At 67.0% G+C, this 56,447-nt stretch carries 52 protein-coding genes, 1 other RNA gene and 1 pseudogene (2 of these 54 only partly in view); 30 read left to right on the top strand and 24 right to left on the bottom strand.

Annotated elements, in window-relative coordinates:
* The 4 genes from rplI to WS51_RS19750 form a co-directional block, all read left to right on the top strand.
* On the top strand, nt 1-435 hold the 3' portion of the coding sequence (gene rplI / locus WS51_RS19765) for a 50S ribosomal protein L9 (protein ID WP_059449913.1). The gene continues 18 nt to the left of window position 1, outside the view; the window shows 435 of its 453 coding nt (coding positions 19-453); the start codon falls outside the window, past its left edge; it ends in the stop codon at nt 433-435.
* 139 nt (nt 436-574) lie between these two features.
* Nucleotides 575-2,998, top strand: a complete 2,424-nt coding sequence (dnaB, locus tag WS51_RS19760) for a replicative DNA helicase (RefSeq protein WP_069229679.1) — start codon at nt 575-577, stop codon at nt 2,996-2,998.
* A 146-nt stretch (nt 2,999-3,144) separates the two neighbouring features.
* Nucleotides 3,145-3,771 carry a DUF47 domain-containing protein gene (locus tag WS51_RS19755; protein ID WP_044847234.1) on the top strand — a complete coding sequence of 209 codons (627 nt, stop codon included), beginning with the start codon at nt 3,145-3,147 and terminating at the stop codon, nt 3,769-3,771.
* A 10-nt stretch (nt 3,772-3,781) separates the two neighbouring features.
* Nucleotides 3,782-4,792 (top strand): inorganic phosphate transporter, encoded by a 1,011-nt coding sequence (locus tag WS51_RS19750; RefSeq protein WP_059449911.1) that lies wholly within the window; start codon nt 3,782-3,784, stop codon nt 4,790-4,792.
* A gap of 120 nt (nt 4,793-4,912) precedes the next feature.
* On the opposite strand, the gene WS51_RS19745 is transcribed toward WS51_RS19750, so the two are convergent.
* Together WS51_RS19745 and WS51_RS19740 are read right to left on the bottom strand one after the other, a co-directional pair.
* A complete protein-coding gene (locus WS51_RS19745) occupies nt 4,913-5,977 on the bottom strand; it encodes a C40 family peptidase (RefSeq protein ID WP_069229678.1) in 1,065 nt (354 codons plus the stop codon).
* A gap of 236 nt (nt 5,978-6,213) precedes the next feature.
* Nucleotides 6,214-8,022 carry a PhoH family protein gene (locus WS51_RS19740; protein ID WP_059450031.1) on the bottom strand — a complete coding sequence of 603 codons (1,809 nt, stop codon included), beginning with the start codon at nt 8,020-8,022 and terminating at the stop codon, nt 6,214-6,216.
* On the opposite strand from WS51_RS19740, the pseudogene WS51_RS33195 reads away from it, so the two are divergent.
* Nucleotides 7,918-8,163 (top strand): annotated as a pseudogene (locus WS51_RS33195) (hypothetical protein); the annotation flags it as partial. The gene WS51_RS19740 and the pseudogene WS51_RS33195 overlap by 105 nt on opposite strands.
* Nucleotides 8,164-8,355: 192 nt before the next feature.
* Here the strand turns inward: WS51_RS33195 and WS51_RS19735 are convergent.
* From WS51_RS19735 to WS51_RS19695, 9 genes are all read right to left on the bottom strand, one after another.
* On the bottom strand, nt 8,356-8,817 hold the full coding sequence (locus tag WS51_RS19735; protein ID WP_006756046.1) for a peroxiredoxin: 462 nt from the start codon (nt 8,815-8,817) through the stop codon (nt 8,356-8,358).
* Between the two features lie 108 nt (nt 8,818-8,925).
* Complete coding sequence (locus WS51_RS19730; protein ID WP_059538091.1) at nt 8,926-9,822, bottom strand: polysaccharide deacetylase family protein; 897 nt, start codon at nt 9,820-9,822, stop codon at nt 8,926-8,928.
* 12 nt (nt 9,823-9,834) lie between these two features.
* Nucleotides 9,835-10,890, bottom strand: a complete 1,056-nt coding sequence (locus WS51_RS19725) for a bifunctional UDP-4-keto-pentose/UDP-xylose synthase (protein WP_059464368.1) — start codon at nt 10,888-10,890, stop codon at nt 9,835-9,837.
* Complete coding sequence (locus WS51_RS19720) at nt 10,887-11,834, bottom strand: formyltransferase (protein WP_059449907.1); 948 nt, start codon at nt 11,832-11,834, stop codon at nt 10,887-10,889. Before WS51_RS19720 ends, WS51_RS19725 begins: the two co-directional genes overlap by 4 nt.
* Nucleotides 11,831-12,853, bottom strand: a complete 1,023-nt coding sequence (locus WS51_RS19715) for a glycosyltransferase (protein WP_059790408.1) — start codon at nt 12,851-12,853, stop codon at nt 11,831-11,833. Before WS51_RS19715 ends, WS51_RS19720 begins: the two co-directional genes overlap by 4 nt.
* A gap of 6 nt (nt 12,854-12,859) precedes the next feature.
* Nucleotides 12,860-14,011: a DegT/DnrJ/EryC1/StrS family aminotransferase gene (locus tag WS51_RS19710; protein WP_059449905.1), complete on the bottom strand. Its 1,152-nt coding sequence runs from the start codon at nt 14,009-14,011 to the stop codon at nt 12,860-12,862.
* A gap of 138 nt (nt 14,012-14,149) precedes the next feature.
* Complete coding sequence (locus tag WS51_RS19705) at nt 14,150-14,521, bottom strand: EamA family transporter (RefSeq protein ID WP_014896865.1); 372 nt, start codon at nt 14,519-14,521, stop codon at nt 14,150-14,152.
* 13 nt (nt 14,522-14,534) lie between these two features.
* Nucleotides 14,535-16,211 carry a glycosyltransferase family 39 protein gene (locus tag WS51_RS19700; RefSeq protein WP_069229677.1) on the bottom strand — a complete coding sequence of 559 codons (1,677 nt, stop codon included), beginning with the start codon at nt 16,209-16,211 and terminating at the stop codon, nt 14,535-14,537.
* Between the two features lie 136 nt (nt 16,212-16,347).
* The gene (locus tag WS51_RS19695) at nt 16,348-16,722 is read right to left on the bottom strand and encodes an Mth938-like domain-containing protein (RefSeq protein ID WP_006754746.1); all 375 of its coding nucleotides are present in this window, start codon (nt 16,720-16,722) and stop codon (nt 16,348-16,350) included.
* A 315-nt stretch (nt 16,723-17,037) separates the two neighbouring features.
* Here WS51_RS19695 and WS51_RS19690 point away from each other — a divergent pair, with 315 nt between their 5' ends.
* From WS51_RS19690 to WS51_RS19665, 6 genes are all read left to right on the top strand, one after another.
* Nucleotides 17,038-18,276: a pyridoxal phosphate-dependent aminotransferase gene (locus tag WS51_RS19690; protein ID WP_059770132.1), complete on the top strand. Its 1,239-nt coding sequence runs from the start codon at nt 17,038-17,040 to the stop codon at nt 18,274-18,276.
* A 51-nt stretch (nt 18,277-18,327) separates the two neighbouring features.
* Entirely contained in the window at nt 18,328-19,656 is a 1,329-nt protein-coding gene (locus WS51_RS19685) for a homoserine dehydrogenase (protein WP_059449902.1), read from the top strand.
* 14 nt (nt 19,657-19,670) lie between these two features.
* Nucleotides 19,671-21,122, top strand: a complete 1,452-nt coding sequence (thrC, locus tag WS51_RS19680) for a threonine synthase (RefSeq protein WP_059547451.1) — start codon at nt 19,671-19,673, stop codon at nt 21,120-21,122.
* A gap of 268 nt (nt 21,123-21,390) precedes the next feature.
* Nucleotides 21,391-22,638 carry a molybdopterin molybdotransferase MoeA gene (locus WS51_RS19675; protein WP_059806665.1) on the top strand — a complete coding sequence of 416 codons (1,248 nt, stop codon included), beginning with the start codon at nt 21,391-21,393 and terminating at the stop codon, nt 22,636-22,638.
* Between the two features lie 19 nt (nt 22,639-22,657).
* The gene (gene moaD / locus WS51_RS19670; RefSeq protein ID WP_059456793.1) at nt 22,658-22,915 is read left to right on the top strand and encodes a molybdopterin converting factor subunit 1; all 258 of its coding nucleotides are present in this window, start codon (nt 22,658-22,660) and stop codon (nt 22,913-22,915) included.
* Nucleotides 22,916-22,925: 10 nt separating this feature from the next.
* Entirely contained in the window at nt 22,926-23,402 is a 477-nt protein-coding gene (locus WS51_RS19665) for a molybdenum cofactor biosynthesis protein MoaE (RefSeq protein ID WP_059503135.1), read from the top strand.
* Between the two features lie 66 nt (nt 23,403-23,468).
* On the opposite strand, the gene WS51_RS19660 is transcribed toward WS51_RS19665, so the two are convergent.
* Nucleotides 23,469-24,029: a group III truncated hemoglobin gene (locus WS51_RS19660; protein ID WP_069229676.1), complete on the bottom strand. Its 561-nt coding sequence runs from the start codon at nt 24,027-24,029 to the stop codon at nt 23,469-23,471.
* Between the two features lie 266 nt (nt 24,030-24,295).
* Here WS51_RS19660 and WS51_RS19655 point away from each other — a divergent pair, with 266 nt between their 5' ends.
* Both WS51_RS19655 and clpB read left to right on the top strand, forming a co-directional pair.
* A complete protein-coding gene (locus tag WS51_RS19655; protein ID WP_069229675.1) occupies nt 24,296-24,814 on the top strand; it encodes an Rrf2 family transcriptional regulator in 519 nt (172 codons plus the stop codon).
* A gap of 156 nt (nt 24,815-24,970) precedes the next feature.
* Nucleotides 24,971-27,568 carry an ATP-dependent chaperone ClpB gene (gene clpB, locus WS51_RS19650; protein WP_059449896.1) on the top strand — a complete coding sequence of 866 codons (2,598 nt, stop codon included), beginning with the start codon at nt 24,971-24,973 and terminating at the stop codon, nt 27,566-27,568.
* A gap of 128 nt (nt 27,569-27,696) precedes the next feature.
* Here clpB and WS51_RS19645 read toward each other — a convergent pair whose 3' ends face one another.
* Nucleotides 27,697-28,128, bottom strand: a complete 432-nt coding sequence (locus WS51_RS19645; protein ID WP_059449895.1) for a YidB family protein — start codon at nt 28,126-28,128, stop codon at nt 27,697-27,699.
* A gap of 89 nt (nt 28,129-28,217) precedes the next feature.
* On the bottom strand, nt 28,218-28,820 hold the full coding sequence (locus WS51_RS19640) for a ComEA family DNA-binding protein (RefSeq protein ID WP_059790393.1): 603 nt from the start codon (nt 28,818-28,820) through the stop codon (nt 28,218-28,220).
* 285 nt (nt 28,821-29,105) lie between these two features.
* Between WS51_RS19640 and WS51_RS19635 the strand changes: the two genes are divergently transcribed.
* Together WS51_RS19635 and WS51_RS19630 are read left to right on the top strand one after the other, a co-directional pair.
* Entirely contained in the window at nt 29,106-29,567 is a 462-nt protein-coding gene (locus WS51_RS19635; protein ID WP_059503126.1) for a MerR family transcriptional regulator, read from the top strand.
* On the top strand, nt 29,551-29,985 hold the full coding sequence (locus WS51_RS19630; RefSeq protein ID WP_059503124.1) for a carboxymuconolactone decarboxylase family protein: 435 nt from the start codon (nt 29,551-29,553) through the stop codon (nt 29,983-29,985). The genes WS51_RS19635 and WS51_RS19630 overlap by 17 nt, the downstream gene beginning before the upstream one ends.
* A gap of 19 nt (nt 29,986-30,004) precedes the next feature.
* Here the strand turns inward: WS51_RS19630 and WS51_RS19625 are convergent, their stop codons facing one another.
* Nucleotides 30,005-31,936, bottom strand: a complete 1,932-nt coding sequence (locus WS51_RS19625) for a sigma-54-dependent Fis family transcriptional regulator (protein ID WP_069229674.1) — start codon at nt 31,934-31,936, stop codon at nt 30,005-30,007.
* Between the two features lie 521 nt (nt 31,937-32,457).
* Between WS51_RS19625 and WS51_RS19620 the strand changes: the two genes are divergently transcribed.
* From WS51_RS19620 to lipA, 5 genes are all read left to right on the top strand, one after another.
* The gene (locus WS51_RS19620; protein WP_059770351.1) at nt 32,458-33,516 is read left to right on the top strand and encodes an ATP-NAD kinase family protein; all 1,059 of its coding nucleotides are present in this window, start codon (nt 32,458-32,460) and stop codon (nt 33,514-33,516) included.
* Between the two features lie 101 nt (nt 33,517-33,617).
* On the top strand, nt 33,618-34,601 hold the full coding sequence (locus WS51_RS19615; protein WP_059449890.1) for a thiamine pyrophosphate-dependent dehydrogenase E1 component subunit alpha: 984 nt from the start codon (nt 33,618-33,620) through the stop codon (nt 34,599-34,601).
* A 68-nt stretch (nt 34,602-34,669) separates the two neighbouring features.
* Nucleotides 34,670-35,674 carry an alpha-ketoacid dehydrogenase subunit beta gene (locus WS51_RS19610; RefSeq protein WP_069229673.1) on the top strand — a complete coding sequence of 335 codons (1,005 nt, stop codon included), beginning with the start codon at nt 34,670-34,672 and terminating at the stop codon, nt 35,672-35,674.
* Between the two features lie 4 nt (nt 35,675-35,678).
* On the top strand, nt 35,679-36,794 hold the full coding sequence (locus WS51_RS19605) for an acetoin dehydrogenase dihydrolipoyllysine-residue acetyltransferase subunit (protein WP_059449888.1): 1,116 nt from the start codon (nt 35,679-35,681) through the stop codon (nt 36,792-36,794).
* Nucleotides 36,795-36,796: 2 nt separating this feature from the next.
* Nucleotides 36,797-37,762, top strand: a complete 966-nt coding sequence (gene lipA / locus WS51_RS19600; protein ID WP_059790383.1) for a lipoyl synthase — start codon at nt 36,797-36,799, stop codon at nt 37,760-37,762.
* A 15-nt stretch (nt 37,763-37,777) separates the two neighbouring features.
* On the opposite strand, the gene WS51_RS19595 is transcribed toward lipA, so the two are convergent.
* The 8 genes from WS51_RS19595 to trxA form a co-directional block, all read right to left on the bottom strand.
* Nucleotides 37,778-39,133: an MATE family efflux transporter gene (locus tag WS51_RS19595; RefSeq protein ID WP_059503118.1), complete on the bottom strand. Its 1,356-nt coding sequence runs from the start codon at nt 39,131-39,133 to the stop codon at nt 37,778-37,780.
* 2 nt (nt 39,134-39,135) lie between these two features.
* The gene (locus WS51_RS19590) at nt 39,136-40,893 is read right to left on the bottom strand and encodes an ArnT family glycosyltransferase (protein ID WP_059450028.1); all 1,758 of its coding nucleotides are present in this window, start codon (nt 40,891-40,893) and stop codon (nt 39,136-39,138) included.
* A 225-nt stretch (nt 40,894-41,118) separates the two neighbouring features.
* A complete protein-coding gene (locus tag WS51_RS19585) occupies nt 41,119-41,382 on the bottom strand; it encodes a type B 50S ribosomal protein L31 (protein ID WP_040144297.1) in 264 nt (87 codons plus the stop codon).
* 157 nt (nt 41,383-41,539) lie between these two features.
* Nucleotides 41,540-42,373 carry a M90 family metallopeptidase gene (locus WS51_RS19580; protein ID WP_059449885.1) on the bottom strand — a complete coding sequence of 278 codons (834 nt, stop codon included), beginning with the start codon at nt 42,371-42,373 and terminating at the stop codon, nt 41,540-41,542.
* Nucleotides 42,374-42,411: 38 nt separating this feature from the next.
* Nucleotides 42,412-43,968: an MFS transporter gene (locus tag WS51_RS19575; protein ID WP_059770105.1), complete on the bottom strand. Its 1,557-nt coding sequence runs from the start codon at nt 43,966-43,968 to the stop codon at nt 42,412-42,414.
* Nucleotides 43,965-44,465: a MerR family transcriptional regulator gene (locus tag WS51_RS19570; RefSeq protein ID WP_059449883.1), complete on the bottom strand. Its 501-nt coding sequence runs from the start codon at nt 44,463-44,465 to the stop codon at nt 43,965-43,967. Before WS51_RS19570 ends, WS51_RS19575 begins: the two co-directional genes overlap by 4 nt.
* Before the next feature lie 132 nt (nt 44,466-44,597).
* A complete protein-coding gene (gene rho, locus WS51_RS19565; protein WP_006478662.1) occupies nt 44,598-45,860 on the bottom strand; it encodes a transcription termination factor Rho in 1,263 nt (420 codons plus the stop codon).
* Nucleotides 45,861-46,054: 194 nt separating this feature from the next.
* On the bottom strand, nt 46,055-46,381 hold the full coding sequence (gene trxA / locus WS51_RS19560) for a thioredoxin TrxA (RefSeq protein WP_006402348.1): 327 nt from the start codon (nt 46,379-46,381) through the stop codon (nt 46,055-46,057).
* A 410-nt stretch (nt 46,382-46,791) separates the two neighbouring features.
* Here trxA and ffs point away from each other — a divergent pair.
* The 10 genes from ffs to WS51_RS19510 all read left to right on the top strand — a co-directional run bounded on the left by ffs (nt 46,792) and on the right by WS51_RS19510 (nt 56,371).
* An RNA gene (gene ffs / locus WS51_RS19555) (signal recognition particle sRNA small type) lies at nt 46,792-46,890 on the top strand.
* Between the two features lie 127 nt (nt 46,891-47,017).
* Entirely contained in the window at nt 47,018-49,375 is a 2,358-nt protein-coding gene (locus WS51_RS19550; RefSeq protein ID WP_069229672.1) for a DNA polymerase III subunit gamma/tau, read from the top strand.
* Between the two features lie 94 nt (nt 49,376-49,469).
* Nucleotides 49,470-49,796, top strand: coding sequence for a YbaB/EbfC family nucleoid-associated protein (locus WS51_RS19545; protein WP_006755698.1), 327 nt, complete (start codon nt 49,470-49,472; stop codon nt 49,794-49,796).
* Between the two features lie 49 nt (nt 49,797-49,845).
* A complete protein-coding gene (recR, locus tag WS51_RS19540) occupies nt 49,846-50,442 on the top strand; it encodes a recombination mediator RecR (protein WP_059449881.1) in 597 nt (198 codons plus the stop codon).
* 48 nt (nt 50,443-50,490) lie between these two features.
* Nucleotides 50,491-51,696 (top strand): CaiB/BaiF CoA transferase family protein, encoded by a 1,206-nt coding sequence (locus WS51_RS19535; protein WP_069229671.1) that lies wholly within the window; start codon nt 50,491-50,493, stop codon nt 51,694-51,696.
* 223 nt (nt 51,697-51,919) lie between these two features.
* Complete coding sequence (surE, locus tag WS51_RS19530) at nt 51,920-52,681, top strand: 5'/3'-nucleotidase SurE (protein WP_059449879.1); 762 nt, start codon at nt 51,920-51,922, stop codon at nt 52,679-52,681.
* Complete coding sequence (locus WS51_RS19525) at nt 52,678-53,607, top strand: protein-L-isoaspartate(D-aspartate) O-methyltransferase (protein WP_069229670.1); 930 nt, start codon at nt 52,678-52,680, stop codon at nt 53,605-53,607. Before surE ends, WS51_RS19525 begins: the two co-directional genes overlap by 4 nt.
* A gap of 5 nt (nt 53,608-53,612) precedes the next feature.
* Nucleotides 53,613-54,494, top strand: a complete 882-nt coding sequence (locus WS51_RS19520; protein ID WP_059449877.1) for a peptidoglycan DD-metalloendopeptidase family protein — start codon at nt 53,613-53,615, stop codon at nt 54,492-54,494.
* A gap of 11 nt (nt 54,495-54,505) precedes the next feature.
* A complete protein-coding gene (rpoS, locus tag WS51_RS19515) occupies nt 54,506-55,591 on the top strand; it encodes an RNA polymerase sigma factor RpoS (RefSeq protein WP_040144287.1) in 1,086 nt (361 codons plus the stop codon).
* 3 nt (nt 55,592-55,594) lie between these two features.
* Complete coding sequence (locus WS51_RS19510) at nt 55,595-56,371, top strand: 3'-5' exonuclease (protein ID WP_059449876.1); 777 nt, start codon at nt 55,595-55,597, stop codon at nt 56,369-56,371.
* Between the two features lie 27 nt (nt 56,372-56,398).
* Here the strand turns inward: WS51_RS19510 and WS51_RS19505 are convergent, their stop codons facing one another.
* A protein-coding gene (locus WS51_RS19505) for an endonuclease/exonuclease/phosphatase family protein (protein ID WP_069229669.1) crosses the window boundary here: on the bottom strand, nt 56,399-56,447 show its final stretch. Its footprint extends 806 nt past the window's final position; 49 of the gene's 855 nt are visible here — the last part of the coding sequence; the start codon falls outside the window, past its right edge; its stop codon occupies nt 56,399-56,401.

Raw genomic sequence — 56,447 nt, 5'->3', positions numbered from 1 at the left:
GAAAAAGTCGCCAATCTGGGCAACCTCGGCGATATCGTCAAGGTCAAGGACGGTTACGCTCGCAACTTCCTGATCCCGAACCGCAAGGCTCGCCGTGCAACGAAGGAAGCGATCGCCGAATTCGAAGTTCGCCGCGCTGAACTCGAAAAGATCGCCGCTGAAAAGCTGGCGGCATCGCAGGCAGTCGGCGAGAAGCTGAACGGCCAGTCGTTCGAAATCACGCAGAAGTCGGGCGTCGACGGCCGTCTGTTCGGCTCGGTCACGAACGGCGACGTCGCGGAACTGCTGAAGAAGGCAGGTTTCGAAGTCGAGAAGCTGCAAGTTCGCATGCCGGAAGGCCCGCTGAAGATGATCGGCGAGCACGTCGTTCAGATCGCGCTGCATACGGACGTCGTCGTCGACGTCACGATCAACGTGATCGGCGACCACGCGTAAGCGTACGCAAGCTTGCCGGGCGGCTTCCGCCGTCCGGACAAGGGCAGGCGCCCGGGCAACCGGGGCCTGCCTTTTTTATTGCCGCATCACGGGTGGCCGGTATGGCGCCGAGCTGTGTAATTCGCGATAATCCCAACCCATGAACGCGCCGCAAGATCCTCAAATCGAATCGCTGAAAGTCCCGCCGCATTCGGTCGAAGCCGAGCAGTCGGTGCTCGGCGGCCTGTTGCTCGACAACGCGGCCTGGGACCGGATTGCCGACTTCCTGTCGCAGGGCGACTTCTATCGCTACGACCACCGGATCATCTACGAGCACATCGGCCGGCTGATCGCGTCGACACGCCCGGCCGACGTCGTGACCGTGTACGAAGCGCTGACCACGTCCGGCAAGGCCGAGGACGTCGGCGGTCTCGCCTACCTGAACGCACTCGCGCAGAACACGCCGAGCGCCGCGAACATCCGCCGCTACGCGGAAATCGTGCGCGACCGCGCGGTGCTGCGCCGGCTCGTGTCGGTCGCCGACGAAATCTCGGCCGACGCGTTCAATCCGCAGGGCAAGGAGGTTCGCCAGCTGCTCGACGAGGCCGAATCGAAGGTGTTCTCGATCGCCGAGGAGGGCGCGCGCGGCAACCAGGGCTTTCTCGAGATCGGCCCGCTGCTCACGCAGGTCGTCGAGCGCATCGACACGCTGTACCACACGGCGAACCCGAGCGACGTCACGGGCACGCCGACGGGCTTCGTCGACCTCGACCGGATGACGTCCGGGATGCACGGCGGCGAATTGATCATCGTCGCGGGACGACCGTCGATGGGTAAGGCCCAGCCGCTCGACGCGCGCGTCCGGACGCTGACGGGCTGGAAGCCGATGGGCGAGCTGGCGGTCGGCGATGCGCTTGCTTCGGTCGACGGTGCGCCGTCGATCGTGACCGGCATCTACCCGCAGGGCGAACGCCAGGTCTACCGGGTCAGCTTTTCGGATGGGCGCTCGGCCGAATGCTGCGACGAGCACCTGTGGTGCGTCCATTTCCGCGAGTGGGAAAAGCCGCGCGTGCTGTCGACCGCGGAGATTCGCACGCTGCTGACGCGCGAGCGCTACCGGAACCGGTTGTGGATCGACATGCCGAGCGGCGAATTCGGTCATCGCGAGGCGCTGCCCGTCGATCCGTGGGTGCTCGGCGCGCTGCTGGGCGACGGTGCGCTCGGCGGTACGGCCGTGCGTTTCAGTGTGAAGGCCGAGGAAACGTTGAACCGGATGCGCGCGCGCGTCGACGCATCGCTCGAACTCGAATACGCGGGCCAGTACGACTGGCGCATCAAGCGTCGGTCATCGACGGCCGGCGCGGTCCGGCCGTCCGCCAATCCGCTCAAGGCTGCGCTCGAGCAGCTCGGTGTGTGGGGGGCGACGAGCTACGACAAGTTCATCCCGCGCATCTACCTCGATGCAGACAAGGGCGCGCGGCTGGATTTGCTGCGTGGGCTGCTCGACACGGACGGCTGGGTCGAATCGTGGGGCACGGTGCGTTATTCGACCGCCAGCGCGCAACTGGCGAGCGACGTGCGCGAACTGGCGCGTTCGCTCGGTGCGTGGTGCCAGATTACCGAAAAGGCGACGAGCTTCACGGTCGACGGCGAACGCAAGGCCGGTGCGATGGCCTACGTTTGCACGATCAGTCACCCGGATCCGCAGAGCCTGTTCCTGTTCGAGGGCAAGCGCGAGCGGCTCACGGGCGGGCGTGCGCGCCGCAAGATGCCGGTCATCGCCGGTATCGAGCCGACGCGCCGGACGGCCACGCAATGCATTTCGGTCTCGCATCCGTCGCGGCTCTACGTGACCGACGATTACGTCGTGACCCACAATACGGCGTTCTCGATGAACATCGGCGAATACGTCGCGGTCGAGTACGGGCTGCCGGTCGCGGTGTTCTCGATGGAAATGCCGGGCGCCCAGCTCGTGATGCGTATGCTCGGCTCGATCGGCCGGCTCGACCAGCACCGGATGCGTACCGGCCGCCTGACCGACGAGGACTGGCCGAAACTGACGCACGCAGTGCAGAAGATGAGCGAGGCGCAGCTTTTCATCGACGAGACGGGCGGCCTGAACCCGATGGAATTGCGCTCGCGCGCGCGGCGTCTGGCACGCCAGTGCGGCAAGCTCGGCCTGATCATCGTCGACTACCTGCAGCTGATGTCGGGTTCGTCGCAGGGCGAGAACCGTGCGACCGAAATCTCGGAAATCTCGCGATCTCTGAAGAGTCTGGCCAAGGAGCTGGACGTCCCGGTGATCGCACTGTCGCAGCTGAACCGCGGGCTGGAGCAGCGTCCGAACAAGCGGCCGGTGATGTCCGACCTGCGCGAGTCGGGCGCAATCGAACAGGACGCCGACGTGATCCTGTTCATCTATCGTGACGAGGTCTACAACCCGGACAGCCCGGACAAGGGCACGGCCGAAATCATCATCGGCAAGCAGCGTAACGGCCCGATCGGGCCCGTTCGGCTCACGTTCCTGGGCCAATACACGAAGTTCGACAACTTTGCGGGGGCGCAGAACTTCTACGGCGAGTAACACTTCTTCGCCGGATGTAAACCGTTATTTCACCAAGCGTTGTATCCAATCCCGGCGCGCGCATATGCGCGCGTCGCGTCGCAACCGAAAACGGTACAATATCGCCCGTTTTCGTGACAGTCGTTTGACAATCTCTCAGGAATCCCATGTTCGGTCGATTCATGCCCACCGAGGGCAAGTTCTTTGAACTCTTCAACGCGCACGCGAAGCACATCGTTTCCGGTGGCCGCGAGCTCGAACTGCTGATCGACAATCTCGCCGACGCCGAGATTCACAAGCAAAACGTGCAGACCGCCGAGAAGGCCGCTGACAAGCTCACGCATGAAGCGATCGATCTGCTGCACAAGACCTTCATCACGCCGCTCGATCGCGACGAGATCCACAAGCTGATCACGACGATGGACGACATCCTCGATCTGATGGAGGACGTCGCGACGGCCGTGTCGCTGTACGACGTGCAGTCCGTCACGTCCGAGGCGAGCCAGCTCGCGCACATCGTCACGCAGTCGGCCCAGCACGTGCAGCAGGCGGTCGGATTGCTGTCCGACATGAAACAGTCGGCACAGATTCTCAAGCAGTGCGAGGAGATCGACCGCTGGGAGTCGGAGGCCGATCGCGTGCTGCGCGCGGCAATGTCGAAGCTGTTCCGCGAAGAAGACGACGTGAAGACGCTCATCAAGCTGAAGGCGATCTACGAACTGCTCGAGGAGATCACCGACAAGTGCGAGGACGTCGCGAACATCATCGAAGGCATCGTGCTGGAAAACGCCTGAGCGGACCACGATGCATTCGATACAACTCGCCCTATGGATGGTCGCGACGCTCGTGCTCGTCGCGCTCGTATTCGACTTCATGAACGGCTTCCACGACGCGGCGAACTCGATCGCCACCGTCGTGTCGACCGGGGTATTGAAACCCCAGCAGGCCGTGGTGTTCGCGGCCGCGTTCAACGTCATCGCGTATTTCATCTTCCACCTGAAGGTCGCGCAGACGGTCGGTAAAGGCACGATTGATCCCGAGATCGTCGACCACTATGTCGTGTTCGGCGCGCTGGTCGGTGCGATCGGCTGGAACGTGATCACGTGGTATTACGGGATTCCGTCGAGCTCGTCGCATGCGCTGATCGGCGGCCTCGTCGGCTCCGCGCTCGCCAAGTCGGGCTGGAGCTCGCTGAACATCGACGGCCTGATGAAGACCGTCGCGTTCATCTTTATCTCGCCGCTGCTCGGCTTCATCCTCGGCTCGCTGTTCATGCTCGGCGTGTCGTGGCTGTATTTCCGTACCGCGCCCAGCAAGGTCGACCGGCGCTTCCGCCGGCTCCAGCTGCTGTCGGCTGGCCTGTACAGCCTCGGCCACGGCGGCAACGACGCGCAGAAGACGATCGGCATCATCTGGATGCTGCTGATCGCGTCGGGGTATGCGTCGGCGACCTCCGATGCGCCGCCCGCGTGGGTGATCGGCGCGTGCTACCTGTCGATGGGTCTCGGCACGCTGTTCGGCGGCTGGCGCATCGTGCGAACGATGGGCCAGAAGATCACGAAGCTCAAGCCGGTCGGCGGTTTCTGTGCCGAGAGCGGCGGGGCAATCACGCTGTTCATCGCGTCGTTCCTCGGCATTCCGGTGTCGACCACGCACACGATCACCGGTGCGATCGTCGGCGTCGGCGCGACGCAGAAGCTGTCGGCCGTGCGTTGGGGCGTGGCCGGCAACATCGTGTGGGCCTGGGTGCTGACGATTCCGGCGTCCGCGCTGATCGCCGCGGGCGGATGGTGGGTCGGTCACCAGATCTTCTGATTCCGACGCAGCCGGACGACGCAAAATGCGCCGCAAACCGAAAGGTTGCGGCGCATTTTCTTTGGTGGTCGGGAAAGGGAGAGGCTGCGGATGGCGGGGTTGCCGCCGCGATGCGCGCGATCAGTAACTGCCGTTCGCGAAGCGGGCGATCGGGTCATCCGCGGTGCCGGTGCGCGGGGCGAGCGGCGCGGATTGCGTCGACGCACGCAGCACCTGCACGGGCTCGGTGCCGCGCGGCGAGGGTGCGGCCGCCGCGGGCGGCGGCTCGGCATCGAATGCGGCAGCCTCGGCGGCCGTCAGTGCCGTCGTCGGAATCTGCGTGCCGATCTCCGTCGGGGCTGCGTTCGCCGTCATGGCCGCCATATCGCCATTCGCGGATGCCGCTTGCTGCCGGGCTGCCGGCATGCGCGCCGGCGGAGGTTCGTACGGATCCGTGGCCGTTGCAGTTGCCGGCGCAACGGCTGCGGTCGATACGACAGGTGCGGTCTGCATGACCGGCACCGGCACCGGCGTCGGCGCCGCGCCGGCTTGCGACGACGCATAGGCCGGCTGCCGAGGCGTGGCGGCCATGACAACCGGCGCCGGCGTGGCCGCCGGTGCATCGCGCCGCGCCTCGTAGGTCGGTGCATCGAACGGTGCCGGCGTGCCGCGCGGCGGCGCGACACGGCGAATGCCGTCGAAGCGCTTGGCCCAGTATGGGTTCGTCAGGTAGTCGAGCCGCACGGTGCCGCCGGTCGACGGCGCGTTCACGAAGCGGAGCTTGCCGACGTAGATGCCGACGTGCGAATGCGGGCGGCCGGTCGTGTTGAAGAAGATCAGGTCGCCGGGCGCGATCTGTTCGGGGTCGATCGACACGCCGCGGCTGCTCATGTCGGCGGTCGTGCGCGGCAGGTTCACGTCGGCCGCGCGGCCGAGTACGTAGCGCACGAGCCCGCTGCAGTCGAAGCCGCTCGTCGGCGTGTTGCCGCCCCAGCGGTACGGCACGCCGACGAGGCTCATCGCCTGGATCGAGATCTCTTCCTGGCCGACGCTGTGATCGACGAATTTCGGGAAATTGGCCGGCGCGGGAAACGCGCGCGGCGTCGTGATCTTCATGCCGGAGGTGCGCGAAGCCGACTGCGGCGGCACGCTGGAACAGGCCGCGAGCAGTGAAACGACGGCGACGGGAACCCAGATTCGAAGCATGACAAGGCGGACGAGCGCGGCGCGCTCGCGAATCGTATGACAACAGACAGACCCGATGGTAGACGTTCCGGCGGGGCTTAGGCAACCATTCCTGAGAATTTACTTGAAGTTTCGCGCGTAAGTGAGGTCATTGCGTAACAGAGCATGACTAATGTTTCCGACCCCCAAAATAAAAACGGCGCTCCGGAAACGGAGCGCCGCATGGCGTCGACGGCCGGCAGACGGCCGGTCGCGCGTTACAGGATGTCCGACGCGTAGTCGGCGAGGCGCGAGCGCTCGCCGCGCGCCAGCGTCACGTGGCCGCTGTGGCCCCAGCCCTTGAAGCGGTCGACCACGTAGGTCAGGCCCGAGCTGCCTTCGGTCAGGTAAGGCGTGTCGATCTGCGCGATGTTGCCGAGGCACACGATCTTCGTGCCGGGGCCCGCGCGCGTCACGAGCGTCTTCATCTGTTTCGGCGTGAGGTTCTGCGCTTCGTCGATGATCAGGTATTTGTCGACGAACGTGCGGCCGCGCATGAAGTTCATGCTCTTCACCTTCAGGCGCGAACGGATCAGCTCCTGCGTCGCCGCGCGGCCCCATTCGCCGGCTGCGTCGTCGGTCTTCTGCAGCACTTCGAGGTTGTCGTCGAATGCGCCCATCCACGGCTGCATCTTCTCTTCCTCGGTGCCGGGCAGGAAACCGATGTCCTCGCCGACGGGCACGGTCGCGCGCGTCACGATGATTTCGTTGTAGCGCTTGTCGTCGAGCACCTGCGCGAGGCCGGCCGCGAGCGCGACGAGCGTCTTGCCGGTGCCGGCCTGGCCGAGCAGCGTGACGAAATCGATCTCCGGGTTCATCAGCAGGTTCAGCGCGAAGTTCTGCTCGCGGTTGCGCGCGGTGATGCCCCACACGTTGTTCTTGTGGTGGCTGTAGTCGCGCAGCGTCTGCAGCAGTGCCGTCTTGCCGTTCAGCTCGCGCACGATCGCATGGAAGGTCGGCTCGCCGTTCTGCGGCTCGAGATAGACGAACTCGTTGACGAGCATCGACGCGACGAGCGGGCCCGTCACGCGGTAATACGTGGTGCCTGTCTTCGTGTCCTGCCAGCTCTCCATGCCCTTCGCGTGCTTGGTCCAGAAGTCCTGCGGCAGTTCGCGCACGCCGGTATAGAGGAGGTCCTTGTCCTCGAGTACCTGGTCGTTGAAGTAGTCTTCCGCGGGCAGGCCGAGCGCATGCGCCTTGATCCGCATGTTGATGTCTTTCGACACCAGCACGACCTGGCGGTCCGGCCGGTCGCGTTGCAGCGCGCGCACGACACCCAGGATCTGGTTGTCGGCCTTGCCTTCCGGCAGGCCCTCGACGGGCGGAATGTTGGTGAGCGTCGTCTGGAAGTACAGGCGGCCGAGCGCCTCGCGGCTGCCGAGGCGCGACAGCGGAATGCCGTTCGTGATCGGGCCCGCGTCGGCGACCAGCGCGTCGAGCGTGCGGCTCACCTGGCGCGCGTTGCGCGCGACTTCCGACATCCCCTTCTTGTGGTTGTCGAGTTCCTCGAGCGTCATCATCGGCAGATAGACGTCGTGTTCCTCGAAGCGGAAGAGGCTGCTCGGGTCGTGCATCAGCACGTTGGTGTCGAGCACGAACAGCTTCTGCAGTTCGGCGTCGGCCGGCTTGCGGCCGCGCGACTTCGTCGCGGCGCCGGCATCGCGTGCGGGCGCCGCGGCCGGTTTCGCGGCGGCGGGCTTGTCGTGACGTGCCTCGACCGGTGCGGCGGGTGCCGTCTCGACCGGCGCCTGCATCGGCTGCAACAGCGCCGCGGTCTGTTTGCTCTTGCGGCCGCGTGCAGGCGTGCTCGCGGCTTGTTGCGCCGACGACGCGACAGCGCGCAGCGGCGCGGCCGTGTTCGCGGCTTCGGTCATCGGTTGGGCCACGCTGGCCGGGCCATAGTCACCGGCTGTGGATGCGTCCCCTTCGGCGGATTTCTTCGCGGCTTTCGCGGGCCGCGCTTTCGCCTTGTATTCGTCGGGCGGCAGCAGGCTGCCGAGCTTGCTGGGGGGAGTAGGCAAAGGCATGGTGTCCCTCGGGAGGAATCGTGTCGCATGAAGTGCGCCGCTGATCGCATCCTGCGTGACGTACACGCATGCAGTTTGCGCGCGGTGGCGCACAAGGAATATCGTTTAGCCGGTTCGCCTAAGTGTCGATCAGCTCCTTGACGGGGTGAGGGCCGGACCGAGGGCCGGCGCGCAATCCATAAAAAAAGCCGCTGCCCCGTCGACAGGGGCATGCGGCTCGGCTGATACCGTCGTAATGCGCGTCAGGTGCCGGGAAGCATCGCAACGGGCACCGGTGCAGCTACGAGAAATATGGGGCGAACTGGCATTCATTGCGGCCCAATATAACGCGGCTCAAAGCGCTTGTACAGCACTTAGCACGTCGTCCACGTGGCCGGGCACCTTGATGCCGCGCCATGCCTGGCGAAGCACGCCGTCGGCGTCGATCAGGAACGTCGAACGCTCGATGCCGCGTACTTCCTTGCCATACATTTTCTTCATCTTGATGACATCGAACAGCGCGCACAGCGCTTCGTCGGCATCGGAGATCAGCGGGAACGGCAGTTCGAGCTTTGCCTTGAAGTTGTCATGCGAGCGCAGGCTGTCGCGCGATACGCCGATGACTTCGGCGCCGGCCTTCTTGAACTTCGGATACAGATCGCGGAACTGCAGGCCCTCGGTCGTGCAGCCCGGCGTGTTGTCCTTCGGATAGAAATACAGGACGAGCTTCTTGCCTTTCAGGTCGGACAGCGAAATGTCGCCGCCCGTCGCCGGTGCGGTGAAATCGGGAACTTGACGGTCAACTTCGACGGACACGTGTTTCTCCTGTTGTTATGGAAAGGCGCCGCTCGGGCGGCGCGGTACGGCGGGACGTCGCGGCGGCACACCGCAAGGGCAGGGCCGGCTGCGCCGGCGCGCGCGAACTCAGTCGGGCTGGACGATCAGTTCGCCGGAGCGGCCGGGAATTTCGCCCCACGTGACAGGGTACGATGGCAGCGAGTCGCGGTCCAGCGTCGCGTGGTAATCGCCCATCGTCGCAAACGTATGGCCCTGCGCGCGCCACCCGGCGAGCAGTTGCTCGAACACCGGCGCGAGCTTCTGGCCTTCCAGTTCCGCATGCAGCGTGAAGACCTGGTCGTGCGGATTGGTCTGCGTGAACTTCAGGATATGCGCGGCGACGTTGTGCGTGTCGATGCCGTCGATGCCGAGCACTTCGTCGAGCGTCGGCAGCGTGGTCGGCATCTGTACGTGCGACAGCGTGCGGCCGCCGACGACCGGCAGGTACGGCGAATGGCCGCGACCGTCGGACGCGTAGCGCATGCCCCATGCGTCGATCTGCTCGAACGCCGCGTCGTTCATCTGCCAGCCGGCCGCGCCGTGCGTGACGGGCGGCGCGCCGAAGATGTCGACGAAGCGTGCGTGGCTCTTCTGCATTTCACGCGCGGTCCAGTCGCGATCGCGCACGCGCACGTTGTCCTGCCAGTACACGTGATCCCACGTATGGATCCCGCATTCGAAGCCGGCCTCGTGGATCGCGCGCATGTCGGCGATCGCGCGGCGGCCGATGTCGGGGCCCGGCAGCAGCACGCCGTACATCAGCTGCTTTACGCCGTAATGCTCGACCACCGACGTGCGCGACACTTTCTTCAGGAAGCCCGGGCGAAACACGCGCCGCAGCGCCCAGCCCGTGTGATCGGGCCCGAGGCTGAAGAGGAAGGTCGCGCGCGCGCTGAAGCGGTCGAAGATGCGCGCGAGGTTCGGCACGCCTTCGCGCGTGCCGCGCAGCGTGTCGACGTCGATCTTGAGGACGATACGAGCCAAGCGAGCGTCCCGTCAGTTCTGCTGCTCGACCAGCGCGCGCGCGTCGGCGACATGGCCGCGATAGGCTTCGAAGATCTTGCGCAGCGCGTCGTCGAACGTCGATTGTGGCGCCCATGCGAGCTCCTGCATCGTGTTGTCGATCTTCGGCACGCGGTTCTGCACGTCCTGGTAGCCGTTGCCGTAGTACGCGCCCGACGTCGTTTCGACGAGCTGAACCTGCTTCGCGGAGCTCGCGTATTCCGGATATTCGGCGGCCAGTTCGAGCATCTTGTGCGCGAGCTCGCGAACCGAGAAGTTGTTCTTCGGATTCCCGATGTTGTAGATCTTGCCCGACGCGACGCCGTTCTTGTTCTCGATGATCTTCATCAGCGCGCTGATGCCGTCGTCGATATCGGTGAACGCGCGCTTTTGCGAGCCGCCGTCGACGAGGCTGATGTTCTCGCCGCGCACGATGTGGCCGAGGAACTGCGTGACGACGCGCGAGCTGCCTTCCTTCGGCGTGTAGATCGAGTCGAGGCCCGGGCCGATCCAGTTGAACGGGCGGAACAGCGTGAAGTTCAGGCCTTCCATCCCGTAGCCCCAGATCACGCGGTCCATCAGCTGCTTCGAGCACGCGTAGATCCAGCGCGGCTTGTTGATCGGGCCGTAGGTGAGGGCCGACGCGTCCGGGTCGAACTGCTCGTCCGAGCACATGCCGTAGACCTCGGAGGTCGACGGGAACACGAGGTGCTTGCCGTACTTGACGGCCGAACGCACGATCGGCAGGTTCGCCTCGAAGTCGAGCTCGAACACGCGCAGCGGCTGCTGGACGTAGGTCGCGGGCGTCGCGATTGCGACGAGCGGCAGGATCACGTCGCACTTCTTCACGTGATACTCGACCCACTCCTTGTTGATCGTGATGTCGCCTTCGAAGAAGTGCATCCGCTCGTGGTTGACGAGGTCGCCCAGCCGATCGGTCTGCATGTCCATGCCGAACACTTCCCAATCGGTGGTTTCAAGAATGCGCTTCGACAGGTGATGGCCGATGAAGCCGTTCACACCCAGGATCAGGACTTTTTTTGCTTTCATGAATGACGGGAAGAATGAATGAACTGCGCGAATTGCGCGGGCGTCACGACGGTTTCGCTACCGTCGCGCTGCTGCCACAGCTCGAGAATGGATAGGGCGCGGCTGTCGCCGCAGACGCCGAATAGTGCATTATCGCTTACGTGCAGGCCGGGCGGCAAATCCGCCGCGGCCGCGGCGATCGCGCTGCCGGGCGCCGCGAGGCGCGCGCGGGCGATCACGAAGCGCGTGCCGCCGACGTCGGTGAACGCGCCCGGATACGGCGGCGCGACCGCGCGAACCAGGTTGTAGACCTGCGCGGCCGGCTTCGACCAGTCGACGCGGCCGTCCTCCGGCTTGCGTCCGCCGTAGTAGCTGCCGTTCGCGAGATCGTTCGGCAGATGCGGCGCATCGCCCGCGAGCAGTGCGGGCAGCACGCGCCAGAGCGTCTGCTCGGCGGCCACCGTCACCTTGTCGAACACCTGCGCGGCCGTATCGTCGGGCAAGATCGGCACCGCGGTCTGCCCGATGATCGCGCCGGCGTCGGGTTTCGCGGCCATCTCGTGCAGCGTCGCGCCGGTTTCCGTTTCGCCGTTCAGCACGGCCCAGTTGGTCGGTACCCGACCCCGGTATTTCGGCAACAGCGAGCCGTGCATGTTGTACGCGCCGCGCGGCGCGATCGCGAGCAGGTCCACCGGCAGCATGTGGCGGTAGTAGAACGAGAAGATGAAGTCGGGCCGGGCGTCGGATACCGCGCGGCGCAGTGCCGGATCGGCGGGGTCGGCCGGCGTGAGGACCGGGATCCCGTGCTCGGCGGCCACCGAGGCGACGCTGCCGAACCAGATGTTCTCGTTCGGGTTGTCCTCGTGCGTGACGACCAGCGCGACGTCGACGCCGCGCGCCAGCAATACCTGCAGGCAGCGCACGCCAACGTTGTGATACGCGAAGACGACCGCGCGCGGCTTCATCGCGCGGCTCCCGCGCGGTTCGCGGCAGCCGGCACCGGCGGCACGCCTTCATGCTGCTCGAGCACGGCCTGGATCAGGTAGCGCGGCCGTGCACGCACCTGCTGGTAGATGCGGCCGACGTATTCGCCGAGCAGGCCGAGCGCGAAGATGATCACGCCGAGCAGGAAGAACGTGATCGCGAACAGCGTGAACACGCCTTGCACTTCCGCGCCGACGATGAAGCGGCGCACCAGCAGCAGCACGAACAGCGCGGCGGAGCCGAGCGACAGGATCACGCCGATGAACGACAGCCACTGCAGCGGCACGACGGAGAAGCCCGTCACGAGGTCGAAGTTCAGCCGGATCAGGCTGTACAGCGAGTATTTCGACTCACCCGCGAAGCGCTCCTCGTGCGCGACCTCGATTTCGGTCGGGTTCTGCGCGAACGTATAGGCCAGCGCGGGGATGAACGTGTTGACTTCGCCGCACACGTTGATCGTATCGATGATGCGGCGGCTGTACGCGCGCAGCATGCAGCCCTGGTCGGTCATCTTGATCCGCGTGATGCGCTCGCGCAGCCGGTTCATCATCAGCGATGCCTTGCGCCGCCACAGGCTGTCCTGACGCTGCTTGCGGATCGAGCCGACGTAGTCGTAGCCCTCGCGCATCTTCGCGATCAGCTTGCCGATTTCCTCGGGCGGGTTCTGCAGGTCCGCATCGAGCGTGATGACCATGTCGCCGCGCGACTGCGCGAAGCCGGCGAGAATCGCCATATGCTGCCCGTAGTTGCCGTTGAGCAGCACGACGCGCGTCGTGTCGGGGCGCACGTGGAACTGGTCCGCCAGCATCGCGGCGGAGCGATCGCGGCTGCCGTCGTTGATCAGGATCACTTCGTACGACGTGCCGAGTGCGTCGAGTGCCGGGTACAGCCGCGCGAACAGCGCGGCCAGGCCGTCTTCCTCGTTGTACACGGGGATGATGACCGATACCTCCGGGTTCGCGGCGCCCGGATGCCCGGCGCGTGCTTCAAGGTGATTCATGTACGCTTATTTTCCGTATTGTTCGCAAATCTGATTGACGGCGTCGGCCACGCGACGCACGTCGTCTTCCGTCATCTGCGTGAAGAGCGGCAGCGTGACGGTCGATGCGCCATATCGTTCGGCGTGGGGGAACATGCCCTCCTTGAAGCCGCGTGCACGATACAGCGTGAAAAGATGGATGGCCGGGTAGTGCACGCCGGTGCCGATCCCGCGCTCCTTCATCTGCGCCATGAAATCGGCGCGCGAGATCGACAGCCGCTCGAGCGGCAGCGTGACCTGGAACATGTGCCAGTTGCCGTTCTCGAACTCGGCCACGGGCAGGCCGAGGCCGAGCTTCACGGCCGGGCCGCCGTCGAGCGCGGCGAAGTACGCACGCACGAGCGCGCGGCGCTGCGCGGTGAAGCGCTCGAGGTGCGGCAGCTGGCCGAGGCCGACGCGCGCGGCGACGTCGGTCAGGTTGTACTTGCCGCCGAGCACGTCGCAGTCCATTCCGTCGAAGCCGGTGCGCGTGATGCCCTGCAGCCGGTACTTCTGCGCGAGCGTCGCCTCGTCCTCGTTGTTCAGCACGAGCGCGCCGCCTTCGATCGTCGTCAGGTTCTTGTTCGCGTGGAAGCTGAACGACACGATGTCGCCGATCGCGCCGATGCGCTTGCCTTTCCACGACGAGCCGAGTGCCTGTGCGGCGTCCTCGATCACACGCAGGTTGTGCGCGCGCGCGATCGCGTACAGGCGGTCCATGTCGACCGGCAGGCCGGCCAGGTAGACCGGGATGATCGCCTTCGTGCGCGGCGTGATCGCCTGCTCGAGCTTGTCGAGGTCGATGTTGCGCGTGACGGGGTCGATGTCGGCGAACACGGGCGTCGCGCCCGTCTCGAGGATCACGTTGCTGGTCGACACCCACGACGCCGGGGTCGTGATCACCTCGTCGCCGGGGCCGACGCCCGCGATGCGCAGGCCGATCTCGAGCGTGCAGGTACCCGAATTGAACACGCGGACCGGGCGGCCGCCGCAATACTCGGACAGCGCGGCTTCGAATTTCTGGCTTTGCGGGCCGGTGGTGATCCAGCCCGAGCGCAGCACCTCGACGACACCCTGGATGGTTTCCTCGTCGATCTCGGGGCGGGTGAACGGCAGAAACGGAGCGGTAGTCTGGCTCATGAAAGCTTGTGGCCTGTAATGGCTGGTAATAAAGGAGTCGGGCGATCCGGCCCGAAACCGGCATTAAACACCGGTTGCCGGATTCGTTCCGTGATTTTTTGTAGGCGAACGCTTAATGCGCAATCCACGACGGGCCGCTCAACTGCGCGCGAGCACGAGCACGCCGATCAGGATGATGCCGATGCCGACGAGCCGCTGGACCGACAGCACCTCGCCGAACAGGTACCAGGCGGCGAACGCGTTGACCACGTAGCCGAGCGACAGCATCGGGTACGCGATCGACACGTCGACCCGCGACAGCCCCAGGATCCACACGACGACGCTCAGTACATAGCAGCCGAGGCCGCCGATGATCGGCAGCTGGGTCGCGATCTTCAGGCCGACCGGGATGATGTTCGCACGGCTGAATTCGAAGTGTCCAACGGCGTTGACGCCGGCTTTCAGCAGAAGTTGCGCACAGGCGTTGAGCATCACGCCGGTGATGATGCAGACGAACGAAACGGGATTCATGCGGCGGGCGTCCTTACGATTGCGGTTTCTCGACGATCACGCGGCGGTTGTCGCGCGCGATCACGCGCATCGGCACGCCTTGCCCGACCAGCGTGTCGTACTGGCCGGGCGGCATGATCGCGAGCGCATGGGTTTCCTGCTTCCAGCGTTCGATCCATTGGTCGACGGTCGGGATCCACTTGTTCGGCTCGACCGAGATCCCGAATGCGAGTTCGTCCTGGCGCTGGACCATGATCGTCGTGTGGCCCATGTAGAACGGGAACGTGTGATCGAGCATCTCGATCGAGTAGAACGGCGTGTCGGGCGGCAGCTTCGCGAGTTCGGCGCGTACGGCGGGCGCGAGCAGCGCGCCCGAGCTGTAGCGGCCGAATTCGTCGTGACCGGTGCCGCCGATCGTGCCGAACGCGAGCCACGCGGCGCCGAACGCGGTGATCGCGGCCGTGACGCCCGCGCGGCGGTTCAGCCATGCGGCCGCGAGCGTGAGCGCACCGGCCACCGCGAGGCCCGCGTACAGCCACAGCTGGAACGCGCGGTACAGCGCGTTCGGCGTGCGGGCGTCGCCCTGATACGCGAGGAAGATGATCCCGAATGCCGCGACCACGAAGAATACGAGGTAGCCGAGCAGGTGACGGCGGAACCGTTCGGCGCTCATCAGCGGCAGGTAGGCGCCGATGATCAGCGCGAGCGCCGGCGCGACCGGCAGCACGTAGGAAATCAGCTTCGAGTGCGACGCGCTGAAGAACAGGAAGATGAACGCGCTCCAGATCAGCAGCACGAGCATCGGCGAGAAGCCGTTCGGCTGGCGCGGCATGCGCAGCGCGTGGCGGATGCTCTGCCAGGCGACCGACAGCCACGGCAGGAAGCCCACCAGCAGCACCGGCACGAAATAGTAGAGCGGGCCCGGGCGGTTCTGCTCCGGGGTCAGGTAGCGGCGGAACTGCTGGACGATGAAGAAGAAGTTGAAGAATTCGGGATTGCGCTGCTGGACGAGCACGAACCACGGCGTGACGATCGCGAAGAAGATCACGAGGCCGCTGACCAGGTACAGCCGCTTCCACAGTGCCCAGTCGCGGGCGATCAGCGTGTAGAGCACCAGCACGGCGCCGGGCAGGATCACGCCGACGAGGCCCTTGGACAGCACGGCGAACGCCATCGCGGCCCAGCACGCCCACATCCAGCCGCGCGTTGCGCCGGGCTGCAGGCCGGGCCGCTGCGCGAGCAGCAACGAGCAGAGCGACAGCGCCATCCAGAACGCGAGGCCCATGTCGAGCGCGTTGAAGTGACCCATCAGGTTCCAGTACGGCGAGCATGCGAGCACGACGGCCGCGAGGAGGCCGGACAGCGGGTTGAACAGGCGCGCGCCCGTGAAGCCGACCAGCAGCACGCCGGCGAAGCTGGCGAGGCCCGTGTAGAGGCGCGCCTGCCATTCGCCGATGCCGAACCACGCGAACGTCAGCGCGTTCAGCCAGGTCTGCAGCGGCGGCTTCTCGAAGTACTTGTAGCCGTTGTAGCGCGGCGTGATCCAGTCGCCGGTGACGAACATTTCCCGCGCCATTTCCGCGTAGCGGCCTTCGTCGCTCGGGATCAGGTGCCGCAGCCCGAGCGGCGCGAACCAGACGATCGCGAACGCGACGAGCAGGAGGACGAGCGTGATGCGATTGAGCGGTAGCCTCGGCGGCGTATCGTTCATGGATTTTTCAGCCTGTTGGTTGTTGTAAGAGCCGTTGGCGGGTTGCGTCGACGGCGGCCGGCTTGGCGGTCATCGAGCCGGACGACGATCCGGGGATCGACCCGGGGTGCCGGCCCGTGTTTTACCGCATCGGTGATTAACGTTCAATTAAGAGCGCGGCGGCGACCTTGCGGCCCTCGGCCATCAGGATGTTGTAGGTGCGGCAGGCCGCCTGGAAATCCATCGTCTCGACGCCGATCCGCTTGGCCGTGAGCGCGGCCACGAGGCGCGGGTGCGGGAAGCGCAGCCGCGCGCCGCTGCCGAAGATCACGAGTTCGGGTGCCGGGTCGAGCAGCATCGCGAAATGCTCGGGCGCGAGCGCGTCGAACGACGACACCGGCCAGTCCCGCACCGGTGCGCCGGGCAGCACGATGACGCTGCCTTCGTGGCGTTGGAGGTTGACGTCGACATAATCGGGGCCGTAGCCGGTGACGGTGTTGAGCGCGCCGCTCGTGTCCTGGTGCAGTTTCAAATCGGTAATCCGCGGTTCCGTGGAGGAAATGTGTGGCACGGGCCGCACGGGCCCGGGCGGCCGGTTTCGCGGGCGCCGCGCGCGGCACGCCCGACGGCGCGGGCCCGCAGCGGCCATGGTGCATTGCGAAAGTCGGCCAAAATCCGCTAAATTATAACTTTTTGGTCGCCCCCGGGCGCCACTTGCATCGGGCATTGCCACAAGCTGCGTCCGATCGCCCGCATTTTCCCAGTCTAGACAGCGCGCACAGACCGGCCGCTCTCCAGTTTTGATCCCGTCCCCCGGCCGCAAGGCCAACCCAGGAACCGTGTCGTCGTGAAACCGATTCAGAAGTCGAACAAGCTGCTCAACGTCTGCTACGACATCCGTGGCCCGGTGCTCGAGCACGCGAAACGCCTCGAGGAAGAAGGCCACCGCATCATCAAGCTGAACATCGGCAACCTCGCGCCGTTCGGTTTCGACGCGCCGGACGAAATCATCCAGGACATGATCCGCAACCTGCCGGCGTCGTCCGGCTATTCGGATTCGAAGGGCGTGTTCTCGGCCCGCAAGGCCGTGATGCACTATACGCAGCAAAAGGGCGTCGTCGGCGTCGGTCTCGACGACATCTACATCGGCAACGGCGCGTCCGAGCTGATCGTGATGGCGACCCAGGCGCTCCTGAACGACGGCGACGAAGTGCTGCTGCCGGCACCCGACTACCCGCTGTGGACGGCCGCCGTGAGTCTGTCGGGCGGCACGCCCGTGCATTACGTGTGCGACGAGCAGAACGCGTGGATGCCCGACCTCGACGACATCCGCCGCAAGATCACGCCGAACACGAAGGCGATCGTCGTGATCAACCCGAACAACCCGACCGGCGCGCTTTATTCCGACGAATTGCTGCTGGAGCTGCTCGAGATCGCGCGCCAGCACGGGCTGATCGTGTTCGCCGACGAGGTCTACGACAAGATCGTCTACGACGGGCTCGAGCACACGGCGCTGGGCTCGCTGTCGGAAGACGTGATCACCGTCACGTTCAACAGCCTGTCGAAGAGCTATCGCTCGTGCGGCTACCGCGCGGGCTGGATGGCCGTGTCCGGCCTCGGCGGCGACAACCGCCGGCGCGCGAAGGATTACCTGGAAGGGCTCGGGATCCTGTCGTCGATGCGCCTGTGCGCGAACGTGCCCGGGCAGTTCGCGATCCAGACCGCGCTCGGCGGCTACCAGAGCATCAACGAGCTGATCGTGCCGACCGGGCGCCTGTACAAGCAGCGCGAGCTGGCGTACGAGATGCTCACGTCCATCCCGGGCGTGACGTGCGTGAAGCCGCAGGCCGCGCTGTACATGTTCCCGCGCCTCGATCCGAAGCTCTATCCGATCCAGAACGACCAGCAGTTCATCCTCGACCTGTTGCTCGAGGAGCGCGTGCTGCTCGTGCAGGGGACGGGCTTCAACTGGGCGGCGCCGGATCACTTCCGCGTGGTCTTCCTGCCGAACCTCGACGATCTGACCGATTCGATCAACCGGATCGCGCGCTTCCTCGACGGCTATCGCAAGCGCCATTCGGTCTGAGCGGCACGCTCCTCGGCATTCATTCACTCTTACTCATCGATCACACGCAGCATGGAACCGATCAAAGTTGGCCTGTTGGGCTTCGGCACCGTCGGCAGCGGCACCTTCACGGTGCTGCACCGCAACCAGGAAGAAATCAAGCGACGCGCGGGGCGCGGGATCGAGGTCGCGCGCATTGCGGTGCGCAACCCGGCCAAGGCGCAGGCAGCGCTCGGCGCTCATGCCGGCGCCGCGCAGATCACCGACGATTTCAATGCGGTCGTCGACGATCCGTCGATTTCGATCATCGCCGAGATGATCGGCGGCACGGGCATCGCGCGCGAGCTCGTGCTGCGCGCGATCGCGAACGGCAAGCACGTCGTGACGGCGAACAAGGCGCTGCTCGCGGTGCACGGCACCGAGATCTTCGAGGCGGCGCGCGAGAAGGGCGTGATGGTCGCGTTCGAGGCGGCGGTTGCCGGCGGCATCCCGATCATCAAGGCGCTGCGCGAAGGCCTGACCGCGAACCGCATCCAGTACATCGCAGGCATCATCAACGGCACGACGAACTACATCCTGTCGGAAATGCGCGACCGCGGCCTCGACTTCGCGACCGCGCTGAAGGCCGCGCAGGAGCTCGGCTACGCGGAAGCCGATCCGACCTTCGACATCGAAGGCGTCGACGCCGCGCACAAGGCGACCATCATGAGCGCGATCGCGTTCGGCGTGCCGGTCCAGTTCGACCGCGCGTACGTCGAAGGCATCAGCAAGCTCGACGCGACGGACATCCGCTACGCGGAAGAACTCGGCTACCGGATCAAGCTGCTCGGCATCGCGCGCCGCGCGGAAAACGGCATCGAGCTGCGCGTGCATCCGACGCTGATTCCCGAGAAGCGCCTGCTCGCGAACGTCGAGGGTGCGATGAACGCGGTCGTCGTGCACGGCGACGCGGTCGGCACGACGCTGTACTACGGCAAGGGCGCGGGCGCGGAACCGACCGCGTCGGCGGTCGTCGCTGATCTCGTCGACGTCACGCGCCTGCACACGGCCGACCCCGAGCATCGCGTGCCGCATCTGGCGTTTCAGCCGGACAGCCTGTCGAACACGCCGATCCTGCCGATCGAGGAAGTGACGAGCGGCTACTACCTGCGCCTGCGCGTGGCCGACCAGACGGGCGTGCTCGCGGACATCACGCGCATTCTCGCCGCGACGGGCATCTCGATCGACGCGCTGCTGCAGAAGGAATCGGAGCAGGTCGACGACGCGAACGGCGAGACCGACATCATCCTGATCACGCACGAGACGCAGGAAAAACACGTGAACGCGGCGATCGCGCAGATCGAAGGCCTCGCGACGGTGGTCTCGAAGGTGACGAAGCTGCGCATGGAAGCGCTGAACTGAGGACCAGGAACGACATGAACTACATCTCCACGCGCGGCGCCGGCATCGGCGAGCGCCACACGTTCTCCGACATCCTGCTCGGCGGTCTCGCGAAGGACGGCGGGCTGTACCTGCCTGCCGAGTACCCGAAGGTATCGGCCGACGAACTCGCGCGCTGGCGCACGCTGCCGTATGCGGATCTCGCGTTCGAGGTCCTGTCGAAGTTCTGCGACGACGTGCCGGCCGACGACCTGCGCGCGATCACGCGCCGCACGTATACGGCCGCCGTGTACAGCAACACGCGCCACGGCGAGAACGCGTCCGACATCACGCCGCTGAAGACGCTCGGCACCGAGAACGGTGCGCCGGTCTCGCTGCTCGAACTGTCGAACGGCCCGACGCTCGCGTTCAAGGACATGGCGATGCAGCTGCTCGGCAATCTGTTCGAGTACACGCTCGCGAAGCACGGCCAGGCGCTGAACATCCTCGGCGCGACGTCGGGCGACACGGGCAGCGCGGCCGAATACGCGATGCGCGGCAAGGCCGGCGTGCGCGTGTTCATGCTGTCGCCGCACAAGAAGATGAGCGCGTTCCAGACGGCCCAGATGTTCAGCCTGCAGGATCCGAACATCTTCAACCTCGCGGTCGAAGGCGTGTTCGACGACTGCCAGGACATCGTGAAGGCCGTGTCCAACGATCACGCGTTCAAGGCGCGTCACAAGATCGGCACGGTCAACTCGATCAACTGGGCGCGCGTCGTCGCGCAGGTCGTGTACTACTTCAAGGGCTATTTCGCGGCGACGACGTCCAACGACGAACGCGTGTCGTTTACGGTGCCGTCGGGCAACTTCGGCAACGTCTGCGCGGGCCACATCGCGCGGATGATGGGCCTGCCGATCGCGAAGCTCGTGGTCGCGACCAACGAGAACGACGTGCTCGACGAGTTCTTCCGCACCGGCGCATATCGCGTGCGCAGCGCGGAAAACACGTATCACACGAGCAGCCCGAGCATGGACATCTCGAAGGCGTCGAACTTCGAGCGCTTCGTGTTCGACCTGCTCGGCCGCGATCCGGCCCGCGTGATGCAGCTGTTCCGCGACGTCGAGGAGAAAGGCGGTTTCGATCTCGCGGCGAGCGGCGATTTCGCGCGCGTGGCCGAGTTCGGCTTCGTGTCGGGCCGCAGCAGCCACGCTGATCGCATCGCCACGATCCGCGACGTGTTCTCGCGCTACGACACGATGATCGACACGCACACGGCCGACGGCGTGAAGGTCGCGCGCGAGCATCTCGACGCGGGCGTGCCGATGGTCGTCCTCGAGACGGCGCAGCCGATCAAGTTCGGCGAGACGATCCGCGAAGCACTCGATCGCGAGGCCGAGCGGCCGGCCGCGTTCGACGGGCTCGAGGCGCTGCCGCAGCGTTTCGAGGTCGTGAAGGCCGATGCGCAGCAGGTGAAGGACTTCATCGCCGCGCACACGGGCGCATAACGTAGCGCCGGGTAGCACCCGGGCTGCACCGGGCCCCAGCCCGGCGCTGCAGGACGGCCGGAATGCCGATTCGTCGCACGGATCGGGGTTCCGGCCGTTTCGCTTGGGTGGCGGCCGCGCGCACGCGAATTGCCGGATCGCGAGCGAAACAAGTGCCAGTGCCGCGCGTTCGTGCCGATCACAGTTCTCGCATGGCCGGCATATCGCGCGTGGGCGCGACGGCGTCGCTACAATGGCGTATTGATTCCAACGATCCCCGATTCCATCGATGTCGAACCCGAATCCCGCGGCGCCGCGCGCGCCGATGCTGTCGACCGCCGAAGCGCTCGCTGCGCTGCTCGAAGCCGCGAAGCCGCTGGCCGGCGCCGAAACCGTCGCAACGCTCGACGGGCTCGGCCGCGTGCTGGCGGCCGACGTGAGCTCGCCGCTCGACGTGCCGCCGATGCATACGAGCGCGATGGACGGCTATGCGGTACGCGTGGCCGACCTGCTGCACGGCGAGCGGCGCCTGCCGGTGTCGCAGCGGATTCCGGCCGGCCACCCGGCCGCGCCGCTCGCGGCCGGCACGGCCGCGCGGATCTTCACCGGCGCGACGGTGCCGCCCGGCGCCGATGCCGTCGTGATGCAGGAGCAGACGTCGGCCGACGGCGATGCGGTCGAAATCCTCCACACGCCGAAGGCCGGTGAATGGATCACCGCGCAGGGCGCGGATATCCGCCAGGGTTCGGTGATCCTGCCGGCCGGCACGCGGCTCACGCCGCAGGCGCTCGGGCTGGCCGCGTCGGTCGGCTGCGCGCAGCTGTCGGTCGCGCGGCGGATTCGCGTCGCGGTGTTCTTCACCGGCGACGAACTGACGATGCCGGGCGAGCCGCTGAAGCCCGGCGCGATCTACAACTCGAACCGTTTCACGCTGCGCGGGCTGCTCGAGCGGCTCGGCTGCCACGTGACCGACTACGGGATCGTGCCCGACTCGCTCGCCGCGACGCGCGACACGCTGCGCGAGGCCGCGCGCGATCACGACGTGATCCTGACGAGCGGCGGCGTATCGGTTGGCGACGAGGATCACGTGAAGCCGGCTGTCGAGGCCGAAGGGCGGCTCGCGCTCTGGCAGATCGCGATGAAGCCGGGCAAGCCGCTCGCATTCGGCGCGGTGCGCCGCGGCGATGCGCGGCCCGACGCGCACTTCATCGGGCTGCCCGGCAATCCCGTGTCGAGCTTCGTCACGTTCCTGCTGTTCGTGCGGCCATTCCTGCTGCGCCTGTCCGGCGTGCGCGACGTCGCGCCGCGTGCGCTGTCGCTTCGTGCGGACTTCTCGCAAAGCAAGGGCGACCGGCGCAACGAATTCCTGCGCGCGCGCGTGAACGCGGCCGGCGGCCTCGACCTGTTCCCGAACCAGAGCTCGGCGGTGCTGACATCGACCGTCTGGGGCGACGGCCTGATCGACAATCCGCCGCAGCACGCGATCAGCGCGGGCGAGACCGTGCGTTTCATTCCGTTTTCCGAACTGCTGTCGTAACGCGGCGGCTTCCCGAACCATGAAGATTCAGCTGAAATTCTTTGCAAGCGTGCGCGAGGCGCTGGGCGTGTCCGACGAACAGGCCGACGTGCCGGACGGCGTGACGACCGTCGGCGACGTGCGTGCATGGCTGCGCCTGCGCGGCGGTGCGTGGGCCGAGACGCTCGCCGAAGGGCGCGCGCTGCGCATGGCATGCAATCACGAGATGACCGATGCCGATACGCGGCTCACCGACGGTTGCGAAGTCGCGTTTTTTCCGCCCGTGACGGGCGGTTGAGAGGCAGGCGATGGCTACGGTACGAGTGCAGACCGGCGATTTCGACCTGAACGCCGAGGTGGCGGCGCTGCGCGCGCGCAACCCGAAGATCGGCGCGCTTGCCTGCTTCGTCGGCACCGTGCGCGACCTGAACGAAGGCGAATCGGTTGCCGCGATGGAGCTCGAGCACTATCCGGGGATGACGGAGAAGGCGCTCGAGAAGATTGCCGCCGAAGCCTGCCGGCGCTGGCCCGGGATCGACGTCGCGATCGTCCATCGCGTCGGCCGGCTGCTGCCGCTCGACCAGATCGTGATGGTCGCGACCGTCGCATCGCATCGCGGCGATGCGTTCGCGTCGTGCGAGTTCGTGATGGACTACCTGAAGACCGAGGCGCCGTTCTGGAAGAAGGAAACGACGCCGGACGGCGAGCGCTGGGTCGATGCCCGCAGCACCGACGACGCGGCGCTTGCGCGCTGGGGTGTCGAATCGGGCAACGCGCCGCGTTGAGCGCGGCGTGTGTGTCGTGCGGCGATGCACCGCAGGCACGCGCGCGCCGACCCTGCGAATCGTCGTTCAGGCGTCCGGATCCGTGCCGCGCCCGATGATCTTCGCCGGGAACGGCTCGCCACGCGCCCGTGACGGCAGCGCACGCGGATCGTCGCCCGTGTCGCGCCGGCGTGGCGCGATCGCGTCGAGCAGCGCCTGCTGCTCGGGCGGAATCTGGTAATCCCAGCCGAAGCGGCTCAACTGCAGGCTCTGCGCGATACGCAGCGCCGGTTCCATGAAGCGGATGGCCGCGGGCGGCGCGTAGCGCCCCTCGACGGTCTTCAGGAACAGCGACAGCCAGCGGCTGAAATGCGCGGGCTCGATCCCGTCGAGCGGCTGGTGTGCCTGCTGCACGTTGCCGCGATAGCCCTTGGTGCCAAGCACGAGGCTCGACCAGAAGTTCACCATCTTCGGCAGATGGTCGTCCCAGCGGCCGTCCAGCTTCGCGTCGAACACCGGGCCGAGCAGCGGATCGGCGCGCACGCGGTCGTAGAACGCATATACGAGGTCGCGGATGTTGTCTTCCGTCGGTTCGGCGTCGCGAGGACGGGCCGGGGCGGTATCGGGCGAGGCAGGCAGGGCGGTCATGGCAAAAAAGGGCCGGGAAGATCAGGGCGTCGGTGGCGTGCCGTCGGCGCGGCCGCGCGGGCAACGCGCAGGACGCGGACGGAATTTTGACGCAAAATAGCGTCCACCAATGCCTGAAAAATGCGTAGATATTATGCATCTTATTGCGCACAGGTCGTCCCGGCAACCCGGCGCCCCCGAGCGGCGTCGCGAACCGTGCCGGCGCGCGCTCCGATTGGCCCGGCCTGGCTGATCGGGGCGCGATCGCCCATTTTCCGTATTCGCTCATGAGACTCACCGACTACACCGACTATTCGCTGCGCGTCATGCTGTACCTCGCCGTGCGCGGCGAAGGGCTCGCGACGATCCAGGAGATCTCGGACGCCTACGGCATCTCGAAGAACCATCTGATGAAGGTCGTGCAGCAGCTCGGCGAGCTCGGCTGGGTCGATACCGTCCGCGGCCGCAACGGCGGGCTGCGGCTGTTCCGCGAATCGCTGAAGCTGACGGTCGGCCAGGTGGTGCGCGCGACCGAGAACGATTTCGCGCTGGTCGGCTGCTTTACGGCCGACGGCGGCGAGTCGAAAGGCTGCGTGATCGAGCCGCAGTGCCGCCTCAAGGGCGTGCTGGCTGCCGCGCGCGACGCGTTCTTCGCCGAACTCGATCGTCATACGATCGGTGAGCTGGCCTCGTCCGCGTCGCCGCTCGTCGCGCTGCTCGGCATTCGTCCGGTCGCGCCGGTTCGTGGCGAGCCGTCAGGCGCTGACGCAGTCGCGTCGGCCGAATCGCCGTCGAAGGTCGGTTGATGCGCCCGCACCGCCGCCGCCATTCGGGCACCGCGTCTCCCACTAGCCGTCGCGTCGCCGCACGGCGATTTTTGCGCTGAATCAACCGGAATTTCGCTTGAAACCCGTATAACCATCCTCATCTTGGTGTTAATCGAAAATTGGAGGTCTCGCCAAATGAGAATCGACAAGCTCACCACCAAGTTCCAGGAAGCACTCGCGGACGCGCAAAGCCTCGCGGCCGGCCGCGACAATCAATACATCGAACCCGTTCACGTGCTGGCGGCGCTGGTCGCGCAGCAGGACGGCTCCGCCCGCTCGCTGATGTCGCGCGCGGGCGTTCACGTGCAGGCGCTGCAAGGCGCGCTGAACGAAGCCATTTCGCGCCTGCCGCAAGTCACGGGCACGGGCGGCGACATCCAGGTCGGCCGTGAGCTGGCCGGGTTGCTGAACCAGGCCGACAAGGAAGCGCAAAAGCTCAACGACACGTTCATCGCGAGCGAGATGTTCCTGCTCGCCGTGTCCGACGACAAGGGCGAAGCCGGCAAGCTCGCCCGTCAGCACGGCCTCACGCGCAAGGCGCTCGAAGCCGCGATCGCGGCGGTGCGCGGCGGCTCGCAGGTGCACAGCCAGGATGCGGAAAGCCAGCGCGAGGCGCTGAAGAAATACACGGTCGACCTGACCGAGCGCGCCCGCGCGGGCAAGCTCGATCCGGTGATCGGCCGCGACGACGAAATTCGCCGCTCGATCCAGATCCTGCAGCGCCGCACCAAGAACAACCCGGTGCTGATCGGCGAGCCGGGCGTCGGCAAGACCGCGATCGTCGAAGGGCTCGCGCAGCGGATCGTCAACGGCGAAGTGCCCGAGACGCTGAAGGGCAAACGCGTGCTGTCGCTCGACATGGCCGCGCTGCTCGCCGGCGCGAAGTATCGCGGCGAGTTCGAGGAGCGCCTGAAGGCCGTGCTCAACGACATCGCGAAGGACGAAGGCCAGACGATCGTGTTCATCGACGAGATTCACACGATGGTCGGTGCCGGCAAGGCCGAAGGCGCGATGGACGCGGGCAACATGCTGAAGCCGGCGCTGTCGCGCGGCGAGCTGCACTGCATCGGCGCGACCACGCTCGACGAATACCGCAAGTACATCGAGAAGGACGCCGCGCTCGAGCGCCGCTTCCAGAAGGTGCTCGTCGACGAGCCGAGCGTCGAGGCGACGATCGCGATCCTGCGCGGGCTGCAGGAAAAGTACGAACTGCACCACGGCGTCGACATTACCGACCCGGCGATCGTCGCCGCGGCCGAACTGTCGCACCGCTACATCACCGACCGTTTCCTGCCGGACAAGGCGATCGACCTGATCGACGAGGCTGCGTCGAAGATCAAGATGGAAATCGATTCGAAGCCCGAAGAAATGGACAAGCTCGATCGCCGGCTGATCCAGCTGAAGATCGAACGCGAGGCCGTGAAGAAGGAGCAGGACGAGGCGTCGCAAAAGCGCTTGCAGCTGATCGAGGAAGAGATCGAACGCCTCGGCCGCGAATATGCGGACCTGGAAGAGATCTGGACCGCCGAGAAGGCAGCGGTGCAGGGCAGCGCGCAGTTGAAGGAAGAGATCGAGAAGGTGCGGGCCGACATCGCGCGCCTGCAGCGTGAAGGCAAGCTCGAGAAGGTTGCCGAGCTGCAGTACGGCAAGCTGCCGCAACTCGAGTCGCAACTGAAGCAGGTCACGCAGGCCGAAGAGCAGGAGCAGCACAACCCGACGCGTCCGCGTCTGCTGCGCACGCAGGTCGGTGCGGAAGAAATCGCGGAAGTCGTGTCGCGTGCAACCGGGATTCCGGTGTCGCGGATGATGCAGGGCGAACGTGAGAAGCTGCTGCACATCGAGGAAAAGCTGCACGAGCGCGTGGTCGGCCAGGACGAGGCGATCAGCGCGGTGGCGGACGCGATCCGTCGTTCGCGCGCCGGTCTCGCCGATCCGAACCGCCCGTACGGCTCGTTCCTGTTCCTCGGCCCGACGGGCGTCGGCAAGACCGAGCTGTGCAAGGCGCTGGCGTCGTTCCTGTTCGACTCGGAAGAGCACCTGATCCGCATCGACATGAGCGAGTTCATGGAGAAGCACAGCGTCGCGCGGCTGATCGGCGCGCCGCCGGGCTATGTCGGCTACGAGGAAGGCGGCTACCTGACGGAAGCCGTGCGCCGCAAGCCGTACAGCGTGATCCTGCTCGACGAGATCGAGAAGGCGCATCCGGACGTGTTCAACGTGCTGCTGCAAGTGCTCGACGACGGCCGCATGACCGACGGGCAGGGCCGCACGGTCGACTTCAAGAACACGGTGATCGTGATGACGTCGAACCTCGGCTCGCAGGTGATCCAGGCAATGACGGGTTCGCCGCAGGAAGAGATCAAGGACGCCGTGTGGCTCGAAGTGAAGCAGCACTTCCGCCCCGAGTTCCTGAACCGGATCGACGACGTCGTCGTGTTCCACGCGCTCGATCGCAGCAACATCGAATCGATCGCGAAGATCCAGCTCGCGCGCCTGCACGACCGGCTCGCGAAGCTCGACATGGCGCTCGACGTGTCGCCGGCGGCGCTGGAGCAGATCGGGAAGGTCGGCTACGATCCGCTGTTCGGCGCGCGGCCGCTGAAGCGCGCGATCCAGCAGGAGATCGAGAACCCGGTCGCGAAGCTGATCCTCGCGGGCCGCTTCGGTCCGAAGGACGTGATCCCGGTCGACGTCAACGACGGCACGTTCGTGTTCGACCGCGTCGTGCACTGATCGTCGCTGGTCGCCCGCGCGCCCGGTTCGCGCCGGGCGCGCAAAAACAAACACCCCGCTCAGGCGGGGTGTTTGCATATGGGGCGGCCGAAACCGCCGTCGCGGCCGTCAGGCGGCACGATGCGTGCTCAGGCCTGCTTGTTGCCGCCGAACATGCCGGCGAGCTGCGTGAGCGTGCCGAGCACGTTCGACGTATCGATCTGGCCGCCGGCCGGCACTTCGCCGTTCGGCGTCGCGCCGTTGACGACGTGCGGCAGCACCTGCGCGAGGATCGACGATGCCTGGGACGGGTCGATGCCGACCTTGCTCGCCAGCGAGCCGACGACCTCGGAACCGAGCACGTTCTGCAGCGTGTCCGGCGAGATCGGCTGGTTTTCGCCGTTGCCGACCCACGAGCCGATGATGTCGCCGGCGCCGCCGGCCTTGAACTTCTCGATCAGCCCGTTCAGGCCGCCCGGCTGGTTGTTGATGAATTCGAGCGCGGTCGTGATGAGCGCGCTTTGCGAGTTGCCGCCGGACTGGCCGCCGATCAGACCGCCAACGATGTCGAGGAGACCCATGGTTCTTCACCTTCACAGAAAAGGGCGCCGCAACGACGGCGCCCGTTGATCGAATGCCGCCCGCACGCGACGCGTGCGCGCGGCGTACATCAGGCGCCCGACGCCGCTGCGGCGGAGGCGGCCTTGTCCTTCTTGCTCTTCTTCTTCGAACCCTTCGTCGCCTTCGTGGACGACGCTGCGGCCGGCGCGCTCGCGCCCGCATCGGCGGATGCCGCTGCAGCCGCGGCCGCCTTTTCCTTCTTCGACGCGCGCTTGCTCTTGGCCGGCTTCGACGCCGCTTCCGGTGCGCTGGCGGCCGGGGCCGGCGTGGGCGCCGGCGTAGCGGCCGGCGACGTCGCAGCGGTGCCGGCCGACGTCGTGGCCGAGGTGGTCGCCGGCGTCGTCGCGGCCGGCTTCGACAGCTTCACGCCCTTCGGCGGCGCCGAGGAGCCGCCGATCGTCAGGCCGTTTTCCTCGAGATGCCCGACCGACTTCGTGCCGAGACCCTTCACGCGGTTCGCGAGATCGTCCGCGTCCTTGAACGGGCCGTTCTTGGTGCGCTCGTCGATGATCGCCTTCGACTTCACGGGCCCGAGGCCCTTCACCGATTCGAGCGCGGCCTGGTCGGCCGTGTTGACTTCGACGGCCGCGGCAAGGCCGGCGGCGAGCGACAGCGACAGCGCGACGAACAGCATCAGCAGCTTTTTCAGCATGGCAAGGGCTCCCTGGTTCTGACGGATGAATGGCTGTTGCAACGGACGGCGCGGCGAGACCTGGCCGGGCGTCGCCGTTAAGCATAGGACAAATGCGTGCCCTTTTTAAGACAGGCTGACTGAATCTTGCTGAAGGCTTGCGATGCTGTAAAGGCCGAAACCCGCGCCAGGCGCCGATTTTGACCATTGTTTACGGTGTTGAGGGGGCGAGCGGATCGTTGTCGCGCTGGTCGTGCGATCGCGCTTGACTTAGAGTGAACTCTAACTCCTAACCTTGTTCCTGCCATGTCGAAAACCGTATCCCAACCTTCCGCCGCAGGCCCGCTGACGATCGGGCAAGTCGCCGAACTGACGGGCGTGTCGACGCACACGCTGCGGTACTACGAGCAGGCCGGCCTGCTGCGCGCGATTTCGCGCACGGCGGCCGGGCACCGGCTCTATGCGCCGGCCGACCTTGCCGGGCTGGCCTTCGTGATGCGCCTGAAGGCGACCGGCATGCCGATCGCGCAGATCCAGGCGTTCGCGGTGCTGCGCGAGCAGGGCGAGTCGACGTTCGGCGCGCGGCGCGACTTGCTGGTCGCGCATCGCGACGCGGTGCGTGCGCATATCGCGGAGCTGCAGGCGAACCTCGATGCGATCGGCGACAAGATCGCGTACTACGAGGCGCAGGGACGGGAAACGGCACGACGGGCGAAACCTTCTCTCTCATTATCGGAACAGGACGGACACGATGGAACGACTCGTTGAGGATCGCTACACGCGCGGCTGGAACAAACTGAAGGAAATCGACGGCGAAGTGGGCGAACGCGTGGTCGCGGCGCTTGCGCCGATCGCACCGGACTTCGCGCGGCTCCTGGTCGAATTCAGTTTCGGCGACATCTACAGCCGGCCGCAGCTCGACCTGAAAGCGCGCGAAATCGCGACGATCGCCGCGCTGGCCGCGCTCGGCAACGCGCAGCCGCAATTGAAGGTGCATATCGAGGCCGCGCTGAACGTCGGTTGCACGCGCGACGAGATCGTCGAGGTGTTCATGCAGATGGCCGTGTATGCGGGGATGCCGGCCGCGCTGAACGCATTGTTTGCCGCGCACGAGGTATTCAAGCGGCGCGACGAGGCGGCCGGCGTGACAGACGCCGCGAACGAAGCGGCCGGGCAGCCCGCATGACGAAGCGTGCGCTTACGCGTCACGCGCGGTGCGGCGCGACGATCCGGTGCTTCGCGATGCGCCGGTACAGCGTCGCGCGCGACATGCCGAGCGCGCGCGCGGCCGCGTCGGGCCGCCAGCGGTGCGCGGTGAGTGCCGCGACGATGCGGCCGCGTTCGTCGTCGGGCAGCGCGCCGGCCGGACCGGCGCCGAGCCGCGGGACGAGATCGGCCGGCAGGTCGCGCAGCGTCACGCGCGCGGTATCGCACACCGCGCACGCGTAGCGCAACACGTTGCGCAGTTGGCGCACGTTGCCGGGCCACGCGTACGCGGCGAGTTGTTCGGCGAGCGCCGGGTCGAGCGTGAGCACGTGGCCCGTCGCCTGCGCTTCCTCGGCGAATACCGCGGCGATCACGTCGCGCACGTCCGCGCGCTCGCGCAGCGGAGGCAGTTCGAACGTCGCGCCGCTCAGCCGGTAATACAGATCCTCGCGGAACGTGCCGTCGGCCACCATCGCGGCGAGATCGCGGTGCGTCGCGCAGATCACGTCGAGATCGACGCGCACGGGCGTATCGCTGCCGAGCGGCACGACCTCGCCGTCGGCGAGCACGCGCAGCAGGCGCGTCTGGAGCGCGAGCGGCATGTCGCCGATTTCGTCGAGAAACAGCGTGCCGCCGTCGGCGAGCGCGATCTTGCCGCGTGCGCCGTGCTTGCGTGCGCCGGTGAACGCGCCGGCCGCGTAGCCGAACAGCTCGCTTTCGATCAGCGCCTCGGGCAGCGCGCCGCAGTTGACCGCGACGAACGGCCGTGCGCGCCGTGCACCGGCATCGTGGATCGCGCGGGCGAATACTTCCTTACCGGCGCCGGTTTCACCCAGCACCAGAATCGGCAGCCGCTTGCTCGCGACCCGCAATGCAAGTTCGGCCTGTTGAGCGACGCGCGTGTCGCTGCTGTGCAGGAACGGTGTCAGCGCGCCGACGTGGCGCTGCACGGTGCCGGGGCGGCGCGATGTCGTGGCGGCCCGTGCCGTGCCGGTTTCGCGGCCGGTACGCCGTAGCGGCGCGCGCAGCCGCGCATAGAGCGGAGCGCCGGTCGCGCGCAGCCGCAGCGCGATGATCGTATCGAGCCGCGCGGCATCGCGCAGCGGCATTTCGGTCGCATCGAAGATCTCGTCGATATGGCGCGGTTCGCGCAGCGCGGGCAGCGCGTCGCGTGCCGGCCGGTTCGAGGCGACGATGTTGCCGCATTCGTCGAACGCGATCAGCCATTCGGGCTGCGCCTCGACGTAATGACGATTCGGATGCCCAAACAATATCCAGTGCTGTGCGGTGCTGTGCACGAAGTAGCCGTCCTCGATCAGCGCCGCGCTTTGCCGAACGAGCTGGTACACGAGACGCTGGCTGTCGCGGCCGTCCGGCGACTGGACGGCCGACGCGTCGAGCACGCCGATCAGTTCGCCGCCGGGCGCGAAGATCGGGGCCGCACTGCAGGTGAGCGTGGTGAACGCGGCGCGGAAGTGGTCGGTCTTGTGCACGGTGATCGGTGCGAGATCGGTCAGCACGCTCGCGACCCCGCAGGTGCCTTCCTCGCTTTCCGACCAGCACGAGCCGATGTGCAGCCCCGCATGACGGAAGTCGTTGCGACGTTCGCGGTCGATCCGGTAGTCGATCGTCACGCCGTGCGCGTCGGTCAGCATCACGCAGTAATCGGCGACGCGAATCATGTCGTGCAGGCGCGTCAGGCACTGGCCCGATGCACGCAGGAACGCTTCCTCCTTGTCGCGCACCTCGCGCAGCTCGGCCGCGGTCAGCACGCGCGGGCCGATCGACGACGCGGGGTCGAGCGCGTAGCGTTCGAGCGAGCGCTGCCACGACGACACCAGGCGCGCGGAATCGGCCGGCGCGGGCAGGCGCCCGGCGAGCGCGCCGAGCACGCGGTCGGCGTGCTGGGCCTGGGGGACGGCATAGGGCATGGTCGGCTCCGGTTCCGTACGGCGGGGAATTCGATGTTCTTGTAGCACATCCGCCTGCGCCGATCACATTGCATCGCAGCACGCGCGCGACGTGAGACGTTCGTCTCAGCGGCATCTCAGCCGCTCTCGCGACGCTGAGACGCACGGGCATGCCACGCGTGCGGGCGACCAATCTCACGGCGTTGCGCGCCGCGCCGCGATGCGCGCGGCTTGCCGGCGCGAGGCGCACCCGAACGAAGGTGCCGAAACCGGCGCACCGGGAGATCGACGGCGTGAGACGCGCGGACGATTTCGCGGGCGTCGGGCGATCGCAGCAGGAGGCTGGCGATGGGCGGCACCGCCGCCGCGCCAGTCTGCAAGCGGGTTTCGCGGTCGTTGCACGCGCGGTGGCACGCCGCTTGCAGATGTCACGGCAAGCCCGGCGCGGTTGCGTCGGCGACGACGGTCCGCTGCCCTCGACGACGGCGGACGACACATGCAGGGCCGGCGCGAGCGCCGGTCCACTGGATGGAGACAAGCCCGTGACGACGCCCGTGACCGTCGGCGTGATCGCGAACCCCGCATCGGGGCGCGACATTCGCCGCCTGACGACGCATGCATCCGTGTTCCCGACGGCGGAGAAAGCCAACATGGTCGTGCGCCTGCTTGCCGGCCTCGGCGCGATGGGCGTCGAGCGCGTGCTGACCTTGCGCGACAAGACGGGCATCTCGACGCTGCTGATGCGTGCGCTCGATACGCATCGCGCGGTCGCGCCGCACGAGCGCTGGCCCGCTGTCGAATTCGTCGACCTGCCGATCTCCGATTCCGTCGCCGACACGCACGCGGGCGCCGCCTACATGCGCCGGATGGAAGTCGCGCTGATCGTCGTGCTCGGCGGCGACGGCACCCATCGCGCGGTCGCCGCGCATTGCGGCGCGACGCCGCTCGTCGCGCTGTCCACCGGCACCAACAACGCGTTTCCCGAGCATCGCGAAGCGACCGTCGCGGGCGTCGCGGCAGGGCTCGCCGCGACCGGCGTCGTGCCGGCCGAGGTCGCGTTCGCGCGCAACAAGCGGCTCGTCGTGCGCTGCACGGCAGGCGCGAGCGCGGGGCGCGAGGAGATCGCGCTCGTGGACGTGTGCGCGGCCCGCCAGCGCTTCGTCGGCGCGCGCGCGATCTCGGGGCCCGACGACATCGACTCGCTCTATCTGACTTTCGCGGCGCCGGACGGCATCGGCCTGTCCGCGCTCGGCGGCGCGTGGGCGCCGCTCGAGCGCAGCGCGCCGCACGGGCTCGCGATGCGTTTCGCCGCCGACGGCAAGCACGCCGGCACGCCGCTCGTCGCGCCGATCGCCCCCGGGCGCGTCGATCGTGTCGTGATGCGCAGCTGCGAGCGGCTCGAACCGGGCGCGTGGCAGACGATCCCGTTCGAGCACGGCACGCTCGCGTTCGATGGCGAGCGCGAGATCGAGGTCACGCGCGGCGACCGCTACGAGATCGCGCTCGACTGGCGCGGGCCGCTGACCGTCGATGTCGGCCGCACGCTGCGTTACGCGTCGTCGCGGCAGTTGTTGCGTGATGCCGGCGGGTGGCGCGCCTGACGACGGCTTCACGTTTCACCGGCGGCCGCGGCCGCCGTGCAATCCGTCGCCGGGGCGTTGCCGCGGCGGCATTCGCAGTCAGACCTACTCAGGAGACACACATGACCGTTTCGACACATCTCGGCCGGGACACGCTGCTGGAAGCCTACCGGCTGATGCGCACGATCCGCGAATTCGAGGAGCGCCTGCACGTCGAGTTCGCGACCGGCGAAATCCCCGGCTTCGTTCATTTGTACGCCGGCGAGGAGGCCTCCGCCGTCGGCACGATGCTGCACCTCGGCCTTGAAGACTATGTCGCCACCACGCATCGCGGACACGGCCACTGCATCGCGAAAGGCGTGGACGTGCACGGGATGATGGCCGAGATCTACGGCAAGAAGACAGGCGTCTGCCACGGCAAGGGCGGCTCGATGCACATCGCCGACCTGTCGATGGGCATGCTCGGCGCGAACGGGATCGTCGGCGCGGGCGGCCCGCTCGTGTGCGGCGCGGCGCTCGCGGCCAAGCACAAGAAGACGGGCGGCGTCGGCGTGTGCTTCTTCGGCGACGGCGCGTCGAACCAGGGCGTGATCTTCGAATCGATGAACCTCGCGTCGGTGTGGCGGCTGCCGGCGATCTTCGTGGCCGAAAACAACGGTTATGCGGAAGCGACGTCGTCGAGCTGGTCGGTCGCGACCGACAACATCGCCGACCGCGCGAACGGCTTCGGGATGCCGGGCGTGATCGTCGACGGCTTCGACTTCTTCGCGGTGCACGAGGCGCTCGGCGAAGCGGTCGCACGCGCGCGCAACGGTGGCGGCCCGACGCTCGTCGAGGTGAAGTTCACCCGCTATTTCGGTCACTTCGAAGGCGACGCGCAGACCTATCGCGCGCCGGGCGAAGTGCAGAAGCTGCGCGACGAGAAGGACTGCCTGAAGCATTTCGAAGCGCGCGTGGTACGTGCCGAAGTGCTGACGACCGACGAGCTGCGCGCGGTCGATGCGCAGGTGAAGTCGTTGATCGACGACGCGGTCGCGCAGGCCAAGGCCGCGCCGCTGCCCGACGCGGCTGACCTGCTGACCGACGTGTACGTGTCGTACCCGTGAGCGCGATGTGACATGGCGGCCACCGGCCCGCGGCCGGCAAGGCGAAACCAATACTCCAGGAGACGGACATGGCAAGAAAGATCACTTATTCGCAGGCGATCAACGAGGCGCTTGCGCAGGAAATGGCGCGCGACGACAGCGTGATCGTGATGGGCGAGGACAACGCGGGCGGCGCGGGCGCGTCGGGCGAGGACGACGCGTGGGGCGGCGTGCTCGGCGTGACGAAGGGGCTGTTCCACAAGTTTCCGGGCCGCGTGCTCGATACGCCGCTGTCGGAAGGCGGCTACATCGGCGCGGCGGTCGGTGCGGCCGCGTGCGGAATGCGGCCCGTCGCGGAGCTGATGTTCATCGATTTCATGGGTGTGTGCTTCGATCAGATCTTCAACCAGGCCGCGAAATTCCGCTACATGTTCGGCGGCAAGGCCGTGACGCCGGTCGTGATCCGCGCGATGTACGGCGCCGGCCTGCGCGCGGCCGCGCAGCATTCGCAGATGCTCACGTCGCTGTTTACGCACATCCCCGGGCTGAAGGTCGTGTGCCCGTCGACGCCTTACGACGCGAAGGGGCTGCTGATTCAGTCGATCCGCGACAACGATCCCGTGATCTTCCTCGAACACAAGCTGCTCTATACGCGCGAAGGCGACGTGCCTGAGGAATCCTATGCGATTCCGTTCGGCGAGGCGAACGTCGTGCGCGACGGCGACGACGCGACGATCGTCACATACGGCCGCATGGTGCATCTGGCGACCGACGCGGCCGTCAGGCTCGCGAAGGACGGCATCCAGGTCGACGTGATCGACCTGCGCACGACGTCGCCGCTCGACGAGGAAACGATCCTCGAAAGCGCGGAGCGTACCGGGCGCGTCGTGGTGGTCGATGAAGCGAACCCGCGCTGCTCGATCGCGACCGACATCGCCGCGCTCGTCGCACGGCGCGCGTTCCGGTCGCTCAAGGCGCCGATCGAGCTCGTGACCGCGCCGCACACGCCCGCACCGTTCGCCGGCGTGCTGGAAGACCTTTACATCCCGTCCGCCGACGCGATCGCGCAGGCGGTTCTGAAGACGAGGAGCTGACACGATGTCGATTCACATGATCACGATGCCCAAGTGGGGGCTTTCGATGGAGCAGGGGCAGGTCAACGGCTGGCTGAAGGCGGTCGGCGAGCGCGTGACGAAGGGCGACGAAGTGCTCGACGTCGAGACCGACAAGATTTCGTCGGGCGTCGAGTGCGCGTTCGACGGCACGCTGCGCCGGCAGGTCGCGCAGGAAGGCGAGACGCTGCCGGTCGGTGCGCTGCTCGGCGTGGTGGCCGCGGCCGACGCAAGCGATGCCGACATCGACGCGGCGATCGCCGAATTCCAGCGGGATTTCGTGCCGGCCGCGGCCGCCGACGACACGGCAGGCCCGCAACCCGAGAAGGCGCAGATCGGCGGACGCACGCTCCGGTTCCTGAAGCTGGGCGACGGTCCGGGCACGCCCGCGGTGCTGATCCACGGCTTCGGCGGCGACCTGAACAACTGGCTGTTCAACCATGCGGAGCTGGCCGCGCATCGGCCCGTCTGGGCGCTCGACCTGCCCGGGCACGGCGAGTCGGGCAAGGCGGTCGACACCGGCAGCCTCGACGAGCTGGCCGACGCGGTGCTCGCGCTGCTCGACGCGCAGCATATCGACCGTGCGCACCTGATCGGGCATTCGATGGGCGGCGCGGTCGCGATGGCGACGGCGGAGCGCGCGCCGCAACGCGTGGCCTCGCTGACGTTGATCGCGAGCGCCGGGCTCGGCACCGACATCAATCGCGGCTACATCGACGGCTTCGTCGCCGGCAACAGCCGCAATACGCTGAAGCCGCACCTCGGCGCATTGTTCGCCGACAACGCGCTCGTCACGCGGCAACTCGTCGAGGATCTCGTCAAGTACAAGCGGCTCGAGGGCGTGCAGGCCGCGCTGGAGAAGATCGCGAATGCCGCGTTCGACGGCGCGTCGCAGCGGCGCGTGTTCCGCGACCGCGTCGCATCGCTCGCGCCGCGTACGCTCGTGATCTGGGGCGAGCGCGACCAGGTGATTCCGGTGCAGCATGCGCACGGGTTGCCGGACGGCGTGCGGGTCGAGGTGATCGCCGGCAGCGGCCACATGGTGCAGATGGAGGCGGCTGCCGACGTGAACCGCCTGATCGTCGCGTTTCTCGGAGACTGACGATGACCGCCGCGCTCGAACGACCCAGCCTCACCGCACTCGGCCAGCCGGGCGCGCGCAGCCGCGACAAGCTCGCGCGCATTCCGGTGCGCGTCGAGCCTGCGGCCGGCGCGGCGCTGCCGAAGCCGCCGTGGCTGCGGGCGCGGCCGATGATGAGCGGGGCGGTCGCCGACATGGCGGCCGTGCTGCGCGATCACCGGCTGCATTCCGTCTGCGAGGAGGCGATGTGCCCGAACATCGGCGAATGCTTCGCGCAGCGCACCGCGACCTTCATGATCATGGGCGGACTGTGCACGCGGCGCTGCCCGTTCTGCGACGTCGCGCACGGCCGCCCCGAGCCGCTCGACCCCGACGAACCCGCGCGGCTCGCCGACGCGGTGGCGGCGCTCGAACTACGCTACGTCGTGATCACGTCGGTCGATCGCGACGACCTGCGCGACGGCGGCGCCGCGCATTTCGCCGCGTGCATCGCGGCGGTGCGCGCGCGCGTGCCGGGCATCGGCGTCGAGGTGCTGACGCCCGATTTCCGGGGCCGCGTCGCGCGGGCGCTCGATGCGTTCTCGTCGGCGTGGCCGGACGTGTTCAATCACAACATCGAGACGGTGCCGTCGCTGTATCGGGCGGCGCGGCCGGGCGCCGACTATCGCGGTTCGCTCGAACTGCTCGCGCAGGCGAAGGCCGCGCGCCCGACGCTCGTGACGAAATCGGGATTGATGCTCGGGCTCGGCGAGCGCGACGACGAGGTGTGCGACACGCTGCGCGACCTGCGCGCGCACGAGGTCGACGTGCTGACGCTCGGCCAGTATCTCGCGCCGTCCGCGCATCACCTGCCGGTGCGCCGCTACGTGAGCCCCGAGGCGTTCGCCGCGTGGCGCGACGAGGGGCTGTCGCTCGGTTTCAGGGAAGTCGTCGCGGGCCCGCTCGTGCGGTCGTCGTATCACGCGGCCGACGTGCTGGAGGACGCGTAGGTCGCGCGCCGCGCGTCAGGGCTGCACGGCAAGGTGCGCGCGGCTGACGTGGCGCAGGTAGAGGGCAAGGCCTGCGCCCGCGAGCAACAGGCTGACCATGTTCGCGAACCAGAAGCCGCGCGCGCCGGTCAGCCATGCGGGCGCGATGCCGCCGACGTCGAAGCCGAGCACGTAGCCGCCGCCGAGCCCGACGCCCCAGAGCGCGACCGCATAGATCACGGTCGGCACGATCGCGACCTTGTACGCGCGCAGGACGAAGGCGGACGTGATCTGAAGCGCGTCGAAGAAGTGGTAGCAGGTGACGATCGCGACCAGCGGCAGCGCGGCGGCGGCCACCGCCGGGTTCGGCGTGTAGGCGCCGACGATCAGCGGACGCAGCGTGAACACGAGCACGCCGTACGCGGCCGCGATCGCGCACGCGAGCATCACGCTGTGCCGGCCGAGCAGGCGCGCCTCGTCCGGGCGGCCGGCGCCGAGCGCGCGTGCCACCAGCGTCGATGCGGCGACGCCGATCGACAGCGGCGTCATGTACAGCACCGCGCCGATGTTGCCGGCGATCTGGTGGCCGGCCAGCGTCGTCGTGCCGAATTGCGCGATGAAGAGCGCCATGCACGTGTACGACGTGACCTCGATCAGGTACGACAGGCCCATCGGCACGCCGAGTTTCAGGATCGCCTTCTGGCGAGCCCACACGGGCCAGCAAAAGCGCGAGAAGATCGAAAGCGGCGAGAACACGTCGAGCTTCGCGAGCAGCGTGAAGCCGATCAGCGCGAGCGCCCAGTTGATCAGCGTGCTCGCGAGCCCGCAGCCGGGGCCGCCGAGGGCCGGCACGCCGAAGCCGCCGAAGATGAACCACACGTTGAGCGGAAACTTGAGCAGCAGCGCGCCGACCTGCAGGATCATCGCGAGGCGCGGCTTGCCGGCCGCGTTGGTCAGCGCGTTGTAGATCCGGAACACGAGGCTCGCCGGGAGGCCATACGACAGGATCCGCAGGTAATCGACGGTGCGCTCGTGCAGCGCGGGCGGCGCGTGCGCGAGGCGCAGCAGCGGTTCGGGAAAATGCAGCAGCAGGAAGCCGGGCACCGCGAGCATCAGCGCGAGCCACAGCGCCTGGCGGACCTCCTCGCCGATTTCGGCGTAGCGCCGCGCACCGTAAAGCTGCCCGGTGATCGGCTGCAGCGCGGACAGGATGCCCGTCATCCCGATGTAGACCGACACGTAGATCGACGAACCGAGCCCGAGTGCGGCCAGGTCGATGGCCGAGTAGCGGCCGACCATCGCCGTGTCGATCACGCCGAACGCGATGATCGCGAGCTGGCCGACGAGCACCGGCCACGCGAGACCGACGATCCGGCGGATGTCGGCGAACATCGTCAATCGACCGTCCGGTGGCGCGGGCCGCGGCGCTTGGCGGGCGTCGTCGGCCGCTCGATGCGCTCGTACAGGCGGAAGCGTTCGTCGCGGTCGGCGACGCGGCGGCCTTCCCACACGAGACGCCACACGTATTGCGACATCGCGCTGGGCTCGCCGAAGTCGGCGCGGTCCTGGCGCAGGATCACGTCGCAGTCGCCCGAGAATTCGAAGTGCATGTCGCCGAAGTACGCGAAGGTCGCGATCTGCGCGTCGCCGAGCCGCACCGGCGAGATGCACTCGTAGTCCTTCGGCAGATGCGACGCGATCTGTTGCGCGACGTCGCTGTAGGTCCGGCCATAGTTGACGATCGGCAGCCACAGCGTCATCAGCAGCACCCACATCAGCGTGGTGCCGGCGCCCGACAGCACGACACTGCGCCACAGCACCTTCGGCTGGCGCGAGATGCGCCAGCGCGCGAGCAGGCACCAGCATCCGGTGACGATCACCGCGCAGATGAACGACAGGATCTTGAAATGCGGTTCGTAGCCCGGCACGAGGCGCGCGAGGTTGCGTGCGAGCGGGTGCGGGAAGCCGGTGAGCGACGCGAGCCAGACGAGCCACACGAACGTGCCGAGGATCGTAAAACTCAGCACCGCGAACCAGTCGAACGCATTGATCGCGCCGCGTTTGAGCGTCGGCAGCGCGAAGGTGGCGAGCACCGCGAGCGGCGGCAACAGCAGCATGTACATGCGGTTCGACTGCTGGCTCTGCAGGATCACGAGCGCGACGAGCGGCACCACGACCGACAGCGGAATCGCGATATGCGCGCGGCGGCGCATGCCGGCCCAGCTCCACCAGGCCCAGATCGCGAGCGGCCACGCGGGCCACGTGAACAGCGGCAGGTTTTTCGCCGCGTAGGCGAGCACCGCGGTCGGCGGGCCCGAGAAGCGCATCAGGCTGCCGTGGATCCACTGATTGAAGAACCACGCGGCGTCGTCGGGTGCCGCGCGCAGCGCGGCGAGCGGCCACAGCGCGAAGATCGCGGCAGCGAGCGGCAGGCCGATCAGCGGCAGCCGCAGGTTCCGCATCTCCGGCGTGACGAGCCACAGCGCGGCCGTGCCGGCGAGCAGCGCGACGACGAGCACCGGGTTGCCGGACAGCGCGACGAGGCCGATCGCGACACCCCACCAGAGCGCACCCTGCATCGGCTTGTCGATGCCGCGCACGATGCCGTACACGAACATCGCGATCCACGCGAACTGCGCGAGCTGCGGCGTCGTTTCGTGGCCGCGCTCCGCGAGCCCGAAGCACGCGACGAGGATCAGCAGCGCGCCGTCGGCGAGCGTGCGGCCGTAATCGCGCGGCTCCGGCTCGCCGCCGAATGCGTATTTGAACGGCTGGACTTCGGCGCGCCGGCCGAGCAGGTAGGCCGCGTACCAGACGAACGCGCACGCGACGCAGAACAGCACGCCCGTGTCGATGCGCGACGCGTTGCTCGCGTCGACCCACGGCGCCAGCGCGCGGATGGACAGCGCGCCGAGCCAGTAGCCGAGCGGCCCGTCGGTCGTGATGAACTTGCCGACGAGATTCGGCAGCAGCCAGTCGTGCCAGCTGCCGGTGGCCATCGTCCACATCACGCCGAAACCTGCTGCGTCCTCGTTCTTCCACGGGTCGCGGCCGAACAGGCCGAACGCCGCGTAGACGAGGCAGAGCGTGAGCAGCAGCCAGCGCGGCAGCGCGCGCGTGGCGGAGGCGGTGAGACGAACGACTGGCTTCATGCAGATGAGCGATTTGTTATGGGCGGCGGCCGGCGCGGTCATGCGCCGACGGCGCGGGATTCGAGCATCCGGCATTGTAGACGCGCCGGCCGGTGCGCGTCAGACGATTGCCGGGCCGCCTGCCGACCGCACGGCGCTTTCCGGCGAGCGGAGACAAAAAAGGGCAGCCTGGGCTGCCCTTTCGTGCGGTACCGGTGCGTTGCAACCACCGGAGCGGTGCGAAGCTTACTTCGCGACCTTGCCGCTGGCGCGTGCGCCGAACTTGTTCTTGAACTTCTCGACACGGCCTGCCGTGTCCATGATCTTTTGCTGACCCGTGTAGAACGAGTGCGATTCCGACGACACTTCGATCTTGGCGAGCGGGTAGGTCTTGCCTTCGTGTTCGATGGTTTCACGCGTCTGGATCGTCGAGCGCGTGATGAACTTGAAGCCGTTCGACATGTCTTGGAAGACGACTTCGCGGTAGTCCGGGTGAATGCCAGGTTTCATGATTTTCCTTGGTGAGAGCGGTAGCCAACCCGCCGCTTGCCGTGCCGGACCGCACGCATTTGCACGATTCAGCCGACGTCAAGCCCGGCGCGAGCCACTTGCCTAAGGTCGAAAAACGGCGATTATGCCAGAAAATCAGACGGTTGACGAATAATTTTCATCGCGCGTCGAGGGCCCCAGTCCGGGCCGGATCCTGCCGATAGTAGCGGGCGAGCAGCCGGTAGAGCTCCGGAAATTCGGACTCGAACGCGCGCGGCCGCACGAACAGCGCCTCGCTGCACACGGCGAAGAACTCCGACGGGTGGTCGGCCGCATACGGATCGATCAGCGAGTCGCGCTCGAAGCGCGCCCATGCGCGCTCCGGCACCGCATCGACGCGCGCGCAGAATTGGTCGTACGCGTGCTCGAACACGTCGGCCCACGCCTGCGCGTCGAGGTGCGGCGCATGCCAGCGGCGAAAAAGGGGCGGATACCCGTCGGCCGCGCCGTTGACCATGTCGATCTTGTGCGCGAACTCGTGGATCACCACGTTGTACGCGTCGCGGCCGTCCGTCATCTGCGCGTCTTCCCAGGACAGGATCACCGGGCCGCCTTCCCACGCTTCGCCGCTCGCATCCTGCTCGACTTCGTGAACGACGCCGTCCTCGTCCTGCACCGTCTTGCGGATGACGAATTCGCCCGGATACACGACCACGCCGACCCAGCCGTCGTACAGCGACAAATCGAGGTTCAGCACGGGCAGGCAAGCCTGCGCGGCGATCGCGACGATCATCTCGTCGGTCAGCTCGAGGCCGTGCGCGGTCGAGAACGACTTCTTCGCGATGAACAGGCTCGTCAGCTCGCGCAGCCGGGCGAGGTCGGCAGGCGGCAGCGCGTCGAGGAACGGCAGGCGCGCGACGGTGTCCTGCCACAGCGCATCCGGAATCGGGTGGCTGCGCAGCGCGCGGTCGCGGCGGCGGTCGTCGAACCAGCGGGTCAGTTTCGAGAGCATGGAGGCGGCGCGGGATAATCCAAAGCCTGTCTTTTAACTCAATCGATCTCTTTTTGCCATGCCGCGAAGAGGCCGCCTACGAGCGCGACGCCCGCGAGGAAATAGAAACCGTCGAGCGACGCAAGGAACGACGCCTGTTGCGCGACCATCCGCGCGATCGACGCGATCGCGAGGGCGTGCGCTTCGTTCAGCGCATGGCCGGCAGCCGCGTAGCCGTGCGCGAGCGCGTCGACGGTTTGCTGGAACAGCGGATCGAACACGTTCGCGCGCTCGACGAGCCGCGTCTGATGGACGGCCAGCCGATGCTGCTCGACGATGATTACCGACGACGTCGCGAACGAGATCGTCAGTTGCCGCACGATGTTCTTCAGCCGGTAGCCGTGCGTGTATTCGTCGATCGCGAAGATGCGGAACGTGAGGTTGGCGACCGGCAGCACGATGAACAGCAGCAACAGCCCGCGCAGCAGCAGCGGCACGATCAGCGCCGCTTCGCCGACTTGCGGCGTCATTCGCGTCATCCACAGGGCGGCCGTGATCGCGATCGCGAACCCCGGCACGACGAACCATTTCTTGTGCGTGACGCGCTTCGCATGGCGCAGGTAGACGAACAGCGCGGTCGCCGAGATCAGCGACATCGTGCCGACCAGTCGCCCGGCATTCTCGACCGGATAGCCGAGGCCGCCTTCGAGCAGGCGGGAAGTGAGATAGCTGAAGCCCGTCGACTCGTAGTAATAGAACATGTAGAGCAGCAGGCCGACCTGGAAGGTGCGCTCGCGAAACGCGTGCAGCCGCACGAGCGGCGTCGGATGGTTCCACTGGTGGTAGGCGAACCATGCGAGCGCGCCGAGGCCCGCGAAGGTCAGCGCGATCAGCATCGGCGAGCCGCTGTAGAGCTGGTAGTGCACCTGCTGCAGCACGATCTGCAGCGCTCCCTGCGCGAGCGCGAACACGACGTACGGCCAGAAGTGTCCGGAGCCGCGTTCGTCGTCGGGCGTCCTGCCGGAATCGGGCAGCGTGAGGAGCGCGAGAATCGCGAACGCGATGCCCGCGGGTGCCGTGCACGCGAACAGCGCGCGCCACGTCGAGTGCGCGACGAGCAACCCGCCGACGATCGGTGCGAGCGCGCTGCCGAGCAGAATCATGATGAGGAATGCGCGTGTGGCGGGCGGCCGCTCCTGCGGCTTGAAGCTGATCTGGATCAGGATCCGGCATGCGCCCATCATCGGGCCGATGAAGTAGCCCTGGAAGCCGCGCGCGAACGCGAGCTCGAGCGACGTGTCGGCGAGCGCGGCCGCGATCGCGCCGAACGAGAACATCAGCATGCAGCCGGCGACGTAGCGGCGATGCCCGAGGCGATCGACCCACCATTGCTGCTGCAGGATCCCGAGCACGGCCGTGACCGCATACGCGCTCGACGACCACACGAGTTCGTCGGGCGATGCATTGATGCCGCCCGCGATGTAGCTCGCGAAGAACGAGAAGGCCGCGTTGTCGAAGTAGTCGATGCCGGTGACGAGCGCGAGCGCCCACGGGAACAGGTCCGCGCGCAGGTTCGCGCGGCTCCACAGCGGCGGGCGACCGGGCGCGACGTTCATTCCCGGTCCTTGCGCGCGCGCCGCGTGCCGGCTTGCGCTTGCCGCTGCGCGATCAGCTTGTCCGGGTTTTCGCCGGCGAGCCGCCGTTCGATGTAGTCGATGTCGTGCTGCAGTTCCTTGCGCAGCGCGACGGCCTCCTTCAGCTCACGCTGCACGGCCGCGATCCGCTTGTCGAGCGTGTCGATTTGCCCGGCAAGGCCCGAACGGATGTCGCGCAACGACGCGTCCGAATAGCGACGCCGGCCGTCGCCCGTTTCTTCCAGCGGGCGCTTGAGCATCTCGGTGATGCCGTGTAGCGAAAAGCCGAGTGCGCGCAGCCGCAGGATGCGGGCGAAGCGCTCGAGATCGGCTTCGTCGTAAAGGCGATAGCGGCCGCCGCTGCGTGACGGCGTGACGAGCCCGCGCTCTTCGTAATACTTCAGTGTGCGAGGCGTGACGCCGAGCCGCGACGCGGCGTCGCTCACGGTCAGCAGCGAGGGGGAGGCATCGTTCGGCATCGGAATCGCTGGGCTTCGGGAGGTGGCAATGGCGCGATTATAGATCAACCTGTACGTTCACGTTCAGGTTGGGATGAAAAAACGGCCGCCGGGCGACATGCGCGGGCGGCCGTTCGTTGCGGAGCGGGGCGATCAGCCGCCGCGGCGCATCAGGTCGAAGAACTCGGAGTTGCTCTTCGTCTGGCGGATCTTGTCGAGCAGGAATTCCATCGCCTCGACTTCGTCCATGTCGTGGATGAACTTGCGCAGCACCCAGATCTTTTGAAGGATCTCGGGCTTGATCAGCATTTCTTCGCGGCGCGTGCCCGACTTGTTCAGGTTGATCGACGGATAGACGCGCTTTTCCGCGAGACGGCGCTCGAGGTGCACTTCCATGTTGCCGGTGCCCTTGAACTCTTCGTAGATCACGTCGTCCATGCGGCTGCCGGTTTCGATCAGCGCGGTGCCGATGATCGTCAGCGAGCCGCCTTCCTCGATGTTGCGCGCCGCGCCGAAGAAGCGCTTCGGGCGCTGCAGCGCGTTCGCGTCGACACCGCCGGTCAGCACCTTGCCCGACGCCGGGATCACGGTGTTGTATGCGCGTGCGAGACGCGTGATCGAGTCGAGCAGGATCACGACGTCGTGCTTCATTTCGACGAGGCGCTTGGCCTTCTCGATCACCATTTCGGCGACCTGCACGTGACGCGTGGCCGGTTCGTCGAACGTCGACGCGATCACTTCGCCGGCGACCGAGCGCTGCATTTCGGTCACTTCCTCGGGGCGCTCGTCGATCAGCAGCACGAACAGGATGACGTCCGGATGGTTCTGCTTGATCGCATGCGCGATGTGCTGGAGCATCACGGTCTTGCCCGACTTCGGCGACGCGACGAGCAGGCCGCGCTGGCCCTTGCCGATCGGCGCGATCATGTCGATGATGCGGCCCGTGACGTTTTCCTCGCCGCGCATTTCGCGTTCGAGCGACAGCGGCTTGTTCGGATGCAGCGGCGTGAGGTTCTCGAACATGATCTTGTGTTTCGAGGCCTCGGGCGGCTGCCCGTTGACTTTGTCGACCTTCACCAGCGCGAAGTAGCGCTCGCCGTCCTTCGGCGTGCGGACTTCACCTTCGATGGTGTCGCCGGTGTGCAGGTTGAAGCGGCGGATCTGCGACGGGCTGATGTAGATGTCGTCGGTGCTCGCGAGGTACGACATTTCCGGCGAGCGCAGGAAGCCGAAACCGTCCGGCAGCACTTCGAGCGTGCCGTCGCCGAAGATCGTCTCTCCCGTCTTGGCGCGCTTTTTGAGAATGGCGAACATCAGCTCCTGCTTGCGCAGGCGGTTCGCGTTTTCGATCTCCAGGCCATTGGCCATTTCGATCAGTTCGGACACGTGCAGAGACTTGAGCTCGGATAAATGCATACGGAGAACCCGCCAGGGAGGAGAAGCGACGAAAAGAAATAAGGGAGGAGGGCGAGCGGAAGCGCTCTGAGACTTAATGCGTCTTGTAGACGTTTTTTGATTCTAGCATACGCCGATTCGCGCCTGAGCGGCCGATCGGCGGCTTGACGGCGGACGTGTTGTCGGTTGACAACACGTCCGCGCGACGGCCGGTATTACAGGTGGCTGTCCAGGAATGCGGTGAGCTGCGACTTCGACAGCGCGCCGACCTTCTGCGCGGCGGCCGCGCCGTTCTTGAACAGGATCAGCGTCGGGATGCCGCGCACGCCGAATTTCGCGGGCGTTGCCTGGTTGTCGTCGACGTTGATCTTCGCGATCTGCAGCTTGTCGCCGTAGTCCTTCGCGACTTCGTCGAGGATCGGGGCGATCATCTTGCACGGGCCGCACCATTCGGCCCAGAAGTCGACGAGCACGGGCTTGTCGGATTTGACGACGTCCTGTTCGAACGATGCGTCGCTGATGTGTTTGATCTGTTCGCTCATTGGGTCAATACCTCTTACGGTTCGGGGACTGCCTGCTCGGCGCGTTGCGGCGCTCCGGCGGCCTCGTCGGCTGCCGGCCGCTGCGGCAGGTCACTCCGCTCCCGGAAGGAGGGGCGTAAGCGCTGCATGGCGCGGCTCGCGGGTCGTTCGGGCGTCATATTAGCCTAAATTGCTATCTGCTGCGGGCGGCGATAGTAGCCGCTACGCGAGTAGGGGTACGACGCGCCGTTCGACCACTGCCCTCCGAAGGTGGAGGCTGGCGTACGAAATACAAGAGTCGCCGATGGTTGCGATACATCCGCAAGTTCGCGCCGGATCGGCCTGCCCGCAGCGCGTCGGTTTGTTCGATCTTTCGCGTTGTTGCGAACAAACGGTCGCATTCGGGCAGAAGCGGTGATAGAATATGCCGTGACGGGCCTCCTCGCATGGTGGGGCGGTGAACCTGGTCAGGTCGGGAACGAAGCAGCCACAATCGTTTTCCGCCAGTGCCGAGGGTCGGGCTCGTCACCTTCCTCTTGCCCCGTTCGCCGGGCATTTTTTATTTCTGCATCATTCTCCGTTGTTTCGTGCGCGTTGCCCGTTTTCGGCACCGTTTCGCGTGTCGGCGCGACGCAGCGTTACTGATACAATTTCCCGATGACCTATCAAGTTCTCGCACGCAAGTGGCGTCCGAAGGATTTCGCTTCGCTCGTCGGCCAGGAGCACGTCGTCAGGGCGCTCACGCACGCGCTCGACGGCGGGCGTCTCCATCACGCCTATCTGTTTACCGGAACCCGCGGCGTCGGCAAGACGACGCTGTCGCGGATCTTCGCGAAGGCGCTCAACTGTGAAACCGGCGTTACGTCGCAACCGTGCGGCGTGTGCCGTGCGTGCCGCGAGATCGACGAAGGCCGCTTCGTCGATTACGTCGAAATGGATGCGGCGAGCAACCGCGGCGTCGACGAAATGGCCGCGCTGCTCGAGCGCGCGGTGTACGCGCCCGTCGATGCGCGCTTCAAGGTCTACATGATCGACGAAGTGCACATGCTGACGAATCACGCGTTCAACGCGATGCTGAAGACGCTCGAGGAGCCGCCGCCGCACGTCAAGTTCATCCTCGCGACCACCGACCCGCAGAAGATTCCCGTCACCGTGCTGTCGCGCTGCCTGCAGTTCAACCTGAAGCAGATGCCGGCCGGGCACATCGTGTCGCATCTCGAGCGCATCCTCGGCGAAGAGCGTATCTCGTTCGAGCAGCAGGCGCTGCGCCTGCTCGCGCGTGCCGCCCAGGGCAGCATGCGCGATGCGCTGTCGCTGACCGATCAGGCGATCGCCTATTCGGCCAACGAAGTGACCGAAGCGGCCGTGTCGGGCATGCTCGGCGCGCTCGACCAGACCTACATGGTGCGCCTGCTCGATGCGCTCGCGGCCGCCAATGGCCCGGAGATTCTCGCGATCGCCGACGAGATGTCGCTGCGCAGCCTGTCCTTTTCCACCGCGTTGCAGGATCTTGCGAGCCTGCTGCACCGGATCGCGTGGGCGCAGTTCGCACCGGGCTCGGTCCTCGACGAATGGCCGGAAGCGGCCGACCTGCGCCGCTTCGCGGAGACGCTGAGCCCCGAGCAGGTGCAGCTGTTCTATCAGATCGCGACGGTCGGACGCGCGGAGCTCGGCCTCGCGCCGGACGAATACGCCGGCTTCACGATGACGTTGCTGCGGATGCTCGCGTTCGAGCCGACCGTCGGCACCGGCACCGGCAGTGCGCCGGGCGGTCAGCCGGCCATGCCGCGTGCCGCAACTGCACCTGCGCCGCGCGTGGCTGTGGCCGCGTCGGCGGCACCCAAGCCGTCTTCCGTGCCGGCAGCCGCCGAGCCCGCAGCACGCCCGCAAGCGGCCCCGCCGGTTACGCCGGTCGCTCCGGTCGCTGCGGTTGCGCGTGCGTCCGGCGATGCAGCGGCTTCGCCTGCTCCGCAGCCTGTCCCGACGCAGGCCGCGCCTGCTGCCGCAGCGCCGGTCGCGCCGCAGCCGGAAGCGGCCCCGGCGCCGCAGGCAGTGCCGGCAAGCGATGCGCTGCCCGCCGTCCGCAACGAACCCGAAGCGCCTGCCGCCGCCAAGCGCAACGACGAACCGGCCCAGGCTGCCGAACCGGCGCCGCGTGCTGGCGCGGCCGAGCCGGCCGTGCGCCCGGCGGCCCGTGGCGGTGCGGCCGCCGCACTCGACGTGCTGCGCAATGCCGGCATGCGCGTGTCGTCCGACCGCTCGCGGGCGGGCGTCGCGCCGAAACCGGCGGCGACCCAGCCGGCCGCTGAGAAACCGGCGGCATCGCGACCTGCCGTGCAGGTGCCGACGCCGCGCGCTGCGGCCCGCGCGCCGCAGCCGGCCGACACGCGTCAGGCCCCGCCGCCGTGGGAAGACATCCCGCCGGACGAATACGTGCCGCTCAGCGCGGACGAGATGTTCGGCGGCGCGGCGGACGACGGCTTCGTGCCCGTGTTCGACAGCGGCCCCGACGACGTGCGCATTGCGCCGAAGCCGGCGGAGGCGCGCCCGTCCGCGCCGGTCGACACGCGCCCGCTGCCGCCCGCGATCGCGCTCGATCCGGTCGGCTTCGACGGCGAATGGCCGGCGCTGGCCGCGCGGTTGCCGCTGAAGGGCGTCGCGTATCAACTCGCGTTCAACAGCGAACTGACGGCCGTCGACGCGACGACGTTGAAACTGTCCGTGCCGGTGCCGCAGTATGCGGACGCCGCCCAGGTCGCGAAGCTGAAGGCCGCCCTGGCCGACGCGCTCGGCAAGCCCGTCGAGGTCGCGGTAGAGGTCGGGCCCGCGCGGCGCACCGCGGCGGCGCTCGACGCGGCCGCGCGAGCGGCACGCCAGCGCGAGGCCGAGCAGGACATCCATGGCGATCCGTTCGTCCAGCAACTCATGCGTGACTTCGGTGCGCGCATCGTCGAAGGCTCGGTGCGGCCGCTCGCCGATTCGGCGCCGGACGGCACGCCGCCGACGCTGCATTGAACGAATCGCACCGCGACAGGCACAATCACGCCCGCACACATTGACCGGCACGCGCCGCGTGCCGGTTTTCACACGATCAAGAAGGAGTATTCCCATGTTGAAAGGCAACCTCGCCGGACTGATGAAGCAAGCGCAGCAAATGCAGGAAAACATGAAGAAGATGCAGGAGCAGCTTGCGCAGATCGAAGTCGAAGGGCAGTCGGGTGCGGGCCTCGTCAAGGTGACGATGACCTGCCGTAACGAAGTGCGTCGCGTGGCGATCGACCCGAGCCTGCTCGCGGACGACAAGGACATGCTCGAGGATCTGGTCGCGGCCGCGTTCAACGATGCCGTGCGCAAGGCCGAGGCGACGTCGCAGGAAAAGATGAGCGGCATGACGTCGGGTCTGCCGCTGCCCCCGGGCTTCAAGCTGCCGTTCTGAGCGCAGCGTCCGTTCAGCCCGATCCGTTCGTTCAGCTTTCAGCCGCCGTATGAAACAGCCGTCCGCCCTGTCAGCGCTCGTCGAAGCGCTGCGCGTATTGCCCGGCGTCGGGCCGAAGTCCGCGCAGCGCATGGCGTACCACCTGATGCAGCACGATCGGGAGGGCGCGGAGCGGCTCGGCCGGTCGCTGCTGTTCGCGACCGAGCACCTGCAGCACTGCGAGAAGTGCAACACGTTCACGGAAGCGCAGATCTGCGAGGTGTGCAGCGACGAGGAGCGTGATCCGACGCTGCTGTGCGTCGTCGAAACGCCGGCCGACCAGATCATGCTCGAGCAGACGATGACGTATCGCGGGCTGTACTTCGTGTTGATGGGGCGGCTCAGCCCGCTCGACGGAATCGGTCCGAAGGAAATCCATTTCGATCGTCTCGTGCGGCGCGCGTCCGACGGGATCGTCAAGGAGGTCGTGCTCGCGACCAACTTCACGAACGAGGGCGAGGCCACCGCGCACTACCTCGGCCAGACGCTGAAGGCACGCGGGCTGGCGGTCACGCGCCTCGCGCGCGGCGTGCCGGTGGGCGGCGAGCTCGAATACGTCGACGCGGGCACGATCGCCCGCGCGATGCTCGACCGCCGGACGATCTAAGTCGGGCGCCGCCGGCCGGCGGCGCCGTTCCTCATGTCAGGGAGACACATGAGCACCAGCCAGGGCCCTCTCGCGGGCGTCAAAGTGCTCGAATTCGGGACGCTGATCGCGGGGCCGTTCGCGTCGCGCCTCTTTGCCGAATTCGGCGCGGAAGTCATCAAGATCGAGGATCCGAATGGCGGCGACCCGCTGCGCAAGTGGCGCAAGCTGTATCCGGAGCAGGGCGGCACGTCGCTGTGGTGGTCGGTCCAGGCGCGCAACAAGAAATCGGTCACGCTCAACCTGAAATCCGATGCAGGCAAGACGATCGCGCGGCAACTCGCGCGCGAGGCCGATATCGTGATCGAAAACTTCCGCCCGGGGCTGCTCGAGAAGCTCGGCCTCGGCTACGACCTGCTGTCGGCCGACAACCCCGGTCTCGTGATGGTGCGTCTGTCCGGCTACGGGCAGACGGGCCCCTACCGCGACCGCCCGGGGTTCGGCGCGATTGCCGAATCGATGGGCGGGTTGCGTCACATCACCGGTTATCCCGACCTGCCGCCGCCGCGCATCGGCATCTCGATCGGCGACTCGATCGCCGCGCTGCACGGCGTGATCGGCGGGCTGATGGCACTTCACCACCGCAAGGTGAACGGCGGCGCGGGGCAGGTGGTCGACGTCGCGCTGTATGAAGCGGTGTTCAACATGATGGAAAGCGTCGTGCCCGAGTACGGCGTGTACGGGATGGTGCGCGAGCGCACCGGCGCGTCGCTGCCGGGCATCGTGCCGTCGAACACCTACGCGTGCCGCGACGGCAGCATCGTGATCGGCGGCAACAGCGACCCGATCTTCAAGCGGCTGATGAAGGCGATCGAGCGCGACGACCTCGCCGACGATCCGGCGCTTGCAAGCAACGACGGACGCGTGCCGCGCACGCAGGAGATCGACGATGCGATCGCCGCGTGGCTCGCACCGCGCACGATCGACGAGGCGCTCGTCGTGCTCAACGCGGCGGACGTGCCGGCCGGGCGCATCTACAGCGCCGCTGACATGTTCACCGATCCGCAGTTCGTCGCGAGGCAGATGATCCAGCGTTTCAAGCTGGCCGACGGCACCGACATTCCGCTGCCGAACATCACGCCGAAGCTCTCCGACACGCCGGGCGAAACGCGCTGGCTCGGGCCCGAGCTCGGCGCGCATACGGACGAGGTGCTGCGTGGCCTCGGCTACGACGCGCAGCAGATTGCCGCGCTGCGTGAGGCTGGCGCGATCTGAGCGTGACGAGGCCGGGCGCGTCGCGCCGGGCTTTCGCGAGACGGGGTCTCCGGAGAGGCAACCCTTCGGGCCGGAAAACGCAGGCCGGCGCAACGTCGTCTCGCACGCACGCAACGCCGCCTCGCAATGCGGCGGCGCACCGCGCGCACGTCGTGCGTTTCGGCCTGCGCGCAGCCGCCGGACTGTCGCTCTCGCGCCATCTTTCCTCGGTTACAATCGCCGGATGCGAATCCTACTCAGCAACGACGACGGCTATCTCGCCCCCGGTCTCGCCGCGCTCAGCGATGCGCTGCAGCCGCTGGCCGACCTCACTGTGATCGCGCCCGAGCAGAACTGCAGCGGCGCATCGAATTCCCTCACGCTGTCGCGGCCGCTGTCGGTGCAGCGCGCGGCGAATACGGGTTTCTTCTACGTGAACGGCACGCCCACCGATTCGGTGCACGTCGCGTTGACGGGGATGGCCGACGCGAGGCCCGACCTCGTCGTGTCCGGGATCAACAACGGCCAGAACATGGGCGAAGACACGCTCTATTCAGGGACAGTTGCAGCCGCCACCGAAGGCATCATGTTCGGCGTACCGGCCATCGCGTTTTCGCTGGCCGAGAAGGGCTGGGCGCATCTGGCGGATGCGGCGCGCGTCGCCGCGGAAATCGTCGAACACTATCTTGCGCATCCGCTGCCCGGTCATCCGTTGCTGAACGTCAATATTCCGAATCTGCCGTACGACGAGCTGAAAGGCTGGCAGGTCACGCGTCTCGGCAAGCGTCACCCGTCCCAGCCGGTGATTCGCCAGACCGACCCGCGCGGCGAGCCGATCTACTGGATCGGCGCCGCGGGTGCGGCGCTGGACGCGAGCGAGGGCACCGATTTTCACGCCGTCGCAAACGGTTTCGTATCGATCACGCCACTGCAACTCGATCTCACGCATACGCAAATGCTGCCTGCAACGCGCGAATGGGCGCGTGCAGGAGGGCGGGCTTCATGAGCGGCGAGCGCGCGAAGCGGTTTCCGCTCGCGCTCGAAGATCTCAAGCGAGCGCCACGCAAATCGGAAGGCCGGCCCGGTGATCGCCATGCGGCGGGCGTGGTGGCGAAGGCCGTCGACAAGTCCGCCGCCGTGCCGAAACCCGTGGCGGTGAAGGCCGGCATGGCCCGCACGGTGTCCGGCACGACCGCCGCGAAGCCTGCGAGCGCGCCGAAACCGACCGCGCCGAAGCCCGCGATGCCCAAGCCGGCCGCGCCGAGCGTCGCGCCGGCCGGTACGTTCGCGCTGACGTCGGAACGTGTGCGCGAGCGCATGGTCGAACGCCTGCGCGCGAACGGCGTCACCGACGCGCGCGTGCTGGATGCGATGGCCGCGGTGCCGCGCCACATGTTCGTGGATCCCGGCCTCGCGACGCAGGCGTACGAGGATGCCGCGCTGCCGATCGGCCACCAGCAAACGATTTCAAAGCCGTCGGTCGTCGCGCGCATGATCGAGCTCGCGATGGCCGGCCGCACGCTCGAGCGCGTGCTCGAGATCGGCACCGGTTGCGGCTACCAGGCCGCGGTGCTCAGTCACGTGGCGCGCGACGTGTATTCGATTGAACGCATCAAGCCGCTCTACGAGCGCGCGAAGCTGAACCTGCGGCCGCTGCGCGTGCCGAACATCCGTCTGCATTACGGCGACGGGCGTGTCGGCCTGCCGGCAGCGGGCCCGTTCGACGCGATCGTGATCGCGGCGGCGGGGCTCGACGTGCCACAGGCGTTGCTCGAGCAGCTCGCGATCGGCGGGCGGCTCGTCGCGCCGGTCGGCGCGCAGAGCGGGCAGCCCCAGGTGCTGACGCTCGTCGAGCGCGTCGCGCACGCGCAATGGCGGGAGTCGCGGCTTGATCGCGTTTTCTTTGTCCCTTTAAAATCCGGAGTGATTTGAAACCGATGAGTATGTTGCGCGCGATGCAAAACAACCGAACCAGGGAACCGCTCACGTTCGCCCAGCGCGCGATCTGTGTGGCTGCGTTCTCCACGCTACTGGCCGCCTGTGCGACGCGGCTCGACAACGCGCCCGTCGTCGATCGCTCCGGCGCGCTGGGCACGACCGCCGCCGCGCAGCCGGCGGTGCCGCTCGGCCCGCCACCGCCCGGCTTCTACCGCGTGAAACCGGGCGACACGCTGTACCGGATCGCGCTCGAAAACGGGCAGAACTATCGCGACATCGCCGCGTGGAACAATCTGGCGAACCCGAACCAGATCGAAGTCGATCAATTGCTGCGCGTCGCGCCGCCGGGCGGTGCTGCGGTGGCCGGCTCGCCGGTCGCCGCGCCGATCGCCGGCGCCGCCGTCGCGACCGCACCGCTCAGCAGCGGTCCCGCTACGCCGGCCGCTGGCTCGTCGTCCGCGGTCACGCCGCCGGCTGCCGCCGCATCGAGCGACACGGCTGCCGCGCCGAGCGGCCCCGTGACGTTTGCATGGCCCGTGCGCGGACCGGTGCTGAACGGTTTCGACGACGCGAAGAACAAGGGCGTCAATATCGGCGGCACGTCGGGCGAGGCCGTGAAGGCGGCGGCCGACGGCCGCGTCGTCTACTCGGGCAATGGCCTGCGTGGCTACGGCAATCTCATTATCATCAAACACGATGCAACTTACCTCACGGCGTATGCACACAATCGCGCTTTGATGGTAAAAGAGGGGGACGCGGTAACGAAGGGGCAAAAGATCGCCGAGATGGGTAACAGCGATGCCGACCGCGTGATGCTGCATTTCGAGGTTCGCCGTCAGGGTAAACCTGTCGATCCGCTGAAGTATTTGCCGCCTCAATAACCGAGACGACCATGCCGAAATCGAAGCGCCACGAGCCGCAAGCCGAGTCTGAGAAGATCAGTCGTGCCACGCAAGCATCGGTGGAGCGAGCTGGCGCTTCGACGGACGACGAAGACGACGTCGCGGAAAACGAACGTGATCTCGAGGCACGCGACGCCGAAGCGGACGGCGACGACGAGCATGAAGGCCGCGCGGAAGCCGCGCCCGACGTCGACGATTTCCGCGCATTGCTGCAGGCCGAACTTACGGCCGACACGATCCAGCATTACCTGAATCGCATCAGCGTGAAGCCGCTCCTGACCGTCGAGGAAGAGCAGCGCTATTCGCGTCTCGCGAAGGCCGGCGAATTCGAGGCACGGCAGGTGATGATCGAGCGCAACCTGCGTCTCGTCGTCAGCATCGCGAAGGGCTACCTGAACCGCGGCGTGCCGTTGCTCGACCTGATCGAGGAAGGCAACCTCGGCTTGATGCATGCGATCGAGAAATTCGATCCGACGCGCGGCTTTCGTTTCTCGACCTATGCGACGTGGTGGATCCGGCAGAGCATCGAGCGGGCGATCATGAACCAGGCTCGCACGGTGCGCCTGCCCGTGCACGTCATCCGCGAACTGAACCAGGTGCTGCGCGCGAAGCGCCACCTCGAAAAGAATTCGATGTCGACGGGCGAGGCGGCCGAGCGCCGCGAAGCCAGCATCGACGACATCGCCTATCTCACCGGCAAGACCGCCGAGGAAGTCACCGACATCCTCGCGCTCAACGAGCACACGGCGTCACTCGACGCACCGCTCGATCTCGATCCCGCGAGCAGCCTGCTCGACCTGCTGCCCGACGACCAGAGCCAGTCGCCCGACGCCGAGGTGCAGCACCGCGAACTCGAGACGCTCACGCGCGCGTGGCTGTCGCGTCTGTCCGACAAGCATCGGCACGTGATCGAGCGCCGCTTCGGTCTGAACCACATCGAACCCGCCACGCTCGAGGAGCTGGCCGACGAGATGGGCCTCACGCGCGAACGCGTGCGACAGATCCAGCAGGAAGCGCTGGTGCGCCTCAAGCGGTTCTTTGCCTCCAACGGCGTGCGCAAGGACGCCGTTCTGTAACTGATGACTCCGATTCTCGTTTTTGACATCGAGACCATTCCCGATGTCGACGGCATTCGCCGTCTGGAAGATCTGCCCGCGACGCTCGACGATGCCGCGGTGGCCGAACATGCGTTCGCCGCACGTCGCGAGAAGACGGGCAGCGATTTCCTGCCGCATCACCTGCAGCGGATCGCGGCGATTTCCTGCGTGTTCCGCGACAACAACGGTTTTCGCGTGCGCTCGCTCGGCACGCCGCAGGACAACGAGGCGACGCTGGTCCAGTCGTTCTATCGCGTGATCGAGAAATACACGCCGCAGCTCGTGTCGTGGAACGGCGGCGGCTTCGACCTGCCGGTGCTCCATTATCGTGCGCTCGTGCACGGCATCCCCGCGACGCGTTACTGGGATCTGGGCGAGGACGACCGCGACTTCAAGTGGAACAACTACATCTCGCGCTATCACTCGCGGCACACCGATCTGATGGACGTGCTCGCGATGTATCAGGCGCGCGCGAATGCGCCGCTCGACGCGCTCGCGAAGCTGTGCGGCTTTCCGGGCAAGCTCGGGATGGACGGCAGTCAGGTGTGGCCCGCGTTCCAGGACGGCCGGATCGAGGAAATCCGCAACTATTGCGAAACGGACGTCGTCAATACTTACCTGCTGTATTGCCGATTCCAGCTGATGCGCGGCGGCCTCACGCCGAGCGAGTATGCCGACGAGATCCTGCTCGTGAAGAACGCGCTGGCACAGGAGCCCGCGTCGCATTGGGCCGAATATCTGGCCGGTTTCGACGTGTGACGCGGGCGGCCCGCGCTGCGGCAGCGATCAGTCGAGCTCGAGCACGACGGGCTGGTGATCCGACGCGCGCAGGCCT

Origin of the sequence: Burkholderia territorii, from assembly GCF_001718335.1 — a bacterium.
GTDB classification, from domain to species: Bacteria; Pseudomonadota; Gammaproteobacteria; order Burkholderiales; family Burkholderiaceae; genus Burkholderia; species Burkholderia territorii.
Note: the sequence above shows the minus strand (reverse complement) of the source record. Positions and strands in the feature narration are given on the sequence as shown.

Excerpts from the sequence above, each read along its gene's own strand:
- WS51_RS19570 (WP_059449883.1), bottom strand. The coding sequence starts at position 44,465 with ATGCCGAACGATGCCTCCCCCTCGCTGCTGACCGTGAGCGACGCCGCG.
- WS51_RS19525 (WP_069229670.1), top strand. The coding sequence starts at position 52,678 with ATGAGCGGCGAGCGCGCGAAGCGGTTTCCGCTCGCGCTCGAAGATCTC.
- WS51_RS19750 (WP_059449911.1), top strand. The coding sequence starts at position 3,782 with ATGCATTCGATACAACTCGCCCTATGGATGGTCGCGACGCTCGTGCTC.
- WS51_RS19755 (WP_044847234.1), top strand. The coding sequence starts at position 3,145 with ATGTTCGGTCGATTCATGCCCACCGAGGGCAAGTTCTTTGAACTCTTC.
- WS51_RS19510 (WP_059449876.1), top strand. The coding sequence starts at position 55,595 with ATGACTCCGATTCTCGTTTTTGACATCGAGACCATTCCCGATGTCGAC.
- WS51_RS19685 (WP_059449902.1), top strand. The coding sequence starts at position 18,328 with ATGGAACCGATCAAAGTTGGCCTGTTGGGCTTCGGCACCGTCGGCAGC.
- WS51_RS19745 (WP_069229678.1), bottom strand. The coding sequence starts at position 5,977 with ATGCTTCGAATCTGGGTTCCCGTCGCCGTCGTTTCACTGCTCGCGGCC.
- WS51_RS19720 (WP_059449907.1), bottom strand. The coding sequence starts at position 11,834 with ATGAAGCCGCGCGCGGTCGTCTTCGCGTATCACAACGTTGGCGTGCGC.
- WS51_RS19705 (WP_014896865.1), bottom strand. The coding sequence starts at position 14,521 with ATGAATCCCGTTTCGTTCGTCTGCATCATCACCGGCGTGATGCTCAAC.
- WS51_RS19665 (WP_059503135.1), top strand. The coding sequence starts at position 22,926 with ATGGCTACGGTACGAGTGCAGACCGGCGATTTCGACCTGAACGCCGAG.
- WS51_RS19660 (WP_069229676.1), bottom strand. The coding sequence starts at position 24,029 with ATGACCGCCCTGCCTGCCTCGCCCGATACCGCCCCGGCCCGTCCTCGC.
- WS51_RS19590 (WP_059450028.1), bottom strand. The coding sequence starts at position 40,893 with ATGAAGCCAGTCGTTCGTCTCACCGCCTCCGCCACGCGCGCGCTGCCG.
- WS51_RS19635 (WP_059503126.1), top strand. The coding sequence starts at position 29,106 with ATGTCGAAAACCGTATCCCAACCTTCCGCCGCAGGCCCGCTGACGATC.
- WS51_RS19595 (WP_059503118.1), bottom strand. The coding sequence starts at position 39,133 with ATGTTCGCCGACATCCGCCGGATCGTCGGTCTCGCGTGGCCGGTGCTC.
- WS51_RS19640 (WP_059790393.1), bottom strand. The coding sequence starts at position 28,820 with ATGCTGAAAAAGCTGCTGATGCTGTTCGTCGCGCTGTCGCTGTCGCTC.
- WS51_RS19580 (WP_059449885.1), bottom strand. The coding sequence starts at position 42,373 with ATGCTCTCGAAACTGACCCGCTGGTTCGACGACCGCCGCCGCGACCGC.
- WS51_RS19585 (WP_040144297.1), bottom strand. The coding sequence starts at position 41,382 with ATGAAACCTGGCATTCACCCGGACTACCGCGAAGTCGTCTTCCAAGAC.
- WS51_RS19700 (WP_069229677.1), bottom strand. The coding sequence starts at position 16,211 with ATGAACGATACGCCGCCGAGGCTACCGCTCAATCGCATCACGCTCGTC.
- WS51_RS19645 (WP_059449895.1), bottom strand. The coding sequence starts at position 28,128 with ATGGGTCTCCTCGACATCGTTGGCGGTCTGATCGGCGGCCAGTCCGGC.
- clpB (WP_059449896.1), top strand. The coding sequence starts at position 24,971 with ATGAGAATCGACAAGCTCACCACCAAGTTCCAGGAAGCACTCGCGGAC.
- WS51_RS19550 (WP_069229672.1), top strand. The coding sequence starts at position 47,018 with ATGACCTATCAAGTTCTCGCACGCAAGTGGCGTCCGAAGGATTTCGCT.
- moaD (WP_059456793.1), top strand. The coding sequence starts at position 22,658 with ATGAAGATTCAGCTGAAATTCTTTGCAAGCGTGCGCGAGGCGCTGGGC.
- WS51_RS19520 (WP_059449877.1), top strand. The coding sequence starts at position 53,613 with ATGAGTATGTTGCGCGCGATGCAAAACAACCGAACCAGGGAACCGCTC.
- WS51_RS19625 (WP_069229674.1), bottom strand. The coding sequence starts at position 31,936 with ATGCCCTATGCCGTCCCCCAGGCCCAGCACGCCGACCGCGTGCTCGGC.
- WS51_RS19535 (WP_069229671.1), top strand. The coding sequence starts at position 50,491 with ATGAGCACCAGCCAGGGCCCTCTCGCGGGCGTCAAAGTGCTCGAATTC.
- WS51_RS19710 (WP_059449905.1), bottom strand. The coding sequence starts at position 14,011 with ATGAGCCAGACTACCGCTCCGTTTCTGCCGTTCACCCGCCCCGAGATC.
- WS51_RS19545 (WP_006755698.1), top strand. The coding sequence starts at position 49,470 with ATGTTGAAAGGCAACCTCGCCGGACTGATGAAGCAAGCGCAGCAAATG.
- WS51_RS19610 (WP_069229673.1), top strand. The coding sequence starts at position 34,670 with ATGGCAAGAAAGATCACTTATTCGCAGGCGATCAACGAGGCGCTTGCG.
- WS51_RS19615 (WP_059449890.1), top strand. The coding sequence starts at position 33,618 with ATGACCGTTTCGACACATCTCGGCCGGGACACGCTGCTGGAAGCCTAC.
- WS51_RS19605 (WP_059449888.1), top strand. The coding sequence starts at position 35,679 with ATGTCGATTCACATGATCACGATGCCCAAGTGGGGGCTTTCGATGGAG.
- dnaB (WP_069229679.1), top strand. The coding sequence starts at position 575 with ATGAACGCGCCGCAAGATCCTCAAATCGAATCGCTGAAAGTCCCGCCG.
- thrC (WP_059547451.1), top strand. The coding sequence starts at position 19,671 with ATGAACTACATCTCCACGCGCGGCGCCGGCATCGGCGAGCGCCACACG.
- WS51_RS19740 (WP_059450031.1), bottom strand. The coding sequence starts at position 8,022 with ATGCCTTTGCCTACTCCCCCCAGCAAGCTCGGCAGCCTGCTGCCGCCC.
- rho (WP_006478662.1), bottom strand. The coding sequence starts at position 45,860 with ATGCATTTATCCGAGCTCAAGTCTCTGCACGTGTCCGAACTGATCGAA.
- WS51_RS19630 (WP_059503124.1), top strand. The coding sequence starts at position 29,551 with ATGGAACGACTCGTTGAGGATCGCTACACGCGCGGCTGGAACAAACTG.
- surE (WP_059449879.1), top strand. The coding sequence starts at position 51,920 with ATGCGAATCCTACTCAGCAACGACGACGGCTATCTCGCCCCCGGTCTC.
- WS51_RS19715 (WP_059790408.1), bottom strand. The coding sequence starts at position 12,853 with ATGAATCACCTTGAAGCACGCGCCGGGCATCCGGGCGCCGCGAACCCG.
- trxA (WP_006402348.1), bottom strand. The coding sequence starts at position 46,381 with ATGAGCGAACAGATCAAACACATCAGCGACGCATCGTTCGAACAGGAC.
- WS51_RS19725 (WP_059464368.1), bottom strand. The coding sequence starts at position 10,890 with ATGAAAGCAAAAAAAGTCCTGATCCTGGGTGTGAACGGCTTCATCGGC.
- WS51_RS19655 (WP_069229675.1), top strand. The coding sequence starts at position 24,296 with ATGAGACTCACCGACTACACCGACTATTCGCTGCGCGTCATGCTGTAC.
- WS51_RS19575 (WP_059770105.1), bottom strand. The coding sequence starts at position 43,968 with ATGAACGTCGCGCCCGGTCGCCCGCCGCTGTGGAGCCGCGCGAACCTG.
- recR (WP_059449881.1), top strand. The coding sequence starts at position 49,846 with ATGAAACAGCCGTCCGCCCTGTCAGCGCTCGTCGAAGCGCTGCGCGTA.
- lipA (WP_059790383.1), top strand. The coding sequence starts at position 36,797 with ATGACCGCCGCGCTCGAACGACCCAGCCTCACCGCACTCGGCCAGCCG.
- rpoS (WP_040144287.1), top strand. The coding sequence starts at position 54,506 with ATGCCGAAATCGAAGCGCCACGAGCCGCAAGCCGAGTCTGAGAAGATC.
- WS51_RS19675 (WP_059806665.1), top strand. The coding sequence starts at position 21,391 with ATGTCGAACCCGAATCCCGCGGCGCCGCGCGCGCCGATGCTGTCGACC.